This window comes from Corallococcus terminator, assembly GCF_049194865.1.
Classification (GTDB): Bacteria; Myxococcota; Myxococcia; order Myxococcales; family Myxococcaceae; genus Myxococcus; species Myxococcus terminator_A.
In genome coordinates, this window is sequence record NZ_JBLZWL010000056.1 from 1 (window position 1) to 57,671 (window position 57,671).

General features: G+C 70.4%; 39 protein-coding genes (1 of these 39 running past the window's edge). 22 read left to right on the top strand and 17 right to left on the bottom strand.

What is annotated here, in order from left to right:
- From ACN469_RS18160 to ACN469_RS18175, 4 genes are all read left to right on the top strand, one after another.
- Nucleotides 1–3,428 (top strand): AAA family ATPase (locus ACN469_RS18160; RefSeq protein WP_498769581.1); only part of this gene is annotated, 3,428 nt, incomplete at its 5' end.
- A gap of 73 nt (nucleotides 3,429–3,501) precedes the next feature.
- A complete protein-coding gene (locus ACN469_RS18165; protein ID WP_498769583.1) occupies nucleotides 3,502–5,238 on the top strand; it encodes a HEAT repeat domain-containing protein in 1,737 nt (578 codons plus the stop codon).
- A 32-nt stretch (nucleotides 5,239–5,270) separates the two neighbouring features.
- On the top strand, nucleotides 5,271–6,620 hold the full coding sequence (locus ACN469_RS18170; RefSeq protein ID WP_498769585.1) for an HD-GYP domain-containing protein: 1,350 nt from the start codon (nucleotides 5,271–5,273) through the stop codon (nucleotides 6,618–6,620).
- Between the two features lie 157 nt (nucleotides 6,621–6,777).
- Nucleotides 6,778–7,611: an Ig-like domain-containing protein gene (locus tag ACN469_RS18175; RefSeq protein WP_498769587.1), complete on the top strand. Its 834-nt coding sequence runs from the start codon at nucleotides 6,778–6,780 to the stop codon at nucleotides 7,609–7,611.
- Nucleotides 7,612–7,883: 272 nt separating this feature from the next.
- Here ACN469_RS18175 and traB read toward each other — a convergent pair whose 3' ends face one another.
- The 5 genes from traB to ACN469_RS18200 form a co-directional block, all read right to left on the bottom strand.
- A complete protein-coding gene (gene traB, locus ACN469_RS18180) occupies nucleotides 7,884–9,515 on the bottom strand; it encodes an outer membrane exchange protein TraB (RefSeq protein WP_498769589.1) in 1,632 nt (543 codons plus the stop codon).
- Entirely contained in the window at nucleotides 9,512–11,755 is a 2,244-nt protein-coding gene (gene traA / locus ACN469_RS18185) for an outer membrane exchange protein TraA family protein (protein WP_498769591.1), read from the bottom strand. Before traA ends, traB begins: the two co-directional genes overlap by 4 nt.
- Nucleotides 11,756–11,940: 185 nt before the next feature.
- A complete protein-coding gene (locus ACN469_RS18190; protein ID WP_498769593.1) occupies nucleotides 11,941–13,074 on the bottom strand; it encodes a glycosyltransferase family 4 protein in 1,134 nt (377 codons plus the stop codon).
- 173 nt (nucleotides 13,075–13,247) lie between these two features.
- The gene (locus ACN469_RS18195) at nucleotides 13,248–14,318 is read right to left on the bottom strand and encodes a hypothetical protein (RefSeq protein ID WP_498769595.1); all 1,071 of its coding nucleotides are present in this window, start codon (nucleotides 14,316–14,318) and stop codon (nucleotides 13,248–13,250) included.
- Nucleotides 14,319–14,472: 154 nt separating this feature from the next.
- Nucleotides 14,473–16,218 (bottom strand): GTPase domain-containing protein, encoded by a 1,746-nt coding sequence (locus tag ACN469_RS18200; protein WP_498769597.1) that lies wholly within the window; start codon nucleotides 16,216–16,218, stop codon nucleotides 14,473–14,475.
- A 107-nt stretch (nucleotides 16,219–16,325) separates the two neighbouring features.
- Between ACN469_RS18200 and ACN469_RS18205 the strand changes: the two genes are divergently transcribed.
- Nucleotides 16,326–17,693 (top strand): thioredoxin family protein, encoded by a 1,368-nt coding sequence (locus tag ACN469_RS18205; protein ID WP_498769599.1) that lies wholly within the window; start codon nucleotides 16,326–16,328, stop codon nucleotides 17,691–17,693.
- Between the two features lie 178 nt (nucleotides 17,694–17,871).
- Here ACN469_RS18205 and ACN469_RS18210 read toward each other — a convergent pair whose 3' ends face one another.
- Complete coding sequence (locus ACN469_RS18210; protein WP_498769601.1) at nucleotides 17,872–19,038, bottom strand: metallophosphoesterase; 1,167 nt, start codon at nucleotides 19,036–19,038, stop codon at nucleotides 17,872–17,874.
- Between the two features lie 15 nt (nucleotides 19,039–19,053).
- On the bottom strand, nucleotides 19,054–20,178 hold the full coding sequence (locus ACN469_RS18215; RefSeq protein ID WP_498769603.1) for a response regulator transcription factor: 1,125 nt from the start codon (nucleotides 20,176–20,178) through the stop codon (nucleotides 19,054–19,056).
- Nucleotides 20,179–20,779: 601 nt separating this feature from the next.
- Between ACN469_RS18215 and ACN469_RS18220 the strand changes: the two genes are divergently transcribed.
- From ACN469_RS18220 to ACN469_RS18230, 3 genes are all read left to right on the top strand, one after another.
- On the top strand, nucleotides 20,780–21,505 hold the full coding sequence (locus tag ACN469_RS18220; RefSeq protein WP_498769605.1) for a hypothetical protein: 726 nt from the start codon (nucleotides 20,780–20,782) through the stop codon (nucleotides 21,503–21,505).
- Between the two features lie 167 nt (nucleotides 21,506–21,672).
- Nucleotides 21,673–24,387 (top strand): Lnb N-terminal periplasmic domain-containing protein, encoded by a 2,715-nt coding sequence (locus ACN469_RS18225; protein ID WP_498769607.1) that lies wholly within the window; start codon nucleotides 21,673–21,675, stop codon nucleotides 24,385–24,387.
- A gap of 703 nt (nucleotides 24,388–25,090) precedes the next feature.
- Nucleotides 25,091–25,606 (top strand): hypothetical protein, encoded by a 516-nt coding sequence (locus tag ACN469_RS18230; RefSeq protein ID WP_498769608.1) that lies wholly within the window; start codon nucleotides 25,091–25,093, stop codon nucleotides 25,604–25,606.
- Nucleotides 25,607–25,636: 30 nt separating this feature from the next.
- Here the strand turns inward: ACN469_RS18230 and ACN469_RS18235 are convergent, their stop codons facing one another.
- Complete coding sequence (locus tag ACN469_RS18235) at nucleotides 25,637–26,311, bottom strand: dienelactone hydrolase family protein (RefSeq protein WP_498769610.1); 675 nt, start codon at nucleotides 26,309–26,311, stop codon at nucleotides 25,637–25,639.
- A gap of 80 nt (nucleotides 26,312–26,391) precedes the next feature.
- Between ACN469_RS18235 and ACN469_RS18240 the strand changes: the two genes are divergently transcribed.
- Both ACN469_RS18240 and ACN469_RS18245 read left to right on the top strand, forming a co-directional pair.
- Nucleotides 26,392–26,922 (top strand): GreA/GreB family elongation factor, encoded by a 531-nt coding sequence (locus ACN469_RS18240; RefSeq protein WP_498769612.1) that lies wholly within the window; start codon nucleotides 26,392–26,394, stop codon nucleotides 26,920–26,922.
- 9 nt (nucleotides 26,923–26,931) lie between these two features.
- Nucleotides 26,932–27,837, top strand: a complete 906-nt coding sequence (locus tag ACN469_RS18245; protein ID WP_498769614.1) for an MBL fold metallo-hydrolase — start codon at nucleotides 26,932–26,934, stop codon at nucleotides 27,835–27,837.
- Here the strand turns inward: ACN469_RS18245 and ACN469_RS18250 are convergent, their stop codons facing one another.
- Nucleotides 27,838–28,554 (bottom strand): class I SAM-dependent methyltransferase, encoded by a 717-nt coding sequence (locus ACN469_RS18250; protein WP_498769800.1) that lies wholly within the window; start codon nucleotides 28,552–28,554, stop codon nucleotides 27,838–27,840.
- Between the two features lie 104 nt (nucleotides 28,555–28,658).
- Between ACN469_RS18250 and ACN469_RS18255 the strand changes: the two genes are divergently transcribed.
- The 9 genes from ACN469_RS18255 to ACN469_RS18295 all read left to right on the top strand — a co-directional run bounded on the left by ACN469_RS18255 (nucleotide 28,659) and on the right by ACN469_RS18295 (nucleotide 40,114).
- On the top strand, nucleotides 28,659–29,768 hold the full coding sequence (locus tag ACN469_RS18255; protein ID WP_498769616.1) for a vWA domain-containing protein: 1,110 nt from the start codon (nucleotides 28,659–28,661) through the stop codon (nucleotides 29,766–29,768).
- Nucleotides 29,769–29,803: 35 nt separating this feature from the next.
- On the top strand, nucleotides 29,804–31,210 hold the full coding sequence (locus ACN469_RS18260; protein WP_498769618.1) for a choice-of-anchor D domain-containing protein: 1,407 nt from the start codon (nucleotides 29,804–29,806) through the stop codon (nucleotides 31,208–31,210).
- A 710-nt stretch (nucleotides 31,211–31,920) separates the two neighbouring features.
- The gene (locus tag ACN469_RS18265; RefSeq protein WP_498769620.1) at nucleotides 31,921–32,670 is read left to right on the top strand and encodes a hypothetical protein; all 750 of its coding nucleotides are present in this window, start codon (nucleotides 31,921–31,923) and stop codon (nucleotides 32,668–32,670) included.
- Between the two features lie 140 nt (nucleotides 32,671–32,810).
- Nucleotides 32,811–35,810 carry an IPT/TIG domain-containing protein gene (locus ACN469_RS18270; RefSeq protein WP_498769622.1) on the top strand — a complete coding sequence of 1,000 codons (3,000 nt, stop codon included), beginning with the start codon at nucleotides 32,811–32,813 and terminating at the stop codon, nucleotides 35,808–35,810.
- A complete protein-coding gene (locus tag ACN469_RS18275; protein ID WP_498769624.1) occupies nucleotides 35,810–36,949 on the top strand; it encodes a hypothetical protein in 1,140 nt (379 codons plus the stop codon). The genes ACN469_RS18270 and ACN469_RS18275 overlap by 1 nt, the downstream gene beginning before the upstream one ends.
- 135 nt (nucleotides 36,950–37,084) lie before the next feature.
- Nucleotides 37,085–37,585 carry a hypothetical protein gene (locus ACN469_RS18280; protein ID WP_498769626.1) on the top strand — a complete coding sequence of 167 codons (501 nt, stop codon included), beginning with the start codon at nucleotides 37,085–37,087 and terminating at the stop codon, nucleotides 37,583–37,585.
- 122 nt (nucleotides 37,586–37,707) lie between these two features.
- Nucleotides 37,708–38,433, top strand: coding sequence for an SDR family oxidoreductase (locus tag ACN469_RS18285; protein WP_498769628.1), 726 nt, complete (start codon nucleotides 37,708–37,710; stop codon nucleotides 38,431–38,433).
- Nucleotides 38,430–39,275 (top strand): dihydroneopterin aldolase, encoded by an 846-nt coding sequence (locus ACN469_RS18290; RefSeq protein ID WP_498769630.1) that lies wholly within the window; start codon nucleotides 38,430–38,432, stop codon nucleotides 39,273–39,275. Before ACN469_RS18285 ends, ACN469_RS18290 begins: the two co-directional genes overlap by 4 nt.
- Before the next feature lie 89 nt (nucleotides 39,276–39,364).
- Nucleotides 39,365–40,114 (top strand): queuosine precursor transporter, encoded by a 750-nt coding sequence (locus ACN469_RS18295; protein WP_498769632.1) that lies wholly within the window; start codon nucleotides 39,365–39,367, stop codon nucleotides 40,112–40,114.
- A gap of 6 nt (nucleotides 40,115–40,120) precedes the next feature.
- Here the strand turns inward: ACN469_RS18295 and ACN469_RS18300 are convergent, their stop codons facing one another.
- The 6 genes from ACN469_RS18300 to ACN469_RS18325 all read right to left on the bottom strand — a co-directional run bounded on the left by ACN469_RS18300 (nucleotide 40,121) and on the right by ACN469_RS18325 (nucleotide 46,104).
- Nucleotides 40,121–41,434, bottom strand: coding sequence for an outer membrane protein assembly factor BamB family protein (locus ACN469_RS18300; protein ID WP_498769634.1), 1,314 nt, complete (start codon nucleotides 41,432–41,434; stop codon nucleotides 40,121–40,123).
- A gap of 95 nt (nucleotides 41,435–41,529) precedes the next feature.
- The gene (locus ACN469_RS18305) at nucleotides 41,530–42,435 is read right to left on the bottom strand and encodes an alpha/beta fold hydrolase (protein ID WP_498769636.1); all 906 of its coding nucleotides are present in this window, start codon (nucleotides 42,433–42,435) and stop codon (nucleotides 41,530–41,532) included.
- Nucleotides 42,435–43,559: an alpha/beta fold hydrolase gene (locus tag ACN469_RS18310; RefSeq protein ID WP_498769638.1), complete on the bottom strand. Its 1,125-nt coding sequence runs from the start codon at nucleotides 43,557–43,559 to the stop codon at nucleotides 42,435–42,437. Before ACN469_RS18310 ends, ACN469_RS18305 begins: the two co-directional genes overlap by 1 nt.
- Before the next feature lie 2 nt (nucleotides 43,560–43,561).
- Nucleotides 43,562–43,990: a hypothetical protein gene (locus tag ACN469_RS18315; protein ID WP_498769640.1), complete on the bottom strand. Its 429-nt coding sequence runs from the start codon at nucleotides 43,988–43,990 to the stop codon at nucleotides 43,562–43,564.
- A gap of 110 nt (nucleotides 43,991–44,100) precedes the next feature.
- Entirely contained in the window at nucleotides 44,101–45,132 is a 1,032-nt protein-coding gene (locus tag ACN469_RS18320; RefSeq protein ID WP_498769642.1) for a M23 family metallopeptidase, read from the bottom strand.
- Between the two features lie 222 nt (nucleotides 45,133–45,354).
- Nucleotides 45,355–46,104, bottom strand: a complete 750-nt coding sequence (locus ACN469_RS18325) for an SDR family NAD(P)-dependent oxidoreductase (RefSeq protein ID WP_498769644.1) — start codon at nucleotides 46,102–46,104, stop codon at nucleotides 45,355–45,357.
- 364 nt (nucleotides 46,105–46,468) lie between these two features.
- Here ACN469_RS18325 and ACN469_RS18330 point away from each other — a divergent pair, with 364 nt between their 5' ends.
- The 3 genes from ACN469_RS18330 to ACN469_RS18340 are packed head-to-tail and all read left to right on the top strand — an operon-like array spanning nucleotide 46,469 to nucleotide 52,088.
- On the top strand, nucleotides 46,469–48,145 hold the full coding sequence (locus ACN469_RS18330) for a right-handed parallel beta-helix repeat-containing protein (protein WP_498769645.1): 1,677 nt from the start codon (nucleotides 46,469–46,471) through the stop codon (nucleotides 48,143–48,145).
- Between the two features lie 54 nt (nucleotides 48,146–48,199).
- On the top strand, nucleotides 48,200–50,179 hold the full coding sequence (locus ACN469_RS18335) for a PAS domain S-box protein (protein ID WP_498769647.1): 1,980 nt from the start codon (nucleotides 48,200–48,202) through the stop codon (nucleotides 50,177–50,179).
- Nucleotides 50,169–52,088, top strand: coding sequence for an ATP-binding protein (locus ACN469_RS18340; protein WP_498769649.1), 1,920 nt, complete (start codon nucleotides 50,169–50,171; stop codon nucleotides 52,086–52,088). Before ACN469_RS18335 ends, ACN469_RS18340 begins: the two co-directional genes overlap by 11 nt.
- 18 nt (nucleotides 52,089–52,106) lie before the next feature.
- On the opposite strand, the gene ACN469_RS18345 is transcribed toward ACN469_RS18340, so the two are convergent.
- Nucleotides 52,107–57,113 (bottom strand): hypothetical protein, encoded by a 5,007-nt coding sequence (locus ACN469_RS18345; protein ID WP_498769651.1) that lies wholly within the window; start codon nucleotides 57,111–57,113, stop codon nucleotides 52,107–52,109.
- A gap of 160 nt (nucleotides 57,114–57,273) precedes the next feature.
- Nucleotides 57,274–57,671, bottom strand: partial view of a bifunctional methionine sulfoxide reductase B/A protein gene (locus ACN469_RS18350; RefSeq protein ID WP_498769653.1) — the end only. The gene runs 766 nt beyond the window's last position; 398 of the gene's 1,164 nt are visible here — the last part of the coding sequence; its start codon lies beyond the right edge, outside the window — the gene reads right to left on this strand; the stop codon is at nucleotides 57,274–57,276.

A 57,671-nucleotide genomic window follows, 5' to 3' on the forward strand; every position in this document is an offset into this window, starting at 1 on the left:
TGCGGCTGGATGGCGTGACGAAGGTGGTGGACTTCGGCGTGGCCAAGGCGAGCAATCGCTCCACGCGCACGCGCACCGGCATCCTCAAGGGCAAGCTGCGCTACATGTCGCCCGAGCAGGTGCGCAACCATCCGCTCGACGGACGCAGTGACCAGTACGCGCTGGGCGTGGTGTTGTGGGAGTTGGTGACGCATCGCCCGCTGGTGGAGACGGACAACCCCGCGGAGGCGATGCGGCGCATCGCCCTGACTCCCGCGCTGAAGCCGTCGATGCTCGTCGACGGTGTCTCTCCGCTCCTGGAGAACATCATCCTGCGCATGCTGGCGAAGCCGCGCGAGCAGCGCTTCGAGCGTTGCGCCGACGTGGCCCGCGCGCTCCAGCAGTACCTGGACGAGAGCGCGCGAAAGCCCGAGGACGGCGTCGCCGCGACGACCGAGCGCCTGGTGGGCGAGATGGTCCGCGCGAGGATGCGCGAGTCGACCGTGGGCCTGGGCAGCCTCTTGCCTCGTGCGGCGGGCTCCAGTGTGACCTGCCCCCGGTGCGGCCAGTCCACCAGTGGCACCAGTCGCTTCTGTCCTCACTGCGGCAGCGCGCTCAACACCCCCTCCGAGCCCCAGACGCGCGGTGGGCTCACCGGAATGGCGGCGCCCGCCTCGGAGGTGTCCGAGGTCACCTCCGGACACCTCATCGACGCGGAGGCCCCTCCGACGGAGCTGCACGTCCCCACCGCCACCACTCCGACGCTGCGGGCCCAGGGACCCGACGCCGCCGCGTCCCCAGAGGCGACGGTGAGGATGCGAGGGCGAGAGGCGGGCGCGCTCCGGCGCAAGCTCGTCATCGTCACGGTGGAGGTGGAGGGCGCGGAGGCGCTGCGACGAGCGCTGGGGCCCGAGGAGGGAATGGAGGCGGTGGGCCACCTTCTCGACCTCGTCGCCTCCATCGCCGAGCGACACGAAGCGGAGGTGGTGCAGCTCACCGAGTCTCGCTGGAGCCTCGCCTTCGGCCTGCCGGTGTCGCGTCGAGACGACCCGGTGCGCGCGGTGCGCTGTGTGCTGGAGCTGCTGCGCGCGGTGGAGACCCTGGGGCTGTCGCCCGCGCCGGTGTCGCGTGCGGGTCTGGAGTTCGACGCGGTGCTCGTGAGCGGAGGCGGCGGGCGCGTGCCCTGGCGGGTGACGGGCGCGGGGCTGGAGCGGTCCGCTGTACTGGCTCGGGCCGCGTCTCCGGGCGAGGTGCTCGCGGGAACGGCGGCGAAGGCGCTGCTGGACGAGGGTGTGCGCTTCGGCGCGGAGCGAGTGCTCTCGTCGGGCTCGGCGTGGCGCGTGGAGGGACTGGGCGGCGTGGTGCGCGGAGTGCCCTTCGTGGGGCGCGCGGACGCGCTGGTGGCGGCGCGGGCCGTGGTGGAGTCGGTGCGCGCGGGGCAGGGGGGCGCCAGGCTCTTCGCGGGCGCGGCGGGCGTGGGCAAGAGCCGACTGCTGGAAGCAGTGGCCGAGAGCGCCTCCCACGTGGCCTCGCTGCGCGTGGTGCGCACCAGCGCGGAGGACCTGCGCGGCGCGGGGGCGATGGGGTTGATGCGCTCGGTGCTCACGGGGTTGGCGCGCTCGCTGGGCCCGGTGCCGGAGGGCGCTCCGCTTCAGCCGCTCGGCGTGCTGGGGCTCTCCGCGCAGGAAGTCGCGGCGCTGTGGCGGCGGTTGTCTCACGGCGGGCCGGCGGGGCAGCTCCAGGCCGGCGACGCGGCGGTGACGGAGACGTTGCTGCGCGCGGCGCGTCCCGGTGGCGTGCTGCTCCTCGTGGACGATGTGCACCACGCGGACGTGGCCTCGCTGGAGCTGCTCGTGTCGCTGCTGAGCGCCCCTGGCTCGCGAGTGGGCCTGGTCGCGACGACCGTGCCGGACGTGCTGCCCGTGGCGCTCGCCCCGTTGCCGCTCTCCGTGCTGGAGGGAATGCCCCGGCCGGAGCTGCGGGCCCTGCTGGGCGTGGCCTTCGGCGCGCCTCCGGGCGCGGAGGTGGAGAAGCTCGTCGTCGAGCGTGCCCATGGCAATCCCTCCTTCGCCCTGGAGCTGATGCGCGCCCTGGTCGAGCGCGGCGCCGTGCAGCGCCTGGGTGGCTCCTGGCAGGCCACCGCGCCCCTGGGGGAAGCGACGCTGCCCGACAGCCTCGGCCTCGCGCTGGGGGCCCGTCTGGACCTGCTGCCGCCGCAGTTGCAGCGCTTCCTCACGCGCGCCGCCGTCGAGGGCTCCGTCTTCTCCTCCGCGCTGGTGCGCGCGTCGCTCCCGGCCGAGGACGCTGTCGAGGACGCGGCGGAGCTGCTCGTCGCGGATGGCTGGCTCGCGGAGGTGTCGGAGCGGCCGGGCTGTCTGCGCTTCATGCAGGAGCTGTCGCGTCAGGTGTTGCTGGAGCGGTTGCCGGCGAGCGCGCTGCGCCGCTCGCATCAGGAGCTGGCGGAGGCGCTGGGGCAGGACGCCTTCGCCGCCGAGCCCGCGCGCGAGGTGCGCGTGGCCGACCATCTGCTCGCCGCCGCCGCGCCCAACGCCGCCGCGGCCTGTGAGCGCGCCGGTGAGCGACTCTCCGCGCGAGGCGAGTGGCGCGCGGCCTCCGACTACTTCCGCCGCGCGATGGGAGATGCCCCGGGCGCCACGACCGCCGCGCGGCTGTGGCAGCTCGGCATGCTGACGCGAGCGTGCACCTGTCTGACGCAGGTGGACCCCACGGCCGTGGAGCCGCTCGCCTCGCCCTGGCTGGAGAAGCTGCCCGACACCGAGTCACCCGCCACGCGCGCGGAGGTGGTGCGCCGCATCGCCGCCGCGGACCTCAAGCTCGGCCGTGTCGCCGCCGCCGAGGCACGACTGCTTGCGATTCGCACCGCCGCCGCGGCGGACCCGGAAGTCCTGGCGTGGGTGCTGGGCGAGCAGGCCCGCGCCCGCGAGGCCCGGGGCGACATCGCAGGAGCTGTGGAATTGCTGACACAATCCTTTCAGCGCATGGGAGGACGTCCCGCTCGCGCGTCGGATTTCTACTGGGAGCACCTCAACCTGCTGGGTCGTCTCCAGCTTCGGCTCCAGCAGCCGGAGAAGGCTCGCACCAGCTTCACCCATGCCTCCGAGCAGGCTCGCGCCACGGGGCATGTCGTGGGCCAGGCCCGCGCCCTCTCCAACCTCGCGGGCCTGCGCGTCCTCGCCGGGGAACACGCGGCGGCGCTCGTCGAGCTGGAGCGAGCGCTCGTCCTGGCCGAGCAGGGGGGAGATGCGCAGGAGGCCGCGCGCATCCACTACAACGTGGGGCGTCTGCTCGGCGCGGGGGGACGGGCCGCCGAGGCGCGTGAGCGATTGGAGCGGGCCCGGGAGCGCGCCCGACTCGCTGGGTGGCGTGAGGGAGAAGCCCTGGCGACCCAGGCCCTGGGGGCGCTGGGGGCCCACGCGCCTCGCTTGTGAAAGGCAACGTTCATTTGGTGGTGCTTGGATTCTGGCTTTAGTGTCCTGGTCGGAATCCAATGCATTGCCAGCCATGCCCGCTCCCGTATCCAGAGGACAGATTGCAGCTCAGGGCCCGGTGGGGGTGCCCGCGCTCTCGCCGGAGGACGCCGCGACGGAGGTGGGCCACGCGCTGAACAAGGTGCTGGGGGCCTATCGCTTCTACGCGGAGGGGCACGCCGCGCTGGTGGAGGTCCAGCAGCGATTGAGCGAGGCGGTGCGGCGCTACCACGAGGTGACGAGCGAGGCGGTGGTGCTGCACGTTCGCTCCACGATGCTGCTCCTCGGCGACGTGGTGCTCGTGGAGTCGACGTCGGCCAAGGACTCGGTGACACGGCCGCTGTTCCTGGAGGGCGTTCAGGAGGTGCTGCTGCAGCCGGGGTTGGAGGGGGAGGAGCTGGCCGCCTTCCTGGGCATGTGGCACCGCGCGCTCCAGCGCACGCTGCCTCCGGAGTACGACTTCTATACGTGGTTCTGGGAGCGAGGCTTCGAGGACATCGAGCTGGTCGTCGCGGAGGTGCCGGCGTCGACGGAGACGGGCGAGTCCGCGCAGGCCGAGGCGCAGCTGGCCGAGCGCGAGGAGCAGCTCTTCGCGGAGCTGACGCGGCGCCAGGCCTCGGGCGCCTCCCGTCGTCGTCCCGTGGGGCATGACGAGTGGCTGGCGCGACTGGAGGCGGAGGTGCTGGCCCCTGTCAGCGCGCAGGACCTGGTGCGCGCCGGAGCGCCGGCCTTCGCGGGCGCCAGCGACACGGAGGTGGCGGAGCTGCGGGTCCAGTTGGAGCGCGAGCGGGGCGGCGAAGGCGTGCACGAGCGGGGCCTCTGGGTGGTGTGGGGCCTGCTCGCGGTGTGCCGGGAGGAGGAGCGCGGGGAGCTGCTGGCGTGGATGGAGGAGCTGCTCTCCGGGCTCGTCTCGAATGGCCGCTGGGCGGAGCTGTCGCAGGTGGTGCAGGGCATGACGAAGGATGCCCGGGCCTCGGGGGCGCGCGCGCCGGACCTCTACTCCGTCACGCGGCTGTTCTTCCGGGAGAAGCTGCGCTTCGCGCTGGCGCAGGCCACCGCCCAGCCGGGTGTGCTGCTGCGGGTGCTGGAGTTGTTGAGCGCGCTGCCGCGTGACTCGCTCCAGGGCGCCACGGACCTGCTCTTCGAGCTGCCCTCGCCCGAGGCCCGTGGGGCCCTGGCGAAGCTGCTCGTGCGCCGGGGCATCTCGTTGAATGTGTTGGTGGCGCGGGCCTCGTCACTGGGGGTGGTGGACCTGGACTGGGTGCAGTTCCTGCGCGAGTCGGGCCCGGAGGCGACGCCGCTGACGTCGGCCCTGTTGGGACATCCCCAGCCGGAGGTGCGCGCGGCGGTGCTGTCCCGCTTGAGCCCTCGGGACGTGGAGGTCCAGCGCTCGCCGCTCCTGAAGTTGCTGGCGGACCCGTCGGCGGGGGTTCGCGGCGCGGCGCTCGTGTTGCTGGTGCGCTACGGCGTGGACGCGGCGGTGGGGCCGCTGGTGTCCAGGCTCGACGCGCGGATGGAGGCGCGCGAGCGCATGGCGGTGCTGCGCGCGCTCGCGGACCTGGGCGGGCCCATCGCTGGCGCGGCGCTGCGCTCGGCCTTCGAGCGAGAGCAGGACGTCGAGTTGAAGGCCCACTGCGCGCGCTGCATCGGCATCCTCGGAGACCCGAGGGCCCGGCCGTTGCTGGAGGCGGTGGCGAACAAGCTCTTCGCGCCGCGCAATCTGAAGCAGGCCTGTCGGGAAGCGCTGGCGCAGCTGGCACCGGTGGGCTGACGCCACGCAAGGACGTCGGGGGACGCGGAGACATGGAGACGGCGACGACACGGGAGGACGCGGCACAGGTGGGTCCGAAGCTCATGGGCCTGGTCGTGCGGTGTCTGAACACGGTGTCCCTGCATGACGTGGACAACGCGGGCGTGAAGGATGCGCTCGAGGAGCTGGGCACGCTGCTGGACGCGGAGCTGCGGGGCCAGAAGTCCGTGGAGTTGCAGTGCGTGGGCGGAATCCCCTTCCTCAACGGCTCGAGGATGAAGCTGGGCGAGGAACATCTGGAGATGGCCGTCTCGCTGCGGCGCTACCTGGAGCATCTCCAGGTGCAGGAAGTCTCGTTCGGCTCGGGGCTGCGCCGCGAGCACCTGCGCGCCTTCCTCGTCGCGTTCCAGAAGCACCGACGCACGCAGAAGCCCCAGGCCATCCTCCTGGAGAAGTTGGGGCCCATCCGCCTGCGCGAGGTGTTGTCCTCCACGCACGTGCTGACGCCGCGCGAGGTGATGCTGCGCTACTACGCGCGGCTCGTCGTCCTGCTCAAGCACGTCATCAGCACGGGAGGGCAGGTGCGCGTGGAGCGCTTCCGTCGTGTGCTGTTGCGACTGGCCGAGTCCTCCGTGGGGCACGAGTCGCTCCTGGTGGGACTCACGCGCTTTCGCCGGACGGACGTGGATGGTGGGCAGCACGGCGCGGCGGTGGCGGTGCTCGCGCTGTTGATGGCTCGGCGGATGGGGCTGTCCCGCGCGCAGCAGTTGGACCTGGCGCTCAGCGGGCTGTTCCATGACCTGGGGCGGGGCACCACCACGCTCGCGCCGGAGCAGGAGTTCGACCGTGCCTCCCATGAGCTGCTGGCGCGGCGGGGGCCCTTGAAGACGGCGCTCCGGCTGTTGCAGCGTCCGCTGGATGCCAGTCGGCTGGAGCGTGTCGTGGCCGCGCACGACTGTCTCCAGCCGGCCTGGAGCGGGCCGGTGCAGCGTCCGGTGGGGGTGGCGGGGCGGCTCCTGGCGGTGCCCTGTGCCTTCGACCTGCTGACGTTTCCCGCGCCGCCTCATCCGGGGCTGGCACCGGACACGGCGCTGCGGCTCATCACCCACCGGGCGGGCACCCGGTTCGACCCGAAGGTGGTCCGCCTCTTCACGGCGGTGGCCGGCTTCTATCCGGTGGGGACGCTGGTGCGCCTGTCGGGTGGGCAACTGGGCGTGGTGATGGATGTGCCCGCGGATTCGGCTCAGGCAGCCAGACCCCGAGTCCGGGTCATCCAGGGGGCGGGGAAGACCAAGGCGGACTACGTGGTCGACCTCGCCGAGCCCGGTCAGCGGCTCAACATCGTCGCGTCCCTCGATTCCACCGAGAGTGACTTCAACGTCCCGCACTTCCTCTTCTCCTGAGGGGGCGGGCGGATACCGCCTGTCTGGACGAGTGCCTTGCGGACGGCACCGGGCGCGGAGGCCGTGAGAAGAGGGCCTCGCGGTTCACACGTGGAGCGACGGGCGTGGTTAAAATGGGCGTCACTCCCACCCCGTTCCGTTGTCTGTCTCCGCCGCCGTGAAGACGCCGCGTTTCCTATTTCGTTCCGTCCTTGTTCTCACGCTCGGCTTGCTGGGCGCATGTGGGCCGTCGCCCGAGTCGCTGACCTTCCAGCCGCTGGAGTCGAAGTTCCTGCGCACGCCGGGGCAGAACGTGAAGCTGGACTTCGTGGTCCTCGACGCCGAGGGCCAGCGCATGTCCGAGCCGAAGCTGCGGTGGACCAGCTCCGCGACGGATGTGGCCCTGGTGCAGGACGGCGTGGTGACGGTGCGCAAGTCCGGCAAGACGGTCATCGGCGTGACGGGGGGCAAGGTGCGTGAGGCCCTGCCGTTGGACCTCATCATCCTGAACTCGCTGGACGTGCGCGCGCCGGGGGCTGACTTCCTCGAGGTGGGGCGCACCATCAAGCTGCGGGTGGTGGCTCGCAACGAGCAGGGCGCGTCGCTCCCCGAGATGACGCCGGAGTTCCGCTCATCGGACGAGACGGTGGCGCGGGTAGAGGATGGGCAGGTGGTGGCGGTGAAGCCCGGCTCGGCCACGGTGAGCGCGAACCTGGGGCACCTGGCTCGACACATCGCTGTCCAGGTGGTGCCCGCGGACTTCGCGCGCCTGGGCCTGAACCTCACCCACCATCAGTTCACGCGTCCGGGCCAGTCGGTGTTGCTCCTGGCGCGGGCCTTCAACCGCAACGGGGCGGTGCTCGACAGCGTGCCGCTGGAGTGGTTCACGTCGGATGCCTCCGTGGTGTCGGTGTCCAAGGATGGCCGGGTGACGGCGGTGGGGCAGGGACGCGCGGTCGTCTCCGTCGTCGCGGGTCGCCGCCGCTCCGCCGCGGAGTTCGTCGTTCCGTAGTGGCGTCGAGGTGTCCGCGTCGGTGGCGCGGGCCGCTGCTTCCGCCTGACGGTTCGAGGCGCCGCGCTGAGGACATCAGCGCGGCAAGCTGCAAACGCGCGCCCGCGGAACGCACCCGAGCCTTCGGCGCGGCGGGCAAGAGCTGCTGCATTGAGACCGGCACCGCACCTGAGGCTCCGGCGGCGGGGTGAGCTGCAAACGTTGCCTGGGAGCACGGCCCCGCGCTGAGGACATCAGCGCGGCGAGCCGCGGACGCTGCCTGAAAACCGCGCCTACGGCTTCGGCGCGGGGCTGGCCTTCGGACTTGGTGCCTTCGTCCGTGAGGGGCGCTTGCCCTTCTTGTCGGACGGGTCCTCGGGGCAGGGCGGACGCGGGCCATCGCTGGGCGGCTGGATGGTGAACTCGACGCGGCGGTTGAGCGCCATGCCTTCTTCCGTCGCGTTGTCGGACAGCGGCCGGCTGCGGCCGAAGCCCTGCGAGCACACGCGCTCCGCCGCCACGCCACTCTGCACGAGGAAGCGCATCACGCTGGATGCACGCCGGCGCGACAGCTCCAGGTTGTACGCATCGCTTGCGCGAGCGTCCGTGTGGCCCTCCACCAGCACCCGGTCCATCTCCGGGTTCTCGTTCATCACCCGGGCGACCTCCTCCAGAATCGGGAAGGACTCGGAGAGGATGACGTCCTGGTCCGTGGCGAAGTTCACCTGCTCCAGGATGACAATCTTGTTCCCGTCGCGGCGCGCGAGCGGACAGCCATCGCGGCCCCGGCTTCCGGCCGGCTGGTCCGGGCACCTGTCGAGCCGGTCCACCGTTCCGTCGCCATCGCGGTCCGTGTCCGGGCAGCCCGCGTTCTCCACGGGGCCGGGCACCTCCGGGCACTTGTCGCCCACGCCAATCACGGAGTCGCCATCCGGATCCACCGGAGGAGGAGGCGGCGGCGCCGGCTCGGGCGGCTCCTTGAAGCGCTCCAGCGCCTCCCACTCGCGCGTCTTCGCCGGAATCCAGATGATGGACGTGAAGAAGCTCAGCGTGGGCGACGCGAGCGAGCATCCACAGCCCGCGCCTCCGCCGAAGGTGAACGTCACACCGGTGGAGCTGTACCAGCGCAGGCCGATGAGCAGCTCCGCGGGAATCTGTCGCTCCGTTCCAGGCGCCTTCTTCAGGCCGACCGCGCCGTTCACCATGCCGAGCGCGGTGATGCCACTGCCTCGGAGGATGGGCACCTCGGTGCCGAGGCCGAAGGGCGCCATGTCGCCCACCGCCACGCCGTCGAACACGCGGTCAGGCCGCTTCCAGAAGCCGCCGTTGAACGCGAGCAGGATGCCGTTGCCGAAGCGGTAGTCCAACACGAGCCCGGGGGCCCACGTCATCTCGCCCTCACCGGCGAACGCGTCCTGCGCGCCCGTGGGGAAGGACACGTTCATCGTCAGCGCGGCGCCCCAGCCCTTGCCCTCGGCGGCACGGCGCAGGCCCGGGATGGCCACCTTGCCGCTGATGCGCAGGTCCCCGAGCACGAAGCTCTCCACGCTTCCCTCGGTGCCGATGACCTCCAGGTTCTGTCCGCCCTGCGCGAGGATGAGCGGCAGGTCCACGCCAATCTCGCCCCAGTCGAACAGGCCCACCATGGCCATGACGTCGAGCTGGAGGCGGTTGCCCACCAGGCTGATCTTCTCGAGGTCACCACCCTCGGGCACCAGCGTGAGCGGGTTGAGCGAGTAGCTGAGGTACGGGCCGAAGGCCACGGACATGTGGGACAGCGGACGCGACTGGGTGACGACGACCAGGTCCTGCGGGGCCGCGGACGGGCGGAACAACTGCACGTCGAAGCGGGTGTCCGGCTGAGCGGAGGCGAGGGTGGCCCCTCCGAGCGCCAGGAGGAGGAGCGGGAGGTGGAAGGGTCTCATCGGATGCGGCGCTGGGAGCGAAGGAGCAGGAGGCCCGCGGCGAGCAGGACGAGGATGGTGGCGCTGCCGGCCGGAGTCGCGTCGGCGGCGGTGCCGCAGCAGAAGGCGCCGCCCTGTGGGTCGGTGCCGGGCTTGCGTCGGCCTCGCTCGCATTCCTGCGTCTTGGCCGAGCAGTGCTGCACACCGAGGCAGTCGCCGCTGTCCTCGCACGAGGTGGAGCAGGTGTTGTTGGTGAGGTCGCAGGTGCCGCCGCAGGGGCAGTGTGCATCGGCGAAGCACTGGACGCAGGACTCGCCGTTGCAGACGAGGCCCGCGTCACACGTCACCGCGCAGGCACCGGCGTTCTCACAGGTGCGCGTCGTCGGGTTGCACTGGCCGCTGCCGCAGTCGTCGTTGCTCCGGCAGCCGACGCAGGCGCTGCCCTGGACCGAGCCGTCCGACAGACAGAAGGGCGCATCCGTCTCGCAGGCCTCGCAGCGCGAGCCGCAGTGGCGGTCGGTGGTGCAGGAACTGCACTCGCCGCTGAGGCAGAACTGGCCGTCGCCGCATTCCAGGTCGGTGCGGCACTGAACGCAGACCTCACCGTCGAGGCAGAAGGGCCGCTCGCCGGGGCACGTGGCGCAGGCGGGGCCGCAGGCGGCGGCGGTGTTGCACTCGGGCAGCGTGGTGACACAGCTGCCGTTGAGCGGGTCACACTTCTGGCCCTCGCCGCACTGGGCATCGGTGGTGCACTCGACGCAGGAGGGCGAGCCACCGGGCGTCAGCGCGGCGCACTGGGTGCCATTGGGGCAGCAGTTGCAGGAGTTGCCAGCGCAGGAGTCATTGGTGGCGCAGGGGAGGCACTGGTTGTTGGTGCAGACCTCGCCACGCTCGCACTGCGAATCGTCGTTGCACTCGCGGCACTGGTGGATGTCGGTCGCGCAGACCTGGCCACTGGGGCAGTGCTCGTCATCGGTGCAGGGGACGCAGGTGGCGGTGGGCTCGTCGCAGACGGCGCCCGGGCAGTCCGCATCGTCGTTGCAGCCCGAGCACTGGTTCGTCCCGAGATCGCAGCGGCCGGTGCTCGGACAGTCCTCGTCGTCGTTGCAGCCACGGCAGGTGTTGTCGCTCAAGTCACAGCGGCCATTGGGACAGTCGTCATCGCCGTTGCAGCCACGGCAGGTGTTGTCGTTCAGGTCGCAGCGGCCGTTGGGGCACTGGCCATCGTCCGTGCACTGCACGCATTGCGTGTTGCCGTTGATGTTGGCGCAGTAGGGCGAGGACTGACCGCAGGGTGAACAGGAGGCACCGCAGAAGAGGGCGGAGTCACAGGGCGCGCACAGGGCCGCGGCGTTGCAGTGGAAGTAGGAGGCGCAGCCGCCGTTGTTGGGGGCGTTGACGTTGGCGCGGCTGCACTGCTCGCAGCGGTTCGGGTCCGTCGAGTAGGACGGGAGGCCGTTCTCCGTCTGGAAGAACTGCGCGGGCTGGAGCAACTGGAAGCCGGAGCTGTACAGGTTGATGATCGGCGGCTGGTTGGCGGCGCGCTCGAAGTCCGTGAAGGTCCCTGTGAGCTGGGACATCTCAAGTGCGGCGTGCTCCGTCACCTGCGCGTACAGGATCTCCACGGCGTAGAGTCCCGCCTGGACGAAGGTCACGCTGTTGGTGGTTCGCCAAGTGGGCGCACCCAACTGAGGCGGCCTGTTGATGACTGTATAGGATTGAGACCGATCGTAGATGACAAGGCTGACGGCATCGTCCGCGTAGTAACCCAGATGCACGGTCTGGCCCGCGAGGCTCGCAGGGACGTTCAAGTAACCGCGGAAACGCGAGACGAACGGCGTGAATGCGTCGCCATCGTTGATGACATTGAAGCTGCAGCCACCCGTTGAACACCCCGGTGCGGAGACCTGACTCACGAAGTCGCCGTAGCTCAGCGTGCGACCATCGTTGAGGTTGTTGGACAGGTCGAACGGCGTGCGCATCACGGTCGTGACGCGGTTCTGCTTGCTGGTGGGCTCCTCGAAGTATCCGTTGATGACGTCGAGGTACGTGCCACGTGTCTGCGGGAACTCGCCCAGGGTCCGCGTCCACACGTTGGAAGCGACGCACATGCCTTGCCCAGCTCCGCTCAGCGCTGGGGCAATCGGGGGGCCGGAGACGGTGACGTCAGCGAGCTTCTGGCCCCAGGCAGGGGAGGCCACAAGGCACACCGCGAGGGCAGCGAGCGCGATTCGCGCGATGCGGAACAAGGGGGATTTCAAGGCCGCGCCAGCATGCTGGAAGCCCCTGACAAACTCAATTCTCAGGCCAACTGGGCATCAGGCCGACTTTGTGACGTGCTACGTCGGGCTTCGGACGGCAAACCCGTACTCCTGTCGACACGTTGCTGTATCAGTTATCCGGAAGAGCGCGGAAAGCCCGTCCCGGTGTCGTGTGAGTAGCGCACCTACCGGGTGACGCGGTTCTCGGAATGCACGCTGTCAGCTCCCGGCCCCAGGCGCCTCGCTGGCTCTAGCATCGATAAGAACTCCTCCACGATGCGCTCGGCCGCGAAGTGTTCTCGAACGAAGCGCGCTCCTGCCGCTCCCATCGCCCGCCGACTGGCTGGCGTCATGTCCACCATGTCCAGCACCGCGTCACGCCAGGACACGACGTCTCCAGGAGGAACCAGTCTGCCGGTCTCACCCTCCCGCAGGGTTTCTGGCAACCCTCCAATCCGGCTGGCGAGCACTGGGACTCCGCAGGCCTGGGCCTCGATGGAGACTCGCCCGAACGGTTCCAACCACTCAGAGGGCATGGTGGCCACATCCATCGCGGAATAGAGGGAGCGCATGTCGCTCGTCCATCCGCGCAGGAGATGTCGCGGGTGGAGCTCTGGCGTGAGGGCCGCTCTCAATCGAGGATGCGCGGCCTCCTCGCCCACCCACAGTGCTCGCAGGCCAGGCCGAAGTGGCATGGCCTGATTGAGGGCCTCGGCCAGTCGGAATGCCCCCTTCTCTGGCTTCAGCGCGCCAACGAATCCGATGAGCACTTCGTCGGGGCTCACGCCAAGAGCGCGACGTGCCTGGTCCCTCCGTTCTTCATCAGGGCGGAAGTGCTCGACGTCCAATGGATTGTAGAGAAGTCGGACCCGTTCGGAGGCAACGCCTTGCTCCACCAGGTTCGAGCGCATGGACTCCGACACCGCGATGAAGCGGTGCGCCCAGCGGGGTAGCAGCAGGCGGGACATGGGCTTGAGTCGGCTGTTGAGATGGCGGAAGAGCGCGACCGGTGTGCCTGTCATCCTCCCCAGCATCAGGAGCGGCCAGTACTCGTGCCCGAAACTGCCCACCAACCACTGGGGCCGCGTACGACGGATGGCGCGCAGCGTGCTGCGCATCCCCCTGACATCGGCCGCGTTTCGGAAGACGCCGGGCTCGACGTCGAGCCCATGGGACTTCAACTCCCTGGCGATGAAGCCTTCCTCTCGCGCGACGGTGATAACACCGTGACCAGCTTGGGACAGGGCTCGCACCAGGCTGACGAGGTGGGTCTCTGTTCCCCGGGCCCCAAGGCTGGTACCCACGAAGACGAAGTTCATGGCTCCAGCACACCATGGGTGCCCCTTCTTTTCGAGGAGAACCGAGGCTCATGCCGGGAGTTGGGCACGACCTCCCCCGTCCTCACGATTCCTCGCGGCGAGGTCGCGTCTGTCTTTCTGGATTGCCAGCCGTGTCAGGCACCGCGGGCAGGCCATGAACGAAGACGGAATGGCTACGCCCGGCGGCAAGCCGCGTCACCGTCCTGGGAGCGGATGAACGCGGCGGTCAGCTCGGTTCCCACGGCGGCGCCCAGCACCTCGTACGTGCGCCGACGTGCCCCGCCGACGACCGAGGGCTGATGCGCGAGCGACTCCGGGTGTCGCACGAAGATGTTGTAACCGACGATGCAGCCGTCCGCACGAAGCACGGTGATGCCGTCCGTCGCCATCATTCCGCGCAGCAGCTGCCCGGTGGCGCGCACCGCCGTGGCCGCGGCGTCGGTGGGGTCCGCGTGATAGCGGTCCAGCAGCGCCACGATATCCAGCGGGCGGGGAAGGATGATGCCGTCCACGAAGAGCGTGGAGCCCGCGCGCTCCCGGGGCAGCACCGCCACCAGGGCCCCATGGGACGACTGCATCACCTCGAAGAGCACGCGCCGGAAGAACCCCCGGGCTCGCTCGAGACTCGCGCTCGCCACCTCTTCGGTGATGGCCTCCGCCAGCTCGTTCAGCACCGCGGGAGGCGAAGCCCCCTCCACGCGAGCACCTGACAGGTACACGTGCCGACACAGGCCGCCGCCCGCGCGCAGCTCCAGCATGTTGTCCGCGAGCTGGAGCACGCCCACGACACCCGCTTGAGGGTCCTCCGTCCGACGCAGCCGCTCCAGCGGTGACTCCGCGAGCGGAAACGGGTCCGTGCGGAACACGCCGTACGCGAAGCCCTCCGGCACCCGCAGCAGGTACAGCGCCCACCACCGGCCCTGTCCCAGCGGCGCGCACTGCTTGAGCGCCCGCTGGATGGTGGCCCGCGAGCGCGGACCGATGCCGATGGCGATGGGGTCATGCCCGCCCAGCATCGCGAGCATCTGCCCCAGGTCGTCTCCGATGAACGCCATGGGGAACAGGGGCGCGCCTTCCTCGCGGTAGCGCGACAGCGTGACGATGAGCTCGCCGATGGAGTCGGCCGTCTGCGCGCACGTCATCCCCGCTTCGTCCAGGAACGTACCGACAGCGTCGGTCAGCAGGTGGCGGAAGGAGAGGACGGGAGGTGGGGAGCCCGGTGCGCCGGAATCCGAGCCATTCATGACGCTCCCAGCATGGCGCATTGTCGCCGCACACGCACGGGCCGAATATCATCCGTCCTGACTGTCCGCGTGGCCTCGCCTCGGTGTCTCAGTGCGTACACCTCAAGACCCACCCACGGGGACGGGAAGCGACGGCTCGCCTCCCCGCCAGCCGTCAGGACAGCTCGGCCCGCGTCGCTTCCAGTCGCGCGGCGGTCCGGTTCCAGTCGTTCGCCAGCCCGTCCAGATGACTCAGGACGTCCGAGAAGAACCGCGTCTCCAGCGCCTGGGCCAGCGTGGCGCCGTGAGCATCCGCCCACTTCCGGGTGACGCGGGCGCGCACCTGGGCACCCAACAGGTCCACGAAGCGCTCCATCAGCGGCGTGGACAACAGGGTGCCCGCCCACACCACCGCGTCATGGCCGAAGCCGCCCGTGGCCACCGTCACCACCGCCGCCGCGCCGGACGGCACCGAGTACACCAGCGTCGTCAGCGCCTGGAGCAGCTCCTCGCGCATGCCGCCCTGGAGCTCGCCCGCCACCAGCTCGCGACAGTAGGCGTACAGCGTGGCGCGGTCCGCCGCGTGGGCATGCAGGGACTCGAAGCCCAGCGGCTCCTCCAGCTTCGCCAGCGTCACGGGACCGAAGGCCTCGGCCAGCTTCTCGCGCGTCTCGGCGTCTCCCCGCCACGCGGCGACCTCCGGCGCGAAGGCATCCACCAGCCGTCGCACCCCATCCGTCATCGTCGCGTCCACCGTGCGCGAGGGCGTCTCCGAGCCCTCTGGCTCGGGACCGGTGAAGGACTGGCGCACCTTGCGACTCACGTACGTGAGCGCCGTGGCCAGTCCCCGGAACGGCAGCCGCACCCACTTGTGGAACTGGCTGCGCGCATCCAGCTCGTCTCGAAAGGCGTCGATGAGGATGTCCGCGGGCACCGCCTTGAGCGCCGCCGCGCTGCCCACGCTCCCCAGCTCGTGTCGCAGGCGTTGCCGCAGTCGCTCCGGCTCGCTCGCCGCGCGAGTGGACGCGCGCGCCACCGCCTCCAGCTCCGCGCGAGCATCCGCGAGTGACGCCTCCAGCGCCCGGGCCTTCAGCTCCCGCGCGTGCTCGGCCTCTCCCAGCAGGGAGTTGAGCGGAGGCCGCCCGTCCAGCGGCTCCGTCGCCAGGGGACGCAGGCCCGCCTCGACCTCGGGCTGGTGCGGCGCCAGATAGCGCGCGAGCGGAGGATGGCCCACGTCGGAGGCGAGCTTGTCCAGGTGCCCGCGCGCCACCTCCTCGCGAGACGCCTCGTTGTAGACGAGCAGGTACGGCCGGCCATGGCCCACCGCGGCGCGCAGGAAGTCCACCAGCGCCGCGTTCTGGTACGTCTGCCGGCTCACCACGAATACGAGCACGTCCACGGTGACGAGCAGCGCCTCCGCGCGCTCGCGATTCTCCCGGTACACGCTGTCGAAGTCCGGCGTGTCCATGACGAGCAGCCCGCGAGGCACCGCGTCCGCCAGCACCAGGTACAGCCGCCCCGCCGGCCCCGGCTGGTCCACGGGCGCGAGCTCCCCTGGCACGACGGGCACCGTGTCGTAGCGGCGGGTGAGGAAGTCCTTCAGCGCCCCCGTCCACGTCTCCGGGTGGGCCGCCGCGAGGCACTGCTTCGTCAGTCCTCCCTCGGGCCTCGCGGGCGACAGCGGCGCGCCGACCAGCGCGTTGAACAGGGTGGACTTGCCCACGTTGTTCGGGCCGGCGATGGCCACCAGCAGCAGGGGCGCGTCCGCGGAGCCCAGGCGGGGGAGCAGGTCCCTGCGCAGCCGCTCGGCCAGACGACGGGCCAGGTCCGCGTCCGACGCCTCGGGGAAGCGCTCGGGGGCGGGCAGGGCGTCGAGTGCGGACGCGAGGGACTCGCGCAGGGTGTAGGGGTCTCTCGTCATCGGAGGTCCACGCACACCAGAGCATGTGCGGGGGCGGGTTCCCAGTTGCTTGCGCGGTGGATGTCACTGGGGGACAGAGTGGCGGTGGCGCGGTAGGGTCCCCCGCCATGCGCACCCATGCCGCCTGCCTGTTGTTGCTGGGGCTCGTTGCCTGCACCGCCGCGAACACGAACACCCCCGTGTCCGCGGACGCGACGCACGCCGGAGCTCCCCTGCCGTTCATCGAGGATGACTACGCTCGCGCAATCGCCGAGGCGAAGTCGAAGGGCATCCCCCTCTTCGTCGACGTCTGGGCGCCGTGGTGTCACACCTGTCGCTCCATGAAGGCGTATGTCCTGTCGGACAAGTCGCTGGCCCGCCACGCCGACCGCTTCGTCTGGTTGGAGGTGAACACCGACCTGACCCAGAACGCGGCCTTCCAGGAGAAGTTCCCCATCGAGTTCTGGCCCACGCTGTACGTCATCGACCCGCGCGAGGAGAAGCCGCTCCTGCGCTTCGCCGGCAGCGCCACGGTGGAGCAGCTCGTGAAGCTCTTCGAGGACGGCGAGCGCGCCTACAAGGGTGGCATCACCGGCGCGGAGGCGCTGCTTGCGCGCGGTGACGCGCTCTACGGTGAGGGTCGCTCGGCGGAGGCTGTCGAGGCGCTGACGGAGGCCCTGACCGAGGCGCCCGCGGACTGGAACCGCCGGGGCCGCGCGGTGGAGTCCCTCATGACGGCGATGTTCGGCGCGATGCAGGTGGAGCCGTGCGCGAAGAAGGCGCTGGAGCTGCTGCCGGGCACGCCGCGCTCGCTGTCGTGGGCCAACGCCTCGATGATGGGCCTGATGTGCGCGCTGTCGATTCCGGACCAGGCCGCGAGCAAGGAGCTGCGCACGGCCCTGGAGGCCAAGGTGGTCGAGGCCATGGGGCCTCCCGTCATCGAGATGACGGGGGATGACCGCTCCGGCCTCTACGAGATGCGCGTGGGGGCACGCGAGGCGGACAAGGACGAGGCCGGCATGAAGGCCCTCGCCGGGGAGTGGCTGGCGTTCCTGGAGGCCGAGGCAGCCAAGGCGCCCAACCCCGAGGCGCGCGCCGTCTTCGACTCGCACCGCATGTCGGCGGCGATGAAGCTGGGCACGCCCGAGCGCGCCGTGGCCGCGCTGGAGCAGAGCGAGAAGGACCTGCCCCAGGACTACAACCCGCCCGCGCGGCTGGCCACGCTGTACCGGCTGCAGGGACGCCTGGATGACGCGCTCGCGGCGAGTGACCGCGCGCTGGAGCGCGTGAAGGGCTCTCGCCGCATCAACGTGCTGTCCAACCGTGTCGACATCCACGTCGCGCGCAAGGACGTCGCCAGCGCCACGAAGACGGTGGAGGACGCCGTCGCCTATGCCAAGACGCTGCCCGCCTCGCAGGTGTCGCCGCGCATGATGAAGGGCCTGGAGAAGAAGCTCGCCGGGCTCCAGGCGGAGGCCCAGCCCGCGCCGAAGTAGCCTCGGGTCAGCGCGCCGTCACCCGCACGGCGGCGCGCTGCTCCAGGTCGAAGCAGCCTCGGGTTCAGCGCGTCGTCGCTCGCACGGCGGCGCGCTGCTCCAGGTCGAAGCAGCCTCGGGTTCAGCGCGTCGTCGCCCGCACGGCGGCGCGCTGCTCCAGGTCGAAGCAGCCTCGGGTTCAGCGCGTCGTCGCCCGCACGGCGGCGCGCTGCTCCAGGTCGAACAGCTCGTATTCGTCGACGGGACAGTGGCTCATCCCGCCGTCGATGAAGACGAGCACCGCCTCCGCCGCCCCCGTGGCCGGCGGGGCACCGTGCGCGCAGTCCACCCGCGCGCCGTCCGTCACCAGGTGGCGCACCACTCCGTCGAGCGCCGTGCCCGAGGTGACGCCCATCAGCTCGCGGACGCGCTTGTCGCGCGTGTGCCCCACCACCTGCGTGAGTCCCGAAGGAAGCCGCCGGGGGTCGAAGCGACGGCGCGGCGTCTGGCGCGTGCGCTCGGCGTCCTCCGGCTTCGTGCTGGGGCGCTGGTAGAAGATGCCCGTGCCCTCGCCTCGTGCGGCGTCGCCCGGCTGGTGCAGTCCGGGCACCTCGAGTCGTCCGCGCGTCCGCGCGTCCACCGCCGCGTCCACCGCCGCGTTCAGCGCGTGGGCCACTGCGTCCGCATCCGCGCGGCGCTCTCGGGGCAGACCCGTCACGTCCAGGTCCTCGTGCGTGACGCCCGCATGCAGCACCAGCAGCCCGGGGCCCGCCGCGTGCGCGGTGCGAAAGCGACGGACGCTCAGGAGGTACTCCACCCACGTGCGCTGGGCCTCCAGGAAGTTGCCGAAGTCGCGGGCCACCAGCTCCGCCGTGGGGACAGTGGGCCAGCGCTCCAGGAAGGCGCGCTCCCCGGCCTCGTCCGTCTGTCCCTTCTGGTAGACGCGGTCCGCTTCCGCCTGGGCGACGGTGAAGCGGGCGTCGTCGAAGTCGGCCAGCTCTCCCACGCGGCCCAGGTCGTGGTTGCCCAGAATCAGGATGACCTGGTCGGAGGGATGCGCGGCCAGCCACGCCACCAGCGCCAGCGCGCTCTTCGCCGCGTGCAGACGCTCCTCGGGGCGACCCCAGTCGAAGTGGTCCCCCACCGAGACGAGCTGCACATCGGGCTTCAGCCAGCCGTCGGTGCCCAGGAGCCCGTGGTGGTCGAGGATGGCGAGGACCTTGTCGAAGTCCGCCTGCGGGTCACCCAGCGCCAGCCGCCGCCGTCGATGAACTCCATTGGCGGGCGCGGAGCGGGGACCTGTCTCCACCGCCTCTCGGGCGCGAGCGTGGGCGGCCTGGAGGCGGGCGTCTGGGGAGTCGTTCACCCGCCCATTCTAGGGTCAGGACGTCTGGAAGAAGCGGGCGATGAGCGCCGAGCGGCTCTCCACGTGCGCCTTGGCCAGCAGGTGCGTGACGTGGACCTCCACGGTGCGCTCCGCGCAGCCTAGCCTGCCGGCGATGGACTTGTTCGTCTCGCCCTGGACGATGTGCGTGAGGACCTCGGACTCGCGCGCGGTGAGCGACCAGCGCGCGGCCAGGGCCGTCACGCGCGCGGCGGCGCTGGAGGCGGTGCCCGTGTCGATGGCCAGGTAGTGCGCCGGAAGCCCCGTGGTGCGCAGCGGCGTGAGCGTCAGGGGGCCTGAACAGGGAATGCCCTGGGCGCCCCGGCGAAGTTGCTCCATCAGCTCCGGCTCGCCGCGCTCCAACCACACGCGGCCGGCGCTGTTGGCGTGCACCACCCGGCCACTGCCGCTGACCACCCAGGCGGCGCGCCCGAGCGCCTCCATCGCCACTTCCAGCGCGGTGGACATCAGCCCGGACTCGCGCAGCCGAGTCTCCATGTTCAGCCGCCGCTGCAACGCCGGCGTCAGCGCCTGGAGCACCCGCTGCTCGCGCTCGGTGAAGGGCTCCTCGCGCGCCAACCCCAGCCAACCCAGGAGCGACGGCCCCTCGCAGACCAGGGTGCGCAGGAAGGCCATGCGCTCCATGCCCAACTGCCGGTACACCGCGCCGGAGCGGGTGTTGACCCGCTCGCGCTGGGCGTCCAGCTCCGCCTCATTCAATCCCAGACGCCGCGCCACCTCGTATGCGGGCTGGTCATGCAAGGGCATCTGCCGCGCCTCCGACTCCTGCAGCGAGCGGAAGTGCAGCGCCCGGTTGCGCTGGGCCGGTGCGGGGCGGGCGGGATCATACCAACCCCAAAGACTCTCCCGGTCCGACAGGAAGGTCTCCAGCGCGTCGAAGACCACCTCGGGCGGTTGGGGAAAGCCCGAGCTGAAGGAATAACTGACATGGAAGCGGTCAGGCCCTACGTCCACGCCATAGGCCACCGCGCGCTCCGCCTTGAGCGTGTCGCGCAATGCGCCCAGAACCGTGGGGAGGGACTCCGAGCTCGGCTCCGCTTCAGCGAGCAGGGCTTCCAGGTCCGCCAGGATACGCTGTTCCTCGGAATTCAAACGAATCACGATATCCTGAGTATAGGCTGGCAATGCGTGGCTTCCACTATCCTACCAGGATGTCGAAGTTGTGAGTTGTTGAGCATTTATCGGCGACATGCCCTGGAGTCTGAGGTGTCAGGGTGGAAGACGACATCAGGGCTTCCCCGCATGGAATTTGAAGTGCGTCCAGCGCGACAATGAGGCGCAGGCCCACCGGGGGGGAGGGCCTTTCGCGGTAGGTTTCATGTGAGCGCGCGCCGGGGATCGACAGTCGATGCCCGGCGCGTCGCCCTTGAACCCCGCGATTTCCCTTCCAATTGACGCGAATTGGCGCGAAGCCCGCGACGCACCCCTGGGTCGTCCGCTTCGCGCTTTGACGCGGAGCGTCGTTCGCAAGGCCGCGAAACATCACCCGTTCGCGGTCGGCACGTCGCTGGCTAACAGATTCATGACAATGAATTCCTACCGTGCCATTGCGCGGTGTCTGTCCATTCGCTCGTGATGAACGAGTGCTCATTGAGGGGTGTCTGAGATGACTTTGAAGCACACCGGGAAACTTGCGCTGGGGATGGCCGTGCTGCTGGGGGTGACGGGGTGTCGGACTCCAGGGGCCATGGGGAGTGGAGGGATGAGCGCGTCGGAGGGGTCTTCCGACGGTTCGGGTTCGGGCTCGGGCTCGGACGGGTCTGGGGATTCATCGAACGGGTCGGGGGATTCGTCGAAGGGGTCGGGTGACTCCAGCAAGTCGGAGGCCGGCTCCAGCGGGGATTCGAACCACAGTTCCGAGGAGGGGGGCTCCAGCGAGTCGCGCTCCAGCAAGCAGAGCGAAACGGGGAGCAGCGAGTCGGAGAGTGGTGGGGAGGGGAAGGACTCGCGCTCGGAGACGAGCAACAGCGAGAACAACGACGGGCGCGTGGTGTCGGCGACGACGGTGGCGGCCACGGTGATTGGGCTGGGGGTGGTCATCTGGCGCGTCGTGGCGGCGGCCGAGCGGCGGCGTCAGGCGCCTCCTCCTCCGGAAGAAGTGGGGCGGGCGGCGCAGGTGTACTTGCGCTCGCGGACGCACCAGCTTCGCGAGGACCTGGCGCTGGGGGCGGGGCCCACGGTGGAGGACCTGGCGTCGGCGGCGAGCATCCGGCGGGAGAATCTGCCGACCTTCGGGCGGCTCTTGCGCGCGAACCGGCGCGAGCTGCTGGCGATGGCGGACACGCGCACGCTGACTCCCGAGCGGGCGCTGGCCTGGTTGGCGCGGGTGGGGGAGCTGGCGCGCACGGACCCGAGGCTCGACGAGGACCGACGCGCCTTCCTCGCGGCGCATGGCGAAGAGGAGGCGACGGCGGGGGTGATGGAGTGAGCCGCCGGGCGGCGTGGCTGCTGAGTCTCGCGTTCACGCTGCCCGCGTGGGCAGAGCCTGTCGTCACGGGGGCGTCACGTGACGGGACGCACGAGGCTCCGCGAGGCGCGACTTCCCATGTCGAGGCTCTCGGCGAGACGGGGTCCTCTCGCTCCTTGAAGGAACGCGTGCACGCCCTGGCGCGAGCCGGAGTCCTGCTACGAGGTGTCGCCGCGGACGACGAGTCCCTGGTGCGTGAGGTGGAGGCGGGCCTGGGCGCCTTGCCGCCCGCGATGCGCCGCTTTCCGGGAGGCCCGCTGGAGCTCGTCTTCCATCCGGAGCCCGCGCCCCTGGGCCTGGGTGACGGGACGACGGCACGTCCGGACTGGTCCGAGGAGCGAACCCGCTTCCATCTCTACCGCTACGCACCGTCCAAGGAGCGTCGCGCGACGTTGCGCCTGTCACGCCTGACGGACGAGGAGTCGGAGCAACTGTGGCGCCGCCGCGCCGTGGTGCACGCGGTGGTGCAGCGCTGGGACGATGCTTACCAGTGGAGCCAGTCCGCGAGCTGGCGTCGCCTGTCGGGCTGGATGAAGCCCTTCGAGCGACCGTTGGTCTGGAAGGAGGAAGCGCGCCTGCACTACGCCGGGGCCTTCAGTCGCGAGCTGGGCCAGAGGAGCGCGGCGCTGGACCTGGTGACGTTCGCGGAGGAGTTCTTCCTGCCCGTGGAGTCCCTGCGCGATGACGCGCTCTCCGTGGACGAGCAGGTGCGCTGCCAGGAGTTCTCCAAGTCGCGCGCCCTGGCGGAGCTGGTGGAGACCACGGGCCTCGGAGCGCCGAACTCGCGCGGAGCCTGTCCCGCCTTCGACGCCTGGGCGGAGCTCGACCTCCTGTCCCATGTCGAGGTCCTCCTGGTCGCGGCCACGGGACGCCAGCCCGAGTCCCTCTTCGGCCACCTGCTCTTGCGCCCGGTCTGGAGCGAGGGCGCCCAGGTGCGAGGCCCGTCCTTCGAGCGCGTCGTGCAACTCGTGGCGCTCACGGGAATGGAGCCCAAGGGCCTGGGCTACGTGGTGAAGGGGATGACGGGCAGCTACGACACCGTCTTCCTCACCGGGACGATGGGCGACCTCACGCACGAGTCGTTGGAGCTGGAGCAGCGCACCATCCGCCGCTTCCGGCTGCGCCTCACTCGGGGCGAGGAGGCGCGGATGCTGGAGCGCATCTGGGAGCTCGAGCGACGCGGGTACATGGGCTACTACTTCTTCACCGACAACTGCGCGAGCGCGCTCCTCTTCCTCCTCAATGGCGTCCTGGAGGACGGGCGACAGGTGCGTCCTCCCGGTGTGATGTGGGTGCTGCCCACCGCCACGCTCGACGTGCTGGCGAAGGTGGAGGTGCTGGGCAAGGAAGGCCCCGCGGGCCCCCTGCTGGAGCTCATCCCCGATGCCTTCGAGTCCACCGGAGACCGCGCCATCCGCGCGGACGCGGTACGGCAAGAGACCCTCGAATCCCTCAAGGGCCACGTGGAGGCTTCCGCGCTGTCACGCCTGCTCCACCTGCACTCGCGCCTCCAATCCCCCGAGCCCGACACGAGACGCGAGGCCTACGCGGAGTTGCCGGAGACGGTGAGCGCGGTCCTCGACTCCGCGTCACCCCAGGCCCGAGCCTCCGTGAGCGAGACGTTGCACGCCTATGTCGCTCACGCGGTCCGAATGGAGCGCGCGGCGTTGGACCGCTTGGAGGGAGAGCGGCTGCGAATCGAACGTCAGCGGCTGCTCGCGGTGAAGACTCCGTTGAAGGGCTCCGCGGAGGCGGGAGTCCGCGAGCGTCAGCGTGTCTTCGAGCGAGAGGACGCGCTCCAGCGGAAGCTGGCGGTGCTGGACCGGACGGCGTTGTTCCAGGAGGCCCTGGCCACGGCGCCGCGCCGCCCGCCGACGCCGAAGGAGCTGAAGGTCCTCGTCCGCGCCGAGCGCACCGAGGCCGCCTTCGTCCGGGCCACCGAGGCGCAGGGCGAGCTGAATGACGGTGTGTTCGCGGAGGTCGACGCGGTGGCCTTCCTGGGCGCGGACCGTCGTCGCAAGGTGGACGCCGAGACGCGCTGGGCGGCCACGGCGCTGCGCGAGTCGGGCGCGGCGCGCACGGTGGTGAGCGTGGGCATGGACTTCCCTGACGTGGGCGCGGCCCGGCCCGTGGTGAGCGTGCGCACCGCGGGAATGGCGGAGGCCTTGGGTGACTCGCGCCTGCATGGCTTCCAGTCGAGCAGCGAGCTGCGCGTCCTGGACGGCGAGCTCTCACTGGAGCCGCGCTGGGGCCCTCCGCGCGTGGTGTCCACGGACATGACGCTGGTGGGCTACCGCACCTTGCAGAGGGACCTGCCCCAGTTTCGCCAGTCCGCGTGGGACTCGCTCGGATGGGGCGCGGAGGCGCGTGTGGCCTCGGACGCGGCGCGGGCCATGCCCTACCGTGCCACCGTGCAGGCGGAGGCGCTGGTGGTGCTGGACGCGGGGGCGCGCTTCTCGCGCTTCACTGCGGTGGGAGTGGGAGGGCTCGCGCGGATGCACTGGAGCGAGCAGGCCCTGACACCGGCGGCGGGGCCTCGGCTGTCGCTGACGCACCGCACGGGCCTGCCGGGCTCTGGCGCCAACGCGGTGCGACTGGAGGCGGCCTATGCCCCCACGTGGCGGATGGGCGACGCCCGTCTCACGCACGAGGCGGGCGCCTGGCTCCAGGTGGAGTGGTGGCTGGGCCGCGCGGGGCCCTTTGGAGTCCTGCTCACTCCTCGCGCACAGGCTCGCTGGGAGGGCTCACTCGCTCCACCGTCACTTCGCGAGTCACGGTCTCCGTCGTCGTGGTGGTCCGGTACGCTGGACCGTCGGCTGGCACTGGGCCTGGAGCTTCGCTGAAGCCCTCCGTCAACAGGGGGCGGCAGTAGGGGCCCGTGGCGGCGCCGATGAACGTGCCGATGGCGAAGAGGGCCGTCCATCCCCAGAACCCCAGCCCGCCGAAGATGCGCAGCTGGTGGGGGCCGGCGAGGAAGGAGAAGAGCGCGATGAACGCCGGCAGCGCGACGGAGGTGACGAGGGCCGCGCCGAGCGCGCGCTTCAGGGTCCGCGCGTGGAACCCGCCGAACACGCCAGCAATCAGGCCATTGAAGAGCGGCACGAAGAACACGGCGAAGCCAGTGACGAGCATCGTCGCCACGCTGACGACGAACCTGTTGTGCTTGAAGTGAATCTCCTCGTTCTTCATGCCGATGCCCGCGGGCAGCTCGGAGTAGCTCATCTCGCGGTGCACATCCCGCACATAGGGAGGCGGGTTGGTGGTTCTATCGGAGCGAGTCATTTCGACCATGGCTTTCGAGCCTCCCAGGGGCGGGCGCGGCACTTCCGCCGTCCCTCAGGTGTGGGGTCGGCGACGGAGATGTGGAAGGGCCGCTGACTCCACCGGAGAGCGGGCCGCCCTGCGGACCCTTGGCGCCTGCTCGGGGCAAGCCAGGGAAAACAGGCGGGGCTCCCCGAGGGGGCGGGCGCCGTGGGGCTTGGCGGCTCGCCGTCTGCGGCTATGCTGCCGCGCCCGTTAGTCCCCTCACGTCCGTACGGAATTCCCATGAGCCTCCGCCGAGCCCTGCTGACCGTCGTCCTGACCTCCACCTCGCTGCTGACTGCCTGTGCCCTGCGGCCGACCTACAAGGAGCTGGTGGCACCGCCGAGCGCCGCTGGCGTCACCCCCGGGCAGACCGTGGCGCTGCGCGTGGTGGACGGCTCCGGCAAGCCCGTGGAGGGGGCTCGGATTCGCGCGGGCGAACTCCGCACGCGCCTGAACGTCCTCAGCGACGCGGATGGCCTGGTGAAGCTGGAGGCGAACGAGGCGCTGCTGAAGGAGAACCCGCTGGTGGAGGTGGTGCTGCCCAAGGGCGTGAAGACGTACCGACTGGAGCTCGCGCCCTCGGGTGAGGCGCCCGCCGCCGCTCCCGTGGAGACCGCGCCCCAGGCGCCCGCCGCTCCGGAGCCGGCTCCCGCGACGGAGACCCCGGCCTCCGACGCGCCCGCCACCACCCCGGAGGCCGCGCCGAGCCCCGTGCAGCAGCCGGCCCCGACGCCGGCGCCGACGCCCGGCACCTGAGCCGAGCGTCGTTGCTCCTCCGCGCGAGGCTCAGCCGAGCTTCGCGTGGAGGAAGTCCACGGTGCGCTTCCACGCCAGGCGCGCATTGTCGGGCGAGTAGACCTCCGGTCGCGTGTCGTTGAAGAACGCGTGGCTGGCGTCGTAGCGGTGAAGCTCCGCGGGCACGTGAGCGGCCTTCAGCTTCTGCTCCAGTGCGTCCACGCGGTCGGGGGTGCACCAGTCGTCGTCCTTCGCGAAGTGGCCCAGCACCGGCGCGCGGATGCGCGTGACGTCCACGGCGTCCGGAGGAATCCCGTAGAAGGGGACCACGGCGTCGAGCCCCGGGTCATTGACTCCCGCCAGCAGCGTCAGCGCGCCTCCCATGCAGAAGCCGAGGATGGCGACCTTGGTGCCCGCTCCACCGCGCTCGCGCAGCGCGTCCGTGGCGGCGCGCAGCTCCACGCTGGCTTGTCCCCAGTCCAGTTGCGCCAGCAGCTTGTCCGCCTCCGCCGCGTCCTTCGTCGTGCGGCCGTGGTAGAGGTCCACCGCGAACACGGTGAAGCCCTCCTGCGCGAGCCGGTCTGCGATGCCCTGGATGTGAGCGTCGAGGCCCCACCACTCGTGGATGAGGACCACCGCGCCTTTGGTTCCCGGGGCAGGGGCCTCACTCAGATGGCCCGCCAGTTCCTGGCCCTGCTTGCCAGTCAGCCTTGCCTGCCCTGCCATGCGCGCACCCCTTGAGTGATGGGAGAAGCGGCGTAGCTTAATCTCGGGGCCTCGAAGTGCCTCGACTCGTGGAGGCGGGAATGTCGAAGGCGTTCACGAAGGAAGACTCGGGTGGGGACGAGGCGCTGGTACCGCCGCGCCCGAGGTCCGCTTCGGGAGACAAGCGCTACATCACACCGGAGGGGTACCGCGCGCTTCAGGAGGAGCTGGCGTCCACGCAGGGGCCCGACTCCGGCGCGCAAGGGCTGACGCCGCTGGAGGCCGGGGTGCGGCGTCAGGAGCGCGAGAGACGGGCGCGGCACCTCGCGGCGACGCTGGAGGAGGTGCGGGTGGTGGAGCCTGACGCGGCGCAAGCGGGGCGTGTCTTCTTCGGCGCGTGGGTGGAGCTGGAGGACGAAGAGGGCGAGCGGGTGCGCTACCGCATCGTCGGCCTGGATGAAGCGGACGTGAAGGCGGGGAGGCTCAGCGTGGAGTCGCCGCTGGCTCGGGCGCTGCTGGGCAAGGAAGTGGGGGAGTCCGTGCAGGTGGAGCGACCCCGAGGGGCGGTGGAGTACACGGTGGTCGCCGTGGACTATGGTGCACCTTCGTTTCCGACACCCCTGTCTCCGTGAGTCCCCGACATGCGAAGCCTCCTGGCGGTCCTGGTCGCGGTTCCCTCGCTGGCCCTGGCGCAGTTCAAGGATTTGGAGAAGGTGCCGGTGACGAGCAGTCCCGTCGCGGGCAACGTGCACATGCTCGTGGGCGCGGGCGGCAACATCGGCGTCTCGGTGGGGCCGGATGGGCTGCTCATCGTCGATGACCAGTTCGAGCCCCTGGCGCCCAAGATTCACAAGGCGTTGGACAAGCTGAGCAAGGCGAAGATTGTCTATGTGCTGAATACGCACTGGCACGGCGACCATACGGGAGGCAACGCCGTGTTCGGCCGCGAGGGTCGCATCGTGGCGCATCGCGAGGTGCGCACGCGACTGGTGGTCGGGCAGGACAGGGGGAGCCGCGGTGTCGTCCCTCCGGCGAAGAAGGAAGCGCTGCCGGTCATCACCTACGACACGGGCATGTCGCTGTACTTCAACGGTGAGGAGATTCGCCTCACGCACCTGCCCGCGGGCCACACGGATGGCGACACGCTGGTGCACTTCACGGGCTCCAAAGTGGTGCACACGGGCGACCAGTTCTTCGTGGACGCCTTCCCGTTCATCGACGTGAGCAGCGGCGGCTCGGTGGAAGGTTACGTGCGCAACGTGGAGAAGCTGCTCCAGACGCTCCCGGCGGACGTGAAGATCATCCCGGGCCACGGGCCGCTGACGGACAAGGCGGGCCTGGAGCGCTTCGTGGCGGCGCTGCGCGAGTCGGTGTCCCTGGTGCGCACGAAGAAGGAGGCCGGCAAGACGCTGGAGCAGGTGAAGGAAGAGAGCCTGCCCGAGCACCTCAAGCCCTTCGGCACGGGCTACATCAAGACGGACGTGTGGCTGGAGACGGTGTTCCAGGGCCTGGAGAAGGGCGCGGCGAAGGCGGCGGACACGAAGTAGTCAGCGCTTCGTCGCGATGACGGTGGCCAGCGGCGTGAAGGGCTCGGGGAGGATGCCGTCGCGGACCTCGACGGTGAACCCCTGGGCCTCCAGCAAGGCCCGCGCGCGAGGCACCAGGAACGTCAGGTAGTACATGACGAAGGGCGGCTTCCAGAGCGCGTTGCGCACGCGCATGGCGGCGTTGAAGCCCTTGGCCACCCAGTAGCCGGGACGCAGCCGCGACGGCGGATGGCCGGTGACGAAGAGGAACCGGCCCCCGGGACGCAGGGCGCGATGGATGCCTTGCACCAGCCGGGACTCGTCCTCTTCGAGGATGTGGCCGAAGGCGCCGAAGCAGGTGACGACGTCGAACTCCGCGTCGAAGGTCATCGCCAGCGCGTCGCCCCGGACGAACTGGAAGGCGGCGGTGCCGGGGGCGCCGGAGAGGCGACGGTCGGCTTCCTCGAGCATGCCCTGGCTCATGTCGACGCCGACGACGCACTCTCGGGCGAGGGGCCGCAAAAGGCGCATGGCCGCGCCAGTGCCGCAGCACACGTCCAGGGCGGTGTCGACGGAGCCAGGTGGGCCGAGGGCGTCGATGGCGGCCCGGACCACTGGGTCTGGCGTGCGGAAGGGCGTGTAGTCGAACTTGGGGGCCAGCAAGTCGTAGCCGTGTTCGACGGAGGTCATGGCCTGCTCGGCCAGCTCGAGGAGGGTGGGCCCTTGGCGGTGGAACATGGTGTCGCTGGGTGTACCGCACCCGGAGGCCCGCGAGGACCGCTTCTCGTGGCTCATGTGTGCCATCAACGCTTCTCGGGCACGGCCTGCTAGGCTCCCCGTCCATGCGCCGTGCAGCCGTCGTCGCCTTCCTGGCGCTCCAATTCATTGCCTGTCGTGACGAGCGGCTCGTGCCTTCGCTTCCCTCGGGCTTTCACGTCGACACGTATGCACAGCGTTCGGCCCCGGCGGTGGATGTGCTGTGGGTGGTGGACGATTCGGCGTCCATGGCGCCGCGTCAGGAGCTGCTCGCGCGCAACTTCCAGGCCTTCATCTCGCTGTTTCGCGAGGGGCGCGTCGACTACCGGATGGGCGTGGCGACGACGGATGTCTTCACGCGGCCGGGAGCGCTGGTGGGGACGCCGCGCGTCCTGAGGCCGGACACGCCGGAGCTGGAGCAGGCCTTCGCGAACAGCGTGCGAGTGGGTACGCAGGGCAGCGCCTACGAGGCGGGTCTGGAGGCCGCGAACCTGGTGCTGGAGCAGGTCTCCCGAGAGAACGCACCGGCGCTGGAGGCGCGCGCGGCCTGTGTGTCGCGCTGCTCCACGCCGACCTGTCGCGAGGGTTGCGCGACGGAGCACGCCGTGGACTTCCTGCGTCCGGAGGCGTGGCTCTACCTGGCCTTCGTGACGGATGAGGACGACCGCTCGCCGCATGATGTGCGCATGTACTGGCGCGCGTTCGAGCAGGCGAAGGGGCTGGGGAATGACGGGACGGTGGTGGCCTCGGCCATCATCGGGGACGTGCCCGCGAATGGCTGTGGCGCGGAGCCGGGGAGCCGCTACGCGGAGCTGGTGACGCTGATGGGTGGGGAGCTGGGCAGCATCTGTGACCAGGACTTCGCGCGAGCGCTGCGCGCGCTGGCGACGAGCGCGGTGGGCTTGCGGCGCACGTTCGCGCTGGAGCGAGCCCCTCGCGTGGACTCCCTACGGGTCCGCGTGCGGTACCCCTGTGGGGTGACGGAGGCCGCGTTGAGTGCCTGTGCCTCCGTGGACCGTGAGCGCTGCGCGGGCCAGGCAGTGGAGGCGCTGGAGGCCGTTTGCACGCCCAGGACCGGAGCCGTGGACGGATGGGTGTACCAGCCCGAGCGGAGGACCGTGTTCTTCGCGGGGGACTCGGTGCCGGGGCTCGGGTCTCGGGTGGAGCTGGAGTACGTGGAGGAGGACGCGTCGTGAGGACGGGGGCGGCTCGCGGAAGAGGGTGGCTCGTCGTGGGCTGCTTGTTGGCGGGAGGCTGTGGAAGGGACGCGCCTTCGCTGTCGGTGGTGCCTCGCTGGGTGGCGCCCGCGCCCACGCTCGACTTCGGAGAAGTGCCCGCCTTGAACGAGCGCGCGGTGTCCCTGCCCCTGGTGAACGTGGGGCGAGCGCCGCTGCGCGTGGTGGGCGTCTCTGTACGAGAGGAGGACAGTCCGTTCCGAATCGTCTCCGCGCCGGAGGAGGTCCCCGCACAGGCGGAGGCTCCCGTGCTGTTGGCCTTCGTCCCGCCGCGCGAGTCTCCGTACACGGCGACCCTGGAGCTGCACACGGATGACCCGAGTCGTCCGTCCCTCGATGTAGTCCTGCGAGGCGAGGGACGCACGGCGGCGATGCTGGAGCTGGACACGGAGCGGCTCGACTTCGGGCGCGTCGCGGAAGGTGACGCCGTGGTGCGCTCGTTCAAGGTGCGCTCGCGGGGCAACGCGCCGCTGGTGCTGGAGTCGCTCACGCTTGCCGGCGAGTCGGCCTTCCAGCTCGTGGGCTCCACGAAGACCCCGGCGGTGCTGGACGTGTCCACGGAGGTGGAGCTGTCGGTGCGCTACGCGGTGCCTTTGGGTGCGGTGGCGGAAGCGGTGAGCGGAGGGCTCCTGCTACGGACCACGGACCCAGGCCAGCGAGAGGCACGCGTGTCACTGCACGGGGGCGTGAACCTGGCTCCGGTGCCGGTGGTGAGTCCGGTGGGGGACAGCGTCCCGGGCGCCGAGGTGGTGCTGGATGGCACGGGCTCGACGGACGCGGATGGGGACGGGCTGCTCACGTATGAGTGGGTGTTGCGGGAGCGACCGGTGGGCGCGCGAGCCCATGTGGTGGACCCGGCTGCGGCGCGCACGGTGCTGCGATTGGACCCCGTGGTGCCGGGTGCGTACGAGGTGGCGCTGGCGGTGACGGATGCGGCGGGGGCGCGAAGTCCGCGTCCCGCGAGCATGAGGGTCCTCGCCGTGCCCGCGCAGCGGTTGTTGGTGGACGTGTCGTGGAACCACGCGGAGACGGACCTGGACCTGCACGTGTCACGCGGCGTGGACGCGGTGTTGGGCTCCGTGGACGACTGTCACTACGCGAATCCGCGTCCGGACTGGGGCGTGCCCGGCCTCGTGGACGACCCGGAGTTGCTGAGGGACAGGCTGACGGGCTACGGCCCGGAGGTGTTCGGCTACGAGAGCCCGGTGGCGGGGACGTACCGTGTGGCGGTGGTGCTGGCGCGCGCGAATGGAGCGGTGGACCCGCGCAGCGAGGCGACGGTGCGTGTGTATGACCGGGGCGTCCTGAAGGGCGAGTTCCGTCGCACCCTGGCGAGTCAGGGCGAGGTGTGGACGGTGGCGGACGTGCAGTGGCCCTCGGGTGTGGTCACGGAGGTCCCGTGACGATGCGGTGGTGGCCCCTCGCGGTGATGTGCTGCGTGCTCGCCTGCTCCAAGGAGACGCTGCCGCCTGTCCCAGATGCCGGACCGAGCCCGACGTCCTGCGCACGGCGCGAGGAGTGCGAGGGAGGACAGGTCTGTACGCTCGCAGGTGTCTGCGACGCCTGTGTGTCGAGCGGTCAGTGTCGGCTCAAAGAGCGCTGTGACGTCGAGGCACGGGCCTGTGTCCTTCGTGACGGCTTCGGTACGGACTGCGCGACGAACGCGGAGTGCGCGCTCGGGCAGTGGTGCAGACAGGGGCTCTGTCTCGCGAGGACGGAGGTGGTGCTCTGTCCCTCGGGAGCACGAGACGCGTGTCCCACCGGGCAGCGATGCAATGGGTCCACGTTCGTCTGCGAGGAGGACCTGGGGTGTGTCGAGGATACGGACTGTGGTGTTGGTGAGCGCTGCAACCCTGGGCTGCATGCGTGCGTGACCCGTTGCCCCGAGGCCACATCATGCGGAGCGGGTGAGCACTGCGCGGACGGTCTCTGCGTCCAGTGTGAAGAGGACACGGACTGCGCGGTGGGCTTCGTGTGTGACGCGGCGGGACGGTGTTCGTCGACGCCGCGTTGCTACTCGGACCGGGACTGTGAGGTACCTCGGGTGTGCCATCTGGCGAGCGGGGCGTGCCTGCCGAGTCCGCCGCCGTGTGGCTCGGATGATGACTGCGCGATGGACCAACGCTGTGACCTTGGCACGGGAACCTGTGGTCCCAGGGCGTGTCAGCCGGATGCGCTGGAGCCCAACGACACGGTGTCCACGGCGTTCCCCGTGAGCGCGAGCCGCTATGTGAAGCTGACGCTGTGCCCGGACGATGTGGACCACTACGCGCTCACCCTGGAGCGAGGGGACCAGCTCGGCGTGAATGTGGAAGCAGAGGTGTTCGCGGAGCCGGTGTTCTCCACGGCCCTCCAGGACGCGAGGGGACGGGTGCTCGCGACGGGACGCTTCCGCATGTCGCACGTCGTGGCGGAGCGAGGCGTCTATACCGTGCGCATCGCCTCGCGCGACGAGCTGCCACGCGCCTACGACGTGGGCTTCTTCCTCGCGAGAGGCACGCCCTGCGATGACGATGTCCACGAGCCCAACGACACCGTCGACACGGCCACGGTGCTGCCGGAGGAGTTGTCGTTGGAGGGGATGCTCTGCCCGGGAGAGCAGGACCACGTTCGGTTCACGGTGCCTTCGTCCCACGGAGTGAAGGTGTCGCTGTCCGGCTATGTGGCGGAGCGAGGTTTGCTACGGCTGTGCCTGTTGGGAGAGAGCGGAGGCGCGGAGCTGGGTTGTTCGCACGACGCGGAGGGCGCGACGGTGTCGCTTCCAGCATCGACCGTGGCGGGCCAGCGGCTCACCGCGAGAGTCGTGGGTGACGATGCACGCACGACGAACGGCTACACGCTCCAGGTGGCGTGGCTCCCATGAGGAGTTCCGCCTGGCCCGATGGCTCGAATCACCTTGAGCAACCTCGACGTGGGCTCGTGCTGGGTCTGTGTCTGTTGGCTCTTGGTCTCGCGGCCTGCGGAGGTTCGTCCCGACCACCCGGTGACCTGCCGGATGCGGGTGTGCGTGATGCGGGTGCGGAGGACGCAGGCAGCACGGATGCGGGGCCGCGGACCGACGCTGGCACCTCGGCCGCGCCCGTCATTCACTCCGCACTGCCCACGCGAGGCGAGAGTGGCGGCGGCACCTGGGTGACGTTGAAGGGTCGTGGCTTCGTGGAAGGCGTGGCCTCGACGCCCTCGGAGGCCGCGCTGCGCACGGAGGTGCGGGTCGGCTCGCGCGCGGCTCGAGACTTCCAGCTCATCGACGACACCACGCTCGCCCTGCGCACGCCTCCAGGGGCCGAGGGCACGGCGGACCTCTCGGTGAAGAACCCGAACGGGACGACGGTCTGCACGGCGTGCTTCACGTACTTCGACGTCTTCGACTTTCGCGCCGTCTCTCCGGAGGCAGGAGCACAGTCGGGCGGCGACACCGTGACGCTGGTGGGCGCGGGCTTCCCCTCCGGTCCGGGGCTCCAGGTCCTCTTCGGTGGCACGGAGAGTCCCTCCGTCACGCGTGTCTCCTCCTCGGAGCTTCGAGTTGTCGTCCCGCGAAGCTCCACGGTCGGCCTCGTCGACGTGCGGGTGCAGGGGCATGGCGTGGGAGACGTGCTGCGACGCGCGTATCGCTACGTCGAGGACACCCGCGTCACCCAAATCGAACCGCTCACGGGGACGATGTTGGGAGGCACCTCTGTCGTCCTAACGGGGCAGGGCTTCGAGGGCACGACGGAGGTCTTCTTCGGAGAGACGCCCGTTGCCTCTTTCGAGGTGGAGTCACCGACGCGCGTCGTGGTGACTTCGCCGCGGCACATGGACATGGAAGCAGTCCCCGTGCGCATCGTCACTCCACGCGGCTCCTGGACGGTGCGCCAGGGGTTCACCTACGCGGACAGTCCGCACGGCACCTTGTTCGGTGTGCTGGGCGTCTTTCCTCACGTGGGGACGCGAGAGGACGGCACGGTGACGCTGACGGGACTGGCGTTCGACGTTCCGGACATCTCAGTGACCTTCGATGAAACACCCGCCCAGATTGTCTCGGTGACCCGAACCACGCTCACGGTCCGTGTTCCCCCGCGAGGCGCGTCTCAGCGCACGGTCCCCGTCACGGTCCGCGCGTCTTCGCTGAACTCTCACCTCCCGGGGGGCTACACGTATCGCCTCGCGCTCACGCGAGTGACACCTGGAGCGGGGACCTCGGGAGGTGGAACCCAGGTGCTCCTGGAAGGAGACGCATTGCCTCCGGATGCCGTGGTGCGAGTCGGCGCGCTCCAGGCTCCAACCGCGACGGTGCAAGGCACGACGGAGCTCCGCTTCGCCACGCCCCCAGGTGGCGCGGGAGCACACGCGCTCCATGTCTCCTCCGCGAGCGACCCGGAGAACGAAGCAGTGCTCCCGAATGCCTTCACGTACGAACCCGCGCTCATGCTCGCCCAGGTAGAGCCCGCGCGTGGAGCCATCGCGGGAGGCTCGCGAGTGACGGTGAGAGGCGCCGGCTTCGTCGACGGCGTTCAAGTCACCTTTGGCGGCGAGCCCGCGAGCGACGTGCACGTGGTGGACACCCATACCCTCACGTGTCGAACGCCCGCGTCGCGAAGCCAGGGGCCCGTGGAGGTGGCCGTCATCAAGGGTGCCGTGCGCTCCGCGCTCTCCGAGTCCTTCACGTACTTCGACCCGCGAGGTCCCGGAGGTCTCTCGGGTGCGCTGCTCACGGGCACGCTGAACGTCACGGTGCTCGACACGTCCTCGGGGGCCTATGGCCAGCCCGTCGCGGGAGCGAAGGTCCTGCTCGGCACGGACTCGACACCGCTCTTGCAGGGCGAGACGGACGCACGCGGTCAGCTCACGTTGTCGGACTCCCGGATGGTGGGCGCGCAGGTGGCCACCGTCTTCAAGCCGGGCCACGACGTGGTGACGGTGGCTGGCATCCGCTCGGAGAACCTGACGGTGTACCTGCGCCGTCTCGACAGTGAGGGCAACCCGGGCAATCCACCCGTGCCCGCGAGTGCTCGAATCATGGGCCGGGTGCGAGGCTTCAAGCCGCCCAGGCCGCTCCAGTCTGGCGAGGTGCTGGAGGCGCGTGTCTTCGTGGCACAGCCGAGCCCCGCGTCGGGTCCTCCGTTCGCGGGGCCAGGAGATCGCCGCGCGGAGACCTGGAGGATTCGCGAAGAGGGTGGCGCGTTCGTCGTACAGGCGCAGCCCGGCTTGCGGGCGGTGTACGCGGTGCTCGGCGTGTTGAAGGACGAGGTCGACTTCGAGCCGTACCTGCTCGGCGTGCGTCGTGGCATCGCGGCGTCGGGCACGCGGGTCTCCGAGGGACAAGACGTGGTGTTCGACGTGCATCTCGACGTCGCCGCGCCTCTCTCCGTGGCGGGTCCCGTCATCATCGCGGGCGAGGAAGCCCTGCATCAGGTCTACGCGTGGCTGGACCTGGGCGCGGAGGGGCTGGTGCCGCATCCGCACAACTGGGGCACGGGCTCGCGCTTCTTCTCCTCCGTCGAAGGTCCAGGTCCGCTGCTCACGTTCCCTCAGCTTCCTCGCGTGGACGGAGCGAGCCTGCTCTTCCTCGACCTGCTCCGGGGCACCACGGCCTATCCCCAGAGCCTGCTGTATCACCGTCACCCAGGAGCCCTGGAGGCGGGCGTGACGCTCCCGCCGATACTCCCGCTCCCTGTCTTCACCGAGCCCGTGAGAGACGCCCGCTTCACGGGAGCCGTGGCCTGGACTCCGTCCTCCTCCGGAGCCACGCCGGACGTGCAGGTCCTCACGCTGATGGCACCCGGCACGACAGGCGGCATCCGCTGGACCGCCGTGCTTCCAGGAGGACAGACACGGGTGACGCTCCCGGAGGCCGCATCGCAGGCGCTGCGCGCGGAGCTGCCCGAAGGCGCACGACTTCGCGCGGACCTCTCCCTCGCGCGAGTCCCCCGCTTCGAGTATTCCCAGTGGACCTACGACACGCTGTCCACCGCGACCTGGACGGCGTACGTCCTGGGGCGCTCGGAGGTCTTCGACCCGTGATGCGCCGCTGGTCCCACTTCGCCGTGTTGCTCCTGCTCGTCGCCTGTCGCGGTGACGCTCCCGTGGAGGGTGAGGGCTGTCGCGTGGACGCGGACTGCGGCACTCCGTCGGAAGCGTACCGGTGTGACACGCAGACCTCGGCCTGTCGGTGCCGCACGGATGGGGCCTGTGCCCCGGGAGAGCTGTGCAACGAAGCAGGCTTCTGCCAGGACCGCGCGGGCTGCGAGTCGAACGCGGACTGTGGAGAGGACTCGCTCTTCTGCGACACCAGCACGGGCACCTGCCTGACGCGAGGACGCTGCGCCACGGACCTGCATTGCCCGCTGGGCGAGGTCTGCGACACCGCGAGGACCACGTGCGTGGCGGGTTGTCGGACGTCCGGAGACTGCGCGGGCACGGCCTGCCGCTGCGGCGATGCGCCGTGTCTCTGCGACGCCACCACGCCAGAAGGGCGCGCCGCCTGTGCCCTGGGCGTCTGCGACGCGAGCTTCTGCGCGGACACGAGTGACTGCGCCTTCGGTGAGTCCTGCGGCGCGACGGCGGGCGAGGGCGCGGGGACGTGCATCAGCGACTTCGACCCGGTGCGACGTCCCTACTGCGCGAGCTGCACCTACGGCGGTGGTCTCCAGGTCTGTGGGCGCGGCGCGAACTTCTGCCTGCGCGAGACGGCGAGCCCCGGGAGTGCCTTCTGCGGCGCGGATTGCGCGGAGGGACAGGGCTGTCCCCATGGCTATCAGTGCTCGGACGTGGTGGTGGTCGCCAGTCGTGCGCGCTGTCGCTCGGATGCGGAGTGCGCGCCGTCGCCTTCTCTGCCGTGCCGCGAGGACTCGCACTGCGGACGCGGTGGGCGCTGCGTGAAGCAGGACGGACAGCCCGAGGGCGCGTGCGCGGGACGTTGCTCCATCGCGGAAGGTGATGTGGAGGGCTTCTGCTCGTGCCAGCAGGACACCGACTGCGTGCAGGACGCCTGCAGCCAGGGCACGTGCACGGTGAGTCGTCGCGCGTGTGTCGGTGACGCGGACTGTCGGCCCATCCGCTGCGTGGACCATGAAGGCGCGGGCGGCTGTCTCGTGGGGCGCAACTGCGCACCCGAGGAGGGCCTCACCTGCGCGGAGGTTGCCCCCCGCGTCACCCGGTAAGCCCCTGCTTTTCCAGGGGGTTTTCGCCCTGCCTACATCGTCGCCGAAGGTCCGCGAGGAAGGGGCGAGTGCCCGGCGGTGAATGTTCTGGAGGGTGCCCCGTCAGTAGTTGCAACACGACGGAGGACGGACACCATGGCTTTCAAGACTGCTCTCACCACCCTGGCTCTCGGCACCCTGTTTCTTGGTTCCTCGACGGCACTGGCGGCGGACGGCAGCGTTCGCGACTGGGCGACTCAGCAGGCCCGCCGCGGCGATGACCGGAACCATGACCGGGACAACAACCGCGACAACAACCGCGGCCACCGCCCGGACCGCTACGAGGCGCATGTCCACACCCACGGCTGCAACCACGCGCCGGCGCCCCGTCCTCCTTCCCGTGCTCAGGGCCGCTACGAGATGCAGACGGTGAGCCGCTGGGTCGAGGGCCGCTACGAGCAGGTGTGGGTGCCCGAGGTGTGCCAGGAGCGTCGTGGTCGTCATCACCGCGTCTCCCGTTGCTCGGGTGGCTTCTATGAGAACCGCTGGGTGGAAGGCCGCTACGAGCAGTCCACCGAGTGGGTCTGGGTCTCTTACGATCGCGGCAACGGCGGCTGGAGCTCCAACCGCGTGCACGCGGCCAGCTACCACCGGTAGCGCTCGCTGACGAAGACTGGGGGTCGAGGGGCGGTGCCGGATACGGGGGTATCCAGCATCGCCCTTCGTGTTTCAGGTCCCCGGTGCCTTTCCGCGTGCGGCCTGTTAGTCAGTGCGCGCACATGGGTACCGCCTTCATCACCGGAGCAGGCATCCGCGTCGGCCGTGCGGTAGCGCGGGCCCTGGCGCGCGCGGGTTATGACCTGGCGCTGCATGCCCACCGCTCCATGGACGCGCTGGCCTCGCTGGCCGACGAGCTTCGGGCCGAGGGCCGCCGCGTCACCCTCCATGCCGCCGACCTGAGCCAGCCCGCCGCCGTCGACGCCCTGGCCGCGAGCGTGCGCGAGGCGTGGCCCGCGCTGGACGTGGTGGTCCACAACGCGGGCCTCTACGAGCGGGTGGACTTCGCGGACATCTCTCGCGAGCAATACCGCACCATGCTCGCCGTCAACCTGGACGCGCCCTTCTTCCTCACCCAGGCGCTGTTGCCCGCGCTGCGCGCCGGCCAGGACCCGCTGGTGGTGCACGTGGGAGACATCGCCGGCGAGCGGCCGGAGAGCCACTTCGCGCACTACTCGGTGAGCAAGGCGGGCCTGTTGATGCTGACGCGCGCGCTGGCGGTGGAGCTGGCGCCGCACGTGCGCGTCAATGCCGTATCGCCCGGGGTGGCCGCGTTCCCGGAGAGCTTCGACGCCGCCGCGCGTGAGCAGGTGCTGCGACACATCCCCATGGGGCGCGAGGGCAGCGTGGAGGACGTGGCGCGCGCCGTCGTCTTCCTCGCGCGCGAAGCGCCCTATGTCACCGGACAGGTCATCGCCGTCGATGGCGGCAGGAGCGCGAGACTATGAGCGCGGAGCTGGCTTTCCATCCCCCCGTCGTCAATGACAGCAAGGGCCGTCCGCTGGACGTCATCGAGCTGCGAGGGCTCACGGTGGACTGCATCGTGGGCGTGTACAACCGCGAGCGGGTCTCCGCGCAGCCGCTGCGGCTGGACGTGGCCCTCTTCCTGGACACGCGCAACGCGGCGACGGGCGGCAGGCTGGCGCACACGGTGAACTACGGGCGACTGGCCGGAGAGCTGCGCTTCCTGTTGGAGGCGTGTCGCTTCGAGCTGCTGGAGTCCGCTGTCGAGGCCGTGAGTCGCTACCTGCTCGTCCCGCCCACCGTGGATGTGCCGCGCGCGCAGGTGCACGCGGCCACCGTGCGCGTCATCAAGCCCCAGGCGCTGGGCGGGCTCGCGGTGCCCTCGCTCCAGGTGCATCGCACGGCGGAGGAGATGGGCTACGCGTCGGAGGAGCGCTCCTTCGGCCGCATGGACATCATCCACGAGGGCGCGGGGTACGGCGTGTATCGGCTGCGCGTGAAGCCGGGGGGCACCGTTCCCGCCAGCTCGAATCCGGGCATGGAGGAGAGCGAGCTGGTGCTCGGGCCGGGCCTGTTGGCGCAGGGCCAGCCCGTCGAGCGGGGCATGGCCTTCCACTGGCCCCGGGGCTTTCCGCGTCGCTACGACAACCCCACCGAGCAGGAGCAGACGGTGCTGAGTGTGTATCGGCCCCGCTACCTGAAGCCGGAGCCGGAGGCGGTGGAGCCGCGTGCCCCCGCGTCCGCGCTCCTGTCCATCACCGGCACGTCCTATTACCCCCATGACGAGCCCGCCGCGCCCGGCCTGTCCGCCGACAAGCAGCCCTGAGCCTGACGCATACTCCCAGTGGGGGGGGCTGTTTCCGAGGCCGCGAGGCACGGTATGACGCGACCTCGGAGCCCAGGGGAGAAGACGGCATGAACCTCGACAGGCGGATGCAGCTCTTCGTGGTGCTGGCGACGGTGTTCGTCACGTCGCTGGTGGTGGGAGACCTCATCGGCGTGAAGCTGTTCGAGGTCAACCTGGGCTTCGTGGTGGCGGTCATGTCCATTGGCATGCTGCCGTTCCCGGTGACGTTCCTGCTCACCGACATCCTCAACGAGTTCTACGGCAAGAAGGCCGCCCGCTTCGTCACGTGGGTGGGCTTCAGCATGGCCATCTTCGCCTTCACGGTGATTGCGATTGCCGTGGAGGTGCCCTTCGCTCCGCTGACGCGCGCGCCGGACTTCTCGGGGACGGTGGAGGGCTCGTTCAACAACGTCTTCAGTGGCTCGCAGCGCATCCTGCTGGCGTCGATGATTGCCTATCTGGTGGGCCAGTTCTGCGACATCTCCATCTTCAACCTGCTCAAGCGCGTCACGAACAACAAGATGCTGTGGCTGCGCGCGACGGGCTCCACGCTGGTCTCCCAGCTCATCGACACCACGGTGGTGCAGTTCGTCGCGTGGACGGGCGTGCTGCCCACCGCGGTCATCTTCAACATCATCGCCACGTCGTACGTGGTGAAGCTGCTCGTCGCGGTGGGCCTGACGCCCTTCATCTACCTGGGCCACGCGCTGGTGGAGCGCAAGCTGGGCATCAAGCCCGTGGTGCTGGGCGCGGACGGTGAGCCGCTCCCCGAGCCCACGACGGACGTCGGTGTTCCTGCCGAGTCGCGCGCCGCCTGAGCGGCCTCACGGCACCAGGCGCTGAAGGAAGACGTCCGAGTCGTCGGAGGTGAAGGGCTCCTCGCCGCCCAGCGCGCGCGTGCCGGAGAACACCCCCGTGCCCAGCAGGTCTCCTCCCGACAGGAAGGTGACGTCTCTCAAGCGGAGGCTCTCGTCGCAGGGCTGGGTGACGTAGGGCGTCTGCCACGACAGCTCGCCCCGGGGTGACAGTCGCGCCAGCTCCGAGCCGCAGCCGTGCCGCCAGAGCACCGCCGCGCCGCCGTCCGCATCCGCCGCCAGCCGCGCGCCCTGGGGCTCGCCCGTAGAGGGACTGGCCAGCGCGTGTCCCCACAGCGGACGTCCGGCGGCATCCGCCGCGAGCACGAAGGTCGCGCGCGAGCAGCTCTCCGTGGCACAGGTCGGCTTGAGCACCGTGCCTCCCCAGTGGAGCGTGCCCCGGAAGTCACCCGCGAGCCGCAGCCCGCCATCGGCCGCGAAAATCACCTGGGTGAAGGACGGCGCATCCGGCCCCACGTCCAGCTCCCAGTACACCTCGCCGACGGGCGACAGGCGGGCGATGAACCCGATGCTCTCCACGGGCGACAGCGGACGTTGTCCCGCCAGCACCGCGCCGCCATCCGAGTCCAGCGCGACGGCGGACGCGGAGGCGAGCGCGGGCATCTCCTGGGACCAGCGCACCGTGCCTCGGGTGTCGTAGCGAGTCACCAGGCGCCCGTGCGCCACCAGCACCTCGCCTTCGATGTCCGGTGTCAGCGCCTTCACCGTGCCCGTCGCGCGCGCCCACCGAGGCGTGCCGTCCGAGGCCAGCTTCGCCACGAAGTGGCTGTCGGTGATGAGCGTCTCTCCGAGCCGCAGCCGGCCCTCCAGCTTGCCCGCGATGAACAGCTCTCCCTCGGAGGAGACGGCGAGGAACTGCGCGTGGGCGCGGGCCGCTCTTCCTTCGGAGGGCTCGGGCAGGAAGCTGTGCGTCCAGAGGACCTGTCCTGTGCCGTCATGGTGGGTGAGGGTGAGCGCGGTGGCGTCGCCGTCCGTCGAGGAGGCATCGGGTGTGCTCGTCGCCCCGGTGCTACCCAGCAGCACGCTGCCACCCAGGCCGTCCGAGGCCACGGCCACCGCGTCCTGACGTCCCAGCGTTGGCGAGTGAACGGTCCACCGCGCATCCCCCGGCTCCAGCGTCGGAGGCTTGGGGGGTTGTGGCGTGGAGCCTGGGTCTGCTTCCTCGGGGAGCGGGGGCTCGGTGGACGCGCCGCTCCCACCACAGCCGAGTGCTGTCCACACGCTCAGCACCAGCCCCGCAGTGCCTGCCCGCCACCGTCCCATGTTCATTCTCCGCGAGTCAGCTCACCCTCCGGCCGGAGGCGAAGCTGGGGTGTGGTGCTCGCGGAGGCAAGGCCCGCGTCGGGGACTGAACGTTGTCAGCGCAGTGCGAGCGGGGCGAGGATATCGCGCCAGTGCGAGTAGATGGAGAAGTGTCCGCCCCCCGGGAGGAAGTGGGGCACGGTGCGCGGGATTCGTGAGGCGAGATAACGCCCCATCTGCGGCGGGACGATGCTGTCTCCGTCCCAGTACCAGAGGTCCATCTCGCCGCGGAGCTCCTCCAGCGGGACGCCCCACGGTGACGCCAGGATGTGGGCCTCGCGGCGCATGCCCGCCACGCCTCTACGAGTGGCCTCGCGTCGCCAGCCCTGCACCTGCGCGGCGATGTGCGGGTCCGTCAGCACCAGCCGGTCATCCTTCGACGCATGCGCCAGCAGCGCCGCCAGCGCCCGCTCCGGATTCGCGCGCACCTGTCGGTCATGCATCGCCAGCAGCGGATGAAGCAGCCACTCCGGCCACGCGGCCATGGCGTAGGCGGTGCGATAGTCGCGATTGACGCCCTCCATTCCTCCGGGCCGCTTCAGCGGCGAGGCGCCGGAGACGATGGCGGAGCGGATGATTCGCTCGCCCAGTCGCCACACGGAGGCCGCGACATAAGGGCCGCCCGCGGACACACCGAAGAGGGAGAAGCGACCTATCTTGAGCGCGTCGGCGAGCTGCTCCAGGTCGTCCGGGAAGTCCAGCAGCGTGCGGTCGGACTGGTAGTCGGACAGCCCATAGCCAGGGCGGTCCGGGGTGATGAGGCGCACGCCGAGGCCGTACGTGAGCCGATCATCCGGATGACGCATGTAGCGCGAGCCCGGGTTGCCGTGGACGAAGAACACCGGGACGCCGCCCAGGTCTCCTGACTCCACATAGGCGAGCCGCCGTCCGTCCTTCAGCCGAAGCACGCCCTCGCGGACCTGCACTCCCGTGCCCGACGTCGACTCAGAGGCGGAGTGCATCAGGGCTCCAGCTTCCGTGAGCGCGCGGCAATCCACTCGGAGATGGAGGGCCAGACGTGGGTGGGGCCCTTGCTGGAGGCGGACAGGCCGATGTGGCCCACCGGATAGCGCCGCGTCTCGGCGTCCTTCGTTCCCACCAACTTCACGAGCGGCTCGCTCATGGCGGGGAAGGCGATGGTGTCATGCTCCGCGATGACGTTGAGCACGGAGGCCTGGATGCGGCCCAGGTCCACGTTCTCTCCGCCGACCTTCATGCGGCCCTGGTGGAAGAGGTTCTGCTGGTAGCAGTCCTTGATGTACTGGCGATACACCTCGCCCGGGAAGGGCACGGGGTCCGAGCCCCAGCGCTCCATCGCGAGGAACGTGCTGACGAAGTCCGGGTCGTCGATGCGCCGGCACACCTCCAGCCAGCGCGTGAGTCGCTGCACGGGCGCCACCATGAGGAAGCCGCTCTCCAGCACGGGCGTGGGCACGTTGCCGTAGGCATCCACGAGCGAGTCCACGTCGAAGTGGTTGGCCGCGGTCCACAGCGTGTAGACACCCCCCTTGCTGAAGTCCACGGGCGTGGCCTGCGCGACGAGGTTGCGCACGCCCTCGGGGTACAGCGACGTGTACGCCAGCGCGAGCGTGCCGCCCATGCAGTAGCCGTAGAGCGTGAGGTCCCGACTCTTGCTGACCCGCAGCGTCCAGCGCACCGCCGTCTGGATGAGCCCGCCGAGCAGGTCCGACCAGGTGATGCGCTCCTCATCCTGCCCCGGCACGCCCCAGTCGATGGCGTACACGTCGAAGCCCTCCTGCGTGAGGTGCTCGATGAGGCTGCGACCCGGCAGGAAGTCGAGGATGTACCAGCGATTGATGAGCGAGTAGACGAACAGGATGGGCGTGCGGTGGCGCCGACGGGGCGCGGCGTAGCGCAACAGCCGCATGCTGCCCCGCGTGTACACGACGGTGTGGGGCGTGGCGCTGATGGGCGGCTCACGCACTCCGGAAGCCCGCTCGATGAAGGGCTTGAGGTACGGGTAGGGATTGAAGGGGCGGGCCTTGAGCGCGTGAGCGACGGCGCGCGTGAGCTCGAACTGGCCGGTGACGAAGGAGCGGAGCCGCTGGGGCGTGGACGCGGTCATGTTCAGGCGCCAGGCTTCTCTGTGGGAGGGGGCTCGGAAGCGCCGCGCTCGGCGGCGGCCTCCTGGCGATGGAGCAGGTCCACCACCACCTCGAGCTGGGAGCCGAGCGCCTCCACCTGGTCATTCACGCGGCGGAGCTGGTCGCGGAGGTTCTCCACCTCGGACGTCGTGGGCAGGCGCAGCGTGTGGAGCGCGTTCTCCACGAAGCTGGTGCGCCGGATGCGCGCGTTGAGGCCCTGACGCAGCACGGTGCCGCTGGCGCGCAGATAGGTGGGGCTCTCGGAGACGCGCGTGAGGACGCGGGTGAGGCGCTGCTCGGCGCGGGTGAACACCTGGCCCGTTCGAGTCTCCGGGTGGGTGAGGTGGCCCAGGAGCTTCAGTCCCCGGGCGAGGAGTCCCCTGGGCGGAGGCGGGCGGTCCGAGTCGCTCATGCCCACGAAGTTAACCCAGGCCGCCCCAGGGCGCAGGGCCCCTTGTCCAAAAAGTGAATGGTGATTCATGTTTCGGGCAGCCGGGGAAGCACCGCGTCATGGCGGGCCCGCTACTTCGAGGCGTAGCCCTCGAAGGTCCGGGGGATGCCCCTGTCCTCGTCCACGTTGTTGAAGGTGACGGGGATGCTGTCGCCGCCCTTCTCCACGTCGAAGTGGATGTGGCCGGTGAGGCTGTTGCCCACGTTGCCCACCTCGGCGAGCTGCTGTCCCTGGCTCACCGTGTCGCCCACGCCCACCTTCGCGGTGCCCTTCGAGATGTGGAAATAGCGGCCCACGGTGCCGTCGCCGTGCGCGACTTCGATGCGGTTGTTGGGCTTGTCGCCGCCGTTGCCGCTGTTCGTATCCACCACGCGCGACACCGTGCCCGCGCGCGCCGCCAGCACCGGCGTGCCGCACTGCCGACGGAAGTCCCAGGCGTACTCCTCGTCGTCGTTGTGGTTCAGGTGGGAGTTGTTGCCCTGGATGACCCAGGAGCGGTCTCCCTCGGGGTAGGGCAGCCGGTAGGGCGAACTCGATGAACTCGGATACTCGCCGGAGTCGATGGAGCCGCGCAGCACCAGCCACGCTCCGAGCCAGAACAGCCCGATGACGCCGTAGACGATGGCGCCCGTGAGCACGATGTTGCGCACCCGGTGCAGCTCCACCTGGGCCGCGCGCTCCTTGAGCATGTCGCGAGCGATGTGCGGGAAGGCGAACCAGAAGGCGAAGGCGGCGATGCTGCCGACGATGCCACCCCAGTGGTAGAGGTTCGCCAGGAACGTGGGGCCACACGCGGCGAACGCTCCCGGCGCCAGCGCGACGGCGGTGAAGAGCGAGGCGATGGCCGCCGCCAGCAACGTCCTCGACGACCAGCGCAGGCTCTCGTCGACCTTGTCGCCATCTCCCCTGGCCACCGGCAGCGAGAAGCGCAGCGCGTGGATGACCAGGGCGACGAAGGCGGCCCAGACGAGCAGCCCCAGCACCGAGGAGAGCACCATGGGCGTCTCTCCCGTCAGGCCCGCGAAGGACACCCCGAACATGACCAGCCCATACACGCCGAAGACCGCGAGGATGATGGAGATGGTCGTACCGTAGCGCTTCATCGCGCGTCCCCCTGCCTCGCGAGCATCGACCCACCGGGACTCCGGCGTGGAGCGTGAGGCCTCTGTTTCCTTGGAGTTGGGGTGGGAGGGACTGTGACGCCGCCAGGCCGTGGAGCGGGGCCCGCGTGGGCTGGCGTGTCGGGGCTGAGGCCGTCGAGCCCTCGGGAGGGGCCCGACACCAGGAAGGCAGGCGAGCACCCCGTCGGGTGCCCACCGCGTGGCTCAGCCCTGGCGCTTCACCGCGAGCGGCCCGAAGGCCTGGGTCACCGGCATCAGTGACATGACGTTGATGTTCACGTGCGCCGGGCGCGATGCCACCCAGTGCACCGCGTCCGCGATGTCCTCGGGCGTCAGCGGCTGCGTGTTGGCGTAGGGGGCCGCGGCGCGAGCGGCGTCACCCTTGAACCGGACGTTGGAGAACTCCGTGCCGCCCACGAGCCCGGGCTCGATGTCCGTCACGCGCACCGCCGTGCCGAGCAGGTCCGCGCGCAGGTTGAGGCTGAACTGCTGCACGAAGGCCTTCGTCGCGCCGTACACGTTGCCACCGGGATACGGATAGTCCGCCGCCACCGAGCCCATGTTGATGATGTGGCCCCGGTTGCGCGCCACCATGCCGGGCAGCACCGCGTGCGTGCAGTACAAGACGCCCTTCACGTTCGTGTCGACCATCACCTCCCAGTCGTCGAGGTGCGCCGACTGCGCCGCTTCCAGCCCCAGCGCCAGCCCCGCGTTGTTGACCAGCACGTCCACCTCGGCGAAGTCCGCCGGCAGCGCGCCGAGCACCCGCGCAATCCCCTCGCGCTCCGTCACGTCGAGCGTCACCGGCAGCAGCCGCTCACCCAGCTCCGCGCGCAGCTTCTCCAGCAGCTCCGTCCTGCGCCCGGTGGCGATGACACGCGCGCCTTCCTGGATGAAGCGACGCGCGATGGCCAAACCGAACCCGGCCGTGGCTCCCGTAACCAGCACGTTCATGGCGTTCCCTTTGGATGCGATGCCCGCGCGCTAGATGGCACGGCGCCCACGCCCACGCCAGCACGCCCGCGCTCGGAGCGACCTGCTCTCCGAGTGAAATCCCGCCGACCCACATCGGGAATGAAACCGCCTTCATCCGCACACCTGTACAGGCAACAGCGCGAATGTCTGGGCCCGCGTGTATCAGCCTGACTTCTTCGCGCTCAACGTAACCGACTGAAATCCCATTTCCTGCCTCCTTGCCCTGCGGCCTGGCGAGTCTGGGTTGCCATCGGGTCGGGGAATGAACAGGCCGCGTGCCCCGATTGGCGGCCGTCCTCGCGAGCGCCCCACACGCCGCGACCCACACATGGAGTCTGACAGGATGCGCCAACTCTCACCGCTGCTGACGGCCTACTGCTCCGCTGCCTTGCTCGCCCTGCTTGCCTGCAACGGCAAGAGCGAGCTGACCCAGACCACCGGCTCACGTCCGTCCACCGATGAGGCGCCATCCCCCGGCTCTCCGTCCTCGCCATCCCCCACGACGCCATCGACCCCCAGGCCGACGCCCACGGAGCCAGACGACACCGAGCAGCCCTCGGAGCCCTCGCCGACCCCCACGACGCCGACTCCCACCCCCACGCCGACTCCAGAGCCCGAACCTGAACCCGAGCCCGAGCCGGTGCCGCCGAAGCCGAGCTACACGCGCATCCTCTGGGTGGCGCCGGCGGGCAATGACAGCGCCTCCGGCACGGAGGGCGCGCCGCTGCGCACGGTGAGTCGGGCGCTGACGCTCATCGCGCCGGGTGAGGCCATCTATCTGAAGACGGGCACCTACGCCGAGCGCCTCAAGCTGGAGGAGCGTGGCGGCACGGAGGCGAAGCGGCTCACGGTGAAGGCCGCGCCCGGCAGCTCCCCCGTGGTGAAGGCCAGCGGCGAGTCCGCGCTGGTGGACGTGCGCGGCGCGTACTGGAACGTCGAGGGACTCACGCTGGATGCCGCGGGCTCCGCCGCCTTCGCGGTGCTGTGGAGAGGCACCGGCGCGCACCATGGCGTGCTTCGCGACTGCGTGGCGAAGAACGGCACGGCGGGCGCGGGGCTCAACGTGTCCGAGAAGGCCCACGACATCCTCATCGAGGGCAACACGATTTCCAACTTCAACCGGGGCAGCAGCGACAGCCACGGCATCATCGTGCAGACCACGTCGAAGAACGTGGTGGTGCGCGGCAATGACATCCATCACAACTCCGGAGACGCGGTGCAGTGCATCGGCCCCGAGGCCGGCGCCACCGTGTCCGGCACGCCCTTCGACAACCTGCTCGTGGAGGACAACGAGCTGCACGAGAACCGGGAGAACGGCGTGGATGTGAAGACCTGCACCCACGTCACGCTGCGCGGCAACATCATCTGGGGCCACAAGGCCACGTCCTCCTCGCGCGGCGAGGGGGTCGTCGTGCACCTGTCCGCGTCGGACGTCACCCTGGAGGACAACGTCTTCTATGGAAACGGCCGGGCCATCAACATCGGTGGCAACCGGGTCAACGGACCGCCTGCCCGCATCGTCATCCGTCGCAACCTCATCCGGGATGGACTGGGCGGTAGCGAGGACGGCGGTGGCATCCGCGTGGACACGTCCACGGACGTGAAGGTGCAGCACAACACCGTGTGGAACATGCCGGGGCCCTGCCTCACCTTCGGGCACGGCGACACGGGGCCGAGCGCCGGCCTGGACGTGCGCAACAACGTCTTCGCTGGCTGTGGCGTGTCGGCGCGCGCGGGCACGGCGCGCACTGGCACGGTGATGGATGGCAACCTCGTCTTCCGTACCTCCGGCTCCGCCTCCTTCCTGTTGAATGGAGAGAGCGTGAACCTGACGGAGTGGCGCTCGCGCAGCGGGCTGGACAAACGCTCGCTGGAGAAGTCGCCTGGGTTCGTCAACATCGACACCGGGGACTTCCGGCTGGGGGCGGGCTCGGTGGGTCGCAATGCGGGCCTGGGGTTGGGACTGACCTTCTGCGGCGTGGGCCCGGACCTGGGAGCTTTCGAGTCGGACTGCCCCTGAGGCGTCGGGGCGTGTAGAGTGGGCCCGCTCCCCCCTTCCGCCCCGACCCTCCACGTGCCGTCTTCGCTGGAATTCGCTCTCGGCATCACCCTGGTGCCTCCGGCCTCACCCGCACGTGAGCTCCTCGCGGCGGCTGCCTCGCGTGCGGGGCTCCGCGTGGTGGATGGCATGGAGGGCGCCGCGCTGGCGTTGGTGGACCTCACCTCGCCGGACAGTGGCCCCGCGCTTCGCACCCTGCTCGACTCGCCTCGCGCTTCGCACATCACGCTGGTGGCGCTGGTGGAGCCGACCGAGCAGGGCTTCTCCGCCGCGGAGCCGCTGCGCCCCGCGGACGTCCTCACCACCCCGGTGTCGCCACACGAGCTGGTCTTCCGGCTCCACCGCGCCGCCGGACGTCACCTGGAGCGTGAGGGCCAGGAGCGCGGTCAGGAAGACCTGGCGCTCCTCTTGGAGCTGACGGCGGACTACGCGGAGACCTCCGACGTGGAGGCGCTGCTCCATGGCGTCACGCGCCGGCTGGCGGAGAAGCTGGACATCGCGCGGGCCACGCTGGTGATGCTCGGTCGCAACGCGGACGAGGGCGTCATCGTCGCGGCCAGCGATGACCCGACGCTCAAGGACCTGCGCATCGAGCTGTCTCGCTACCCGGAGATCCGCGAAGTCATGCGCACGGGTCGCCCGGTGGTGATGGAGGAGGCGCCCACGCATCCGCTGCTGGGCGACGTGGAGCGCAGGGCCGTGGCGGCGCGTGGCATCCACGCCATCGCCGCGCTGCCGCTGCCCATCCGGGGCCAGGTGCGCGGCGTGCTGCTGCTGCGCGCGGCGGGCCGGCGGCGCACGTTCACCTCGCGGGAGATCGACTTCCTCACCACGGTGGCGCATGCCACGGCGGTGGCGCTGCGCAACGCCTCGGTGCTCCAGTCGGTGCGAGGGCAGACGGAGGCGGAGAAGACGGCGCGGCTGGCGGCCGAGGAGCAGGCGGCCTCCTTCAAGCCCTACCAGCTCTTCTTCGCGCACGTCAGCGAGGGCGTGGCCATCCTCGACGACAAGGCGAGCGTGCTGTCGCTGAATCCCTCCGGCGCGGCGATGCTGGACATGCCGGCGCCCGAGGCTCGGGGGCGGCATCTGCATCAGGTGACGCAGCCGGTGGATGACGGCGTGCTGATGGAGCTGGTGACGGCGGCCTCGCGGGGCGAGGCGCGCTCGGGCGTGGACGTGGTGGTGCGCACGGCGAAGGGCCGTCGGCTGACCTTGTCCATGTCCGCCGCGCCGCTGCGTGATGAGGACGCGGCCACCATCCTGTCCTTCCGGGACGTCACCGACGCGCGGCGGCTGGAGGACGAGCTGCGCCAGACGAAGGACTTCCTGGAGCGGCTCATCGACTCGTCGGTGGACGCCATCATCGCCGCCGACCTGAAGGGGCGCATCATCCTCTTCAACAAGGGCGCGGAGGCACTGGTGGGCTACACCGCGCAGGAGGCGATGGCGGGCGTCACGGTGGAGCAGCTCTATCCCCAAGGCGTCGCGCGGCGAATCATGTCCACGCTCCGGGGGCCGGAGCACGGTGGCAAGGGACGCATGTCGCTCACGCGCGAGGAGCTGGTGAACCGCGCGGGGGAGCGGGTGCCCGTCAACATGACGGCGTCGCTCGTGTACGAGGGCGGGCGCGAGGTCTTCAGCGTCGGCATCTTCACGGACATGCGCGACCGGATGAAGCTGGAGCGCAAGCTGTCGGACGCGGAGACGCGGCTGGAGGAGAGCGAGAAGAGCGCCGTCATCGTCGCGCTCGCCGGCACCGCGGCGCATGAGCTCAACCAGCCCCTCACGTCGGTGATGGGCTACGCGGAGCTGCTCAAGCGCAAGCTGAAGGAAGAGGACTTCGCCTGGAAGCCGGTGGACATCATCTACCGGGAGGCGGAGCGCATGGCGGAGATCGTCCGGAAGATTGGGAAGATCACCCGCTACGAGACGAAGGCGTACATGGGGGAGCAGCAGATTCTCGACCTGGACAAGGCGACCTCCCATGAAGACTGACACCCGCGCCGTGCGAATCCCCGGCGGCCCGGGGCCCGAGTCGTACCAGGCCTTCTTCGAGGCGCTCGACACGCCCGCCGCCCTGTGTGACCCGACGCTGCGACTGGTGGCGGTCAACGACGCCTTCCACCGCTTCTGCGCGGAGCATCAGGCGACGGTGGAGGATGTCGCGCGCGCGCTGGCCGCCGCGGGCGTGCCCGTGGATGGCACGAGCTGCGACATGGAGCTGCCGCTCGCGGGCAAGCCGGGCGCCGTGCTGACGATGTCGCGTCGGGGTGACGTGGTGGCCGTGCGGGCCAGGAACGACCCGGAGCTGGCGCGCAGCCGGCTGGTGATGGCGGAGCGGGCGCTGCTGGAGCAGGCGCGCACCGAAGGCGTGCTGTTGGATTTGGGCCGCAGCGTGGCGGAGGTGGGCGGCGAGGAGGAGCTGGTGGCGGCGGTGGCGCGCGGGGTGAAGGAGCTGTTCCCCGGGCGCTCGTTCTGCATCCGCATCACCGACTCGCGCACGGGCGGGCTGACGTCGCTCTACGCGGAAGGCCGGCTGAAGGAAGGCGCGCACGAGCCGCTGGTGCTGTTGCAGCGCGCGGTGGAGAAGCTGAACCTGGGACGCTCGGCGCTGCCGGCGGGGCGGGTGACGGTGCTGGGCGAGGTGCCGCTCCTGTTCCTGGGCAGCACGCACGGCGTGAGCGCGCCGCTGGTGGCGAGCGGGCAGCTCTTCGGCGCCATCAACATGGAGTATCCGGAGGGGCTGGACGCGGACGTGCAGCACGATGAGCGCGTGCTGCTCCAGCTGGCGAGCCAGGTGGCGGTGGCGGTGAAGAACGCGAAGCTCATCGATGAGCTGACGTTCGTGCGCAAGTACCTGGAGGACCTGCTCGAGAAGGCGAACGCGCTCATCCTCGTCGCCAACCGGGACCAGCAGGTGGTGGTGTTCAACCAGGCGCTCAGCGCGCTGACGGGCTTCCCGAAGGAAGACGTGCTGGGCAAGGACCTCTTCTGGCTGGTGCCGGAGAGCGAGCACCTGCGGCTGTCCCAGGTCATCGCCGCCGCGATTCGCGGTGAGTCGGTGAACAGCTTCGAGACCCGGTTGTTGTCGCGCGACGGCAACGAGGTGCGGGTGTCGTTCGCCACGTCCTCGATGCTGGCGCACCATGGCGAGGTGGAGGGAGTCATCGCCATCGGCCAGGACATCACGGTGGTGAAGGAGCTGGAGAAGCGCATCATCCACGCGGAGAAGCTGGCCTCCATTGGCCAGCTCGCGGCCAGCGTGGTGCATGAAATCAACAACCCGATGACGGCGGTGGCCACGTACGCGGATGCGCTGCTCCAGCGCTCGCGGACGACGCCTGGGGCGAATCCCGCGGACCAGGAGAAGCTGCGGAAGATTCTGGAGAGCAGCCACCGCATCCTTCGCTTCACGCGGGACCTGGTCAGCTACGCGCGGCCGGCGCAGGACAGGCCGGAGCGGGTGCAGCTCAACGCCGTGGTGGACATGGCGGTGGGCTTCTGTGAGCACGTGGTGGCGCAGGCGCGCGTGAGCGTGCACCGGGAGTACACGGAGCTGCCGCCGCTGTCGGCCGTGCGCGCGAATCTGGTGCAGGTGTTCGTCAACCTCATCACCAACGCGTGCCACGCGATGCAGCCGGGCGGCTCGGTGTTCCTGGCGACGCGGCGCGAAGGGCAGGAGGCGGTGGTGTCGGTGAGGGACTCGGGGACGGGAATCGACCCCAAGCACCTCCAGCGCATCTTCGAGCCCTTCTTCACCACCAAGCCCGAGGGCAAGGGCACGGGCCTGGGGCTCTCCATCTGCCAGGGCATCGTGGAGAACCACGGCGGCCGGCTCACGGTGACGAGCTCCGTGGGCGCGGGCACCACCTTCTCCGTGCGCTTGCCGCTGTCGGTGGACTGACAGCGGCGAGGCGTCCGGTCAGTCCCAGCCTCGCAGCTGCACGCGCACCCTTCGCACGAGCAGGTCCCACTCCTGGCGCTTCAGGGTCGCCAGGACACGGCCGCCGATGACGGTGAGGCCGGTGAGCGTCATCACCAGGAAGCCGATGCGGTGGTCCCTCAGGCCCGCGTCGAGCAGGTTGGCCACCACGTCCAGCGTGAGGAACAGCGTGCCCAGCGCGAGATACGCGCGAATCTGCAGCGCCATCCCCAGCGCGACGCCCAGCAGGCAGACGCCGCCGAAGATGAGCGCATAGGTGCCGTCTGGTGACTCGCCCACCCGCATCGCCAGCTTCGCCGCCGCGGGCACGTACAGCAGCAGGCCGCCGAGAATCCGCACCGTGTTGCGCGCCGCATGCGGCAGGCTCCCCGTGAAGAGCTGCCCCAGCATCAACAGCAGCAGGCCCAGCGGCGCCAGGTAGATTTCCAGCCCCTCCAGCCCGAAGGCCAGCGCGGCGATGAGTAGCGCCAGGTTGCACGCCGCCGCCGCGAACGCGCCGAACATCCGGCTCCGCTCCACCGCGCCCAGCGCCGCGTACAGGAGCCCGGAGCCACCCGCGAGCAACGCCGCCTCCTGCGTCGCCTCGCCCGGCAACACGAGCGCCATTCCAATGGGCAACAGCGCCGCGAAGCGCCGCGTCGCCGCCTCCACCGGACGCACTCCCGCCCGTCGCGCCATCACCGTCACGCCGACGAGCGTGAAGCCCAGCGCCAGCGCGAAGAGGGCGTCATGCTCGGCTCGCAGGCCGGGCGCATACAGGCTGCGCACCAGCGCGTAGACGCCCACCACCGCGAGCTGCACGAAGTAGACGTGCCGCCCCGTGTGCTCCACCCAGGCGCAGTGCAGCGCCACCAGCACCGCCAGCCCGATGGCGGCGATGGCCGTCGTCAGCGACTCCTGGGGCGCGTTGCCGCTCACGGCCAGCGCGGCGAGCATCACCCCGGTCGCCACCAGCCACGCGTCCCGCCCCCACGTCATCCCCACCGCGATATCTGGCCGCCGCTCGCGCGTCCACCGCTGCGCGGTCTGCAGGGCCACCACGGCCCCGGCGGACGCCAGGGCCAGCACCGCGCCGTGGACGATGAAGAGGTCCCCATAGCGCAGCCAGGGGCCGCTGAGGCTCGCGCGAATCGTGAACCCGGCCATGAACGAGGCCAGGACGGCGCTGCCCGCCACCCAGGTTCCCGCTGACGCCATGAGCGAGGCGAAGGCGCCCTTCCACCGGAACGCCGCCACCAGCAGCGAGGCCGCGATGAGCACCAGCGTCACCGGCAGGGCCGGCGACACCATCCAGGAGCCGCCCAGCCCGATGAACATCTCCCCGAGCAGGTTGAGCGCCGCGAGCGTCGACGACGTCGTGCCGTTCACCGCCAGCGCGTACACCGTCCCGACGATGAGATAGACGGCCATCGCCTGCTGGATGCGGACGCGCGTGGCGCCTTCGGACAGGCCGCGCTTGTGCGCAATCCACGGGCCCACCGTCACCACCGCGAGTCCCACCAGCGCGAGCACGGGGCCCGGCCACGCCTCGAAGATGTCCACCTGGTGCGCCAGCGCGTGCACCAGCAGGAGGATGCTCGCGCCCAGCACGCCGCGCCCCTGTGCTCGGGCTCCACCGACGAACAGCACCACGCCCGTCGCGCAGACGAGCCCCGCCGCCGTGAGCCCAGGCTGGAAGAGCGCCGCGAGCCCCACCACCCACACCGCCGTGACGGAGCGACGGTGCAGCAGGTGCCGGAACTGTTCGGGCAGTCCCCGGACCGAGGCCACGGCATACGCGAGCCCCGCGGCGGCGATGCCCGCGAAGGCCCGCTGCCACAGGAGGAACACGGTGTCGCCGGGCGCGAGCCAAGCCGCTTCACTGAGCCAGTGATAGCCCTCGGCGCCCACGCGCACCCACTGCCCATCGGGCGGCGCCAGCGAGACGAGAGACGGGCCGAGCAGCGACTGCCTCGCGGCCCAGAGCGCCGCGCCGGGCAGTCCCAGGTACAGCCCCAGGCTCGCCAGCGGCACCGCGCGGAACGAAGCGGCGAGCAGCAGCACCAGCACCGCCGCGCCCAGCACCAGCAGCGGAGGGGTGATTCCCAGCGCGTGTGACGGGGACGGCAGGCCAACCAGGACGGCGCCCTTCAGCAGGACGGCCGCCAGCGCCGCCACTCCCACGTGGGGCACCGCGTGGTACAGCGGGCCGTGACTGGGGCGCTCCAACCACTTCGCCAGCCACGGGCCGAAGCGCCTCGTCGCCAGCGAGACACCCCAGAGCGCGATGCCGATGAGCGGGAGCCGCAGCGCCACGACATCCGGCGGCAAGGGGCGGCCCGCGCGATTGATGACCGCAGTCAGCGCGATGAACCCGCCCATCGCCGCGAGCGTCACCACCGAGCCTCGCAGCTCCCAGTCCATGAAGCCGCGCGTCAGGAACGCCAGGAGCGCGGTCAGGACGAGCAGTCCGCCCGCGAGCAGGCACATGCCGCGCTCGGCATCGGTGGGGGAGGGGAGCCACTGGACCAGTGTGAGTGTCGCGATGACGGCCTGCACCAGCGCGGCCGTGGCGAAGCCATCCGTGAAGAGCGACAGCCCGCGCGCACCGAGCGGCAACCGGACGAGGGCGAACACGCCCCGACCCCAGGAGTCGCGCTGCGAACTCGGGACCGCGGCGGGGTCGACGACGGGAGGACGCGGGCGCAGCGTCGCGAAGAGCGCGAAGCCGAGCGCCACGGACGCCGTGCCCAGCGCTGAACGCGCCGACGCGAAGTCGAAGACCGTGCCCAGCACCTGGGACACGACGAGCGCCACGCCCGTGGCCGCGATGATGCTCACGATGCGAGTGCCGTCCCTGCGCGTTCGCAGCAACAGCGTCAGCGAGACGAGCGCAGTGGGAAGCGCGAGGAGGACACCGCCCGGCAACCCGACGGCGATGGACGTGAGCAGCTCCGGCGGCACGGGCGCGACGCCGATGGCCAGGAACACGCCCGCGGCGGCCATCACCAGGCACAGGTCATCCAGGGGCAACAGCGCGTCCTGGGGCACGGCCGGCCGGGCCCACGCGGCCTGCACGAGCCCCGCGACACCGTACAGCCCGCTCACGAGCGCGAAGACCGCGAGGCGACTCCAGTCGCCCGAGAGCCACGGCGTTCCGTCGACGAAGGCCAGGGCGCCGAAGAGCACGGCGACTCCGCCCACGTAGTGCAGTCCTCGAAAGCGCCAGCCGCCAGAGACGTGCGCGGCCACGGCGATGGCCAGGCCCGTGAAGACCCGGGGCCACGGAGAGCCGTCGCCCTCCATTCGGGAAACGAGCGGCATCGACACACCCGCGCTGACGATGCTCCACGCCAGCAGCCGGATGCGCAGCATCCCCGAGTCGCTTCCGCGCGCCACGAGCATCAGCAGCGAGGCCGCCGCCGCGCCTCCGAACACCCACCAGCCCTGCTCGTCCGGCGACAGCGTCCGCGCGAGCAATGCTCCCGCGAGGAGCGTGGCCATGGCCCCGGGGTGCACCAGGGCGCGGCGTCGCGACTCCAGCAGGAAGAAGACTCCAGCGGCGAGCACCGGCGCGAGCGCCGACGCGCCATCGACCTGGAGGTCTCCATCGGTCCCCACCGAGAACGCGGTGATGGCTCCCGCGAGCGCGCCAGCGGCCAGCACCGCGTGCGCCACCGTCTCCAGCACCGCGCTCGCTCGGGGAAGGGCCTCGCGTGCGAAGTGCGTGGTCGCCGCCACCGCGATGACCGTGGCGATGGCCTGCGCCCAGAGCGTCATCCCCGCGAACAGCGCGCCGCCCGGCTCCAGGTCATCGAACCCCGAGGGCCCGCTCGACACGGCGAAGACCGCGAGCCAGAGCGCCCCGTACAGCGCCGCGCTCGCGCTGACGAGCAGCACGTTCGCGGACGTCTCCTTGCGCGAGCGCCACAGCGTTGCCCCGAGCGCAACCACGCCCGCGAAGGCGCAGAGCACGCGAAGCCACGGCGCCTCGTCGAGCCCCATCAGCGGCAGACCCGCGAGCAGCGACGGGAACAGCGCCAGCGCGAGCGACGTCGCCGAAGTCCCGTGCAGCAGCCTGCCCGCGGACCTCAGCGGCACCATCCCCAGCGCGGCGACTCCGAGCGCGACGGGAATGCCCAGCATCGGTGACAGCGCCACCAACGACGACAGCGCGATGAACGCCACGGGGAGCAGCGCCAGGCCGATGCCCGACAGGACGCGGCCCACGGGCGTCGAGCGGCGTGACAGGAACACGCCGAGCCCGATGAAGCCCGCGTGGTAACCCCACAGGGCCCCCGTCACGAGGAGCTGGCGCGGAACGCCACCCAGCGCGCGCCAGGCCTCGCGGACACCCATGAGCGAGCCGCCGAGCACCAGCACCGCGCCGAGGAACCACCAGATGAAGTCGTTCAGCCGGGCCGTGTTCTCCTCGGGCTGCGCGTCGAGCGCGACGACGGCTTCCAGTCCACCGCCGAGCACACCCGACGCCTCGCGGGCGAAGAGGGACTGACCAGAGCCCAGCGCGGAGCCGAGGTCGTCCTCGCTCGCGTCCCGGTCGTGTCGGGAGCCGCGCGGCGCGCGTGCTACCTGCTCACGCTCCTCCTTCGCGGCCTCCTCCAGCGAGCGCGCGAGCGCCGCGCCCCAGCCGAAGAGACTCCAGCCTCCTCCTCGACGCGCCGAAGCGGCGACGCCATCCGCCCAGGCCTCCACGCGCGCGGCGGAGTCCAACGGCTGGGCGACGACCTCGGGCGCGTCGTGGCTCACGGCCTCGGAGGTCGGAGCGTCGAGCGGCACCGCTATCGCGTTGAGGGACTGTTCGAGCCGGAGCGCCGTCGCCTCATCGAGGAGTGCGTCGGAGCGCCAGTCCTGGATGCGTCGCCAGAGCGTCTTCGTGACGAGTGCATCGAAGTGCGGCTCGGTGACGGGCAGCAGGGTGGCGCCGCACTCCAGACATACGCCCCCCGATGCCGTGTCGCGAAACCGCGCGCAGACTTGGCAGATCATCCGCGCAGCATAGCCTCACTCTCCCCACGCCCGCCTTGAGTCCACTTCACCCCCCGCGCGACGAGCCCTGGCTTCGAGGCTCGTCGTCCCACGCCAGGGCTTGCTCACTTGCTTTCCCGGGGATGCGAGACTTGTTTCACCCAGAGAGGGGCCGGGTTTCTCAGTCCCTCATGTAATGGCAGGTGTAGCCGCCCGGATTCTTCACCAGGTAGTCCTGGTGATAGCCCTCGGCGGGGGTGAACTCGCCTGCCTGGACGACCTGGGTGACGACGGGCTTCTTCCACTTTCCAGCGGCGTTGACGCGGGCCTTCACCTCCTCGGCGACGCGGCGCTGCTCGTCGGACAGCACGAAGATGGCGGAGCGATACTGCGTGCCCACGTCATTGCCCTGGCGGTTGAGCGTCGTCGGGTCATGCATGCGGAAGAACCAGTCCTCCAGCAGCGTCGCGAAGCTCAGCACCTTCGGGTCGAACACGACGCGCACCGACTCCGCGTGCCCCGTCCGTCCCGAGCTCACGTCTTGATACGTGGGCTTCTCCAGGCCTCCGCCCGTGTAGC

What these genes read in the sequence shown, in the direction of transcription:
- ACN469_RS18315 (WP_498769640.1), bottom strand. Translation starts at nt 43,990, where the DNA reads ATGAGCGACTCGGACCGCCCGCCTCCGCCCAGGGGACTCCTCGCCCGG.
- ACN469_RS18300 (WP_498769634.1), bottom strand. Translation starts at nt 41,434, where the DNA reads ATGGGACGGTGGCGGGCAGGCACTGCGGGGCTGGTGCTGAGCGTGTGG.
- ACN469_RS18310 (WP_498769638.1), bottom strand. Translation starts at nt 43,559, where the DNA reads ATGACCGCGTCCACGCCCCAGCGGCTCCGCTCCTTCGTCACCGGCCAG.
- ACN469_RS18320 (WP_498769642.1), bottom strand. Translation starts at nt 45,132, where the DNA reads ATGAAGCGCTACGGTACGACCATCTCCATCATCCTCGCGGTCTTCGGC.
- ACN469_RS18235 (WP_498769610.1), bottom strand. Translation starts at nt 26,311, where the DNA reads ATGGCAGGGCAGGCAAGGCTGACTGGCAAGCAGGGCCAGGAACTGGCG.
- ACN469_RS18170 (WP_498769585.1), top strand. Translation starts at nt 5,271, where the DNA reads ATGGAGACGGCGACGACACGGGAGGACGCGGCACAGGTGGGTCCGAAG.
- ACN469_RS18240 (WP_498769612.1), top strand. Translation starts at nt 26,392, where the DNA reads ATGTCGAAGGCGTTCACGAAGGAAGACTCGGGTGGGGACGAGGCGCTG.
- ACN469_RS18285 (WP_498769628.1), top strand. Translation starts at nt 37,708, where the DNA reads ATGGGTACCGCCTTCATCACCGGAGCAGGCATCCGCGTCGGCCGTGCG.
- ACN469_RS18265 (WP_498769620.1), top strand. Translation starts at nt 31,921, where the DNA reads ATGGACCAACGCTGTGACCTTGGCACGGGAACCTGTGGTCCCAGGGCG.
- ACN469_RS18275 (WP_498769624.1), top strand. Translation starts at nt 35,810, where the DNA reads ATGCGCCGCTGGTCCCACTTCGCCGTGTTGCTCCTGCTCGTCGCCTGT.
- ACN469_RS18230 (WP_498769608.1), top strand. Translation starts at nt 25,091, where the DNA reads ATGAGCCTCCGCCGAGCCCTGCTGACCGTCGTCCTGACCTCCACCTCG.
- ACN469_RS18245 (WP_498769614.1), top strand. Translation starts at nt 26,932, where the DNA reads ATGCGAAGCCTCCTGGCGGTCCTGGTCGCGGTTCCCTCGCTGGCCCTG.
- ACN469_RS18195 (WP_498769595.1), bottom strand. Translation starts at nt 14,318, where the DNA reads ATGAATGGCTCGGATTCCGGCGCACCGGGCTCCCCACCTCCCGTCCTC.
- ACN469_RS18220 (WP_498769605.1), top strand. Translation starts at nt 20,780, where the DNA reads ATGAGCGCGTCGGAGGGGTCTTCCGACGGTTCGGGTTCGGGCTCGGGC.
- ACN469_RS18330 (WP_498769645.1), top strand. Translation starts at nt 46,469, where the DNA reads ATGCGCCAACTCTCACCGCTGCTGACGGCCTACTGCTCCGCTGCCTTG.
- ACN469_RS18325 (WP_498769644.1), bottom strand. Translation starts at nt 46,104, where the DNA reads ATGAACGTGCTGGTTACGGGAGCCACGGCCGGGTTCGGTTTGGCCATC.
- ACN469_RS18340 (WP_498769649.1), top strand. Translation starts at nt 50,169, where the DNA reads ATGAAGACTGACACCCGCGCCGTGCGAATCCCCGGCGGCCCGGGGCCC.
- ACN469_RS18305 (WP_498769636.1), bottom strand. Translation starts at nt 42,435, where the DNA reads ATGCACTCCGCCTCTGAGTCGACGTCGGGCACGGGAGTGCAGGTCCGC.
- ACN469_RS18205 (WP_498769599.1), top strand. Translation starts at nt 16,326, where the DNA reads ATGCGCACCCATGCCGCCTGCCTGTTGTTGCTGGGGCTCGTTGCCTGC.
- ACN469_RS18345 (WP_498769651.1), bottom strand. Translation starts at nt 57,113, where the DNA reads ATGATCTGCCAAGTCTGCGCGCGGTTTCGCGACACGGCATCGGGGGGC.
- ACN469_RS18255 (WP_498769616.1), top strand. Translation starts at nt 28,659, where the DNA reads ATGCGCCGTGCAGCCGTCGTCGCCTTCCTGGCGCTCCAATTCATTGCC.
- ACN469_RS18290 (WP_498769630.1), top strand. Translation starts at nt 38,430, where the DNA reads ATGAGCGCGGAGCTGGCTTTCCATCCCCCCGTCGTCAATGACAGCAAG.
- ACN469_RS18250 (WP_498769800.1), bottom strand. Translation starts at nt 28,554, where the DNA reads ATGTTCCACCGCCAAGGGCCCACCCTCCTCGAGCTGGCCGAGCAGGCC.
- traB (WP_498769589.1), bottom strand. Translation starts at nt 9,515, where the DNA reads ATGAGACCCTTCCACCTCCCGCTCCTCCTCCTGGCGCTCGGAGGGGCC.
- ACN469_RS18280 (WP_498769626.1), top strand. Translation starts at nt 37,085, where the DNA reads ATGGCTTTCAAGACTGCTCTCACCACCCTGGCTCTCGGCACCCTGTTT.
- ACN469_RS18200 (WP_498769597.1), bottom strand. Translation starts at nt 16,218, where the DNA reads ATGACGAGAGACCCCTACACCCTGCGCGAGTCCCTCGCGTCCGCACTC.
- ACN469_RS18165 (WP_498769583.1), top strand. Translation starts at nt 3,502, where the DNA reads ATGCCCGCTCCCGTATCCAGAGGACAGATTGCAGCTCAGGGCCCGGTG.
- ACN469_RS18190 (WP_498769593.1), bottom strand. Translation starts at nt 13,074, where the DNA reads ATGAACTTCGTCTTCGTGGGTACCAGCCTTGGGGCCCGGGGAACAGAG.
- ACN469_RS18295 (WP_498769632.1), top strand. Translation starts at nt 39,365, where the DNA reads ATGAACCTCGACAGGCGGATGCAGCTCTTCGTGGTGCTGGCGACGGTG.